Annotated in this window: 53 protein-coding genes and 1 pseudogene (2 of these 54 cut by a window edge); 28 read left to right on the top strand and 26 right to left on the bottom strand. The window is 58.3% G+C overall.

Going from position 1 to position 57,671, the window contains the following annotated elements; genetic code table 11:
• Positions 1-310 carry the 3' end of an MFS transporter gene (locus WG936_RS04805; protein ID WP_339572236.1) on the top strand. 1,010 nt of this gene lie to the left of the window's left edge, so the window shows 310 of its 1,320 coding nt (coding positions 1,011-1,320); the start codon falls outside the window, past its left edge; its stop codon occupies positions 308-310.
• 8 nt (positions 311-318) lie between these two features.
• Here WG936_RS04805 and WG936_RS04800 read toward each other — a convergent pair.
• Positions 319-1,415 (bottom strand): annotated as a pseudogene (locus WG936_RS04800) (NAD(P)-binding domain-containing protein).
• Between the two features lie 152 nt (positions 1,416-1,567).
• Between WG936_RS04800 and clpB the strand changes: the two are divergent.
• The 9 genes from clpB (at position 1,568) to fbaA (ending at position 10,897) form a co-directional block, all read left to right on the top strand.
• On the top strand, positions 1,568-4,111 hold the full coding sequence (clpB, locus tag WG936_RS04795) for an ATP-dependent chaperone ClpB (protein ID WP_339572234.1): 2,544 nt from the start codon (positions 1,568-1,570) through the stop codon (positions 4,109-4,111).
• 137 nt (positions 4,112-4,248) lie between these two features.
• Complete coding sequence (locus WG936_RS04790) at positions 4,249-4,929, top strand: AzlC family ABC transporter permease (protein ID WP_339572233.1); 681 nt, start codon at positions 4,249-4,251, stop codon at positions 4,927-4,929.
• Positions 4,922-5,242 carry a branched-chain amino acid transporter permease gene (locus WG936_RS04785; protein WP_339564039.1) on the top strand — a complete coding sequence of 107 codons (321 nt, stop codon included), beginning with the start codon at positions 4,922-4,924 and terminating at the stop codon, positions 5,240-5,242. The genes WG936_RS04790 and WG936_RS04785 overlap by 8 nt, the downstream gene beginning before the upstream one ends.
• Positions 5,243-5,280: 38 nt before the next feature.
• The gene (locus WG936_RS04780) at positions 5,281-6,108 is read left to right on the top strand and encodes a sulfurtransferase (protein WP_339572232.1); all 828 of its coding nucleotides are present in this window, start codon (positions 5,281-5,283) and stop codon (positions 6,106-6,108) included.
• A gap of 11 nt (positions 6,109-6,119) precedes the next feature.
• Complete coding sequence (locus WG936_RS04775; RefSeq protein WP_339572231.1) at positions 6,120-7,376, top strand: hypothetical protein; 1,257 nt, start codon at positions 6,120-6,122, stop codon at positions 7,374-7,376.
• A 19-nt stretch (positions 7,377-7,395) separates the two neighbouring features.
• A complete protein-coding gene (gene pyrE / locus WG936_RS04770) occupies positions 7,396-7,935 on the top strand; it encodes an orotate phosphoribosyltransferase (protein WP_339572230.1) in 540 nt (179 codons plus the stop codon).
• Positions 7,925-8,578: a TrmH family RNA methyltransferase gene (locus WG936_RS04765; protein ID WP_445227932.1), complete on the top strand. Its 654-nt coding sequence runs from the start codon at positions 7,925-7,927 to the stop codon at positions 8,576-8,578. The genes pyrE and WG936_RS04765 overlap by 11 nt, the downstream gene beginning before the upstream one ends.
• A gap of 11 nt (positions 8,579-8,589) precedes the next feature.
• The gene (locus WG936_RS04760) at positions 8,590-9,756 is read left to right on the top strand and encodes a glycoside hydrolase family 76 protein (protein WP_339564034.1); all 1,167 of its coding nucleotides are present in this window, start codon (positions 8,590-8,592) and stop codon (positions 9,754-9,756) included.
• A 106-nt stretch (positions 9,757-9,862) separates the two neighbouring features.
• Entirely contained in the window at positions 9,863-10,897 is a 1,035-nt protein-coding gene (fbaA, locus tag WG936_RS04755; RefSeq protein ID WP_339564033.1) for a class II fructose-bisphosphate aldolase, read from the top strand.
• A gap of 93 nt (positions 10,898-10,990) precedes the next feature.
• Here the strand turns inward: fbaA and WG936_RS04750 are convergent, their stop codons facing one another.
• Positions 10,991-11,767, bottom strand: a complete 777-nt coding sequence (locus WG936_RS04750) for a hypothetical protein (RefSeq protein ID WP_339564032.1) — start codon at positions 11,765-11,767, stop codon at positions 10,991-10,993.
• 147 nt (positions 11,768-11,914) lie between these two features.
• On the opposite strand from WG936_RS04750, the gene WG936_RS04745 reads away from it, so the two are divergent.
• The 4 genes from WG936_RS04745 to purT all read left to right on the top strand — a co-directional run bounded on the left by WG936_RS04745 (position 11,915) and on the right by purT (position 16,891).
• Complete coding sequence (locus WG936_RS04745; protein ID WP_339564212.1) at positions 11,915-13,036, top strand: FUSC family protein; 1,122 nt, start codon at positions 11,915-11,917, stop codon at positions 13,034-13,036.
• A gap of 188 nt (positions 13,037-13,224) precedes the next feature.
• Positions 13,225-14,514, top strand: a complete 1,290-nt coding sequence (locus WG936_RS04740; RefSeq protein ID WP_339564031.1) for an adenylosuccinate synthase — start codon at positions 13,225-13,227, stop codon at positions 14,512-14,514.
• A gap of 352 nt (positions 14,515-14,866) precedes the next feature.
• Complete coding sequence (locus tag WG936_RS04735) at positions 14,867-15,622, top strand: hypothetical protein (protein WP_339572229.1); 756 nt, start codon at positions 14,867-14,869, stop codon at positions 15,620-15,622.
• Between the two features lie 60 nt (positions 15,623-15,682).
• Positions 15,683-16,891 carry a formate-dependent phosphoribosylglycinamide formyltransferase gene (gene purT / locus WG936_RS04730; RefSeq protein WP_339564029.1) on the top strand — a complete coding sequence of 403 codons (1,209 nt, stop codon included), beginning with the start codon at positions 15,683-15,685 and terminating at the stop codon, positions 16,889-16,891.
• On the opposite strand, the gene WG936_RS04725 is transcribed toward purT, so the two are convergent.
• The 5 genes from WG936_RS04725 to WG936_RS04705 all read right to left on the bottom strand — a co-directional run bounded on the left by WG936_RS04725 (position 16,888) and on the right by WG936_RS04705 (position 21,733).
• A complete protein-coding gene (locus tag WG936_RS04725) occupies positions 16,888-17,523 on the bottom strand; it encodes an anaerobic ribonucleoside-triphosphate reductase activating protein (RefSeq protein WP_339564028.1) in 636 nt (211 codons plus the stop codon). The two genes, purT and WG936_RS04725, sit on opposite strands and share 4 nt — an antisense overlap.
• Positions 17,501-19,249 (bottom strand): ribonucleoside triphosphate reductase, encoded by a 1,749-nt coding sequence (locus tag WG936_RS04720; protein ID WP_445227931.1) that lies wholly within the window; start codon positions 19,247-19,249, stop codon positions 17,501-17,503. Before WG936_RS04720 ends, WG936_RS04725 begins: the two co-directional genes overlap by 23 nt.
• Before the next feature lie 95 nt (positions 19,250-19,344).
• Positions 19,345-19,785 carry a GNAT family N-acetyltransferase gene (locus tag WG936_RS04715; RefSeq protein WP_339572227.1) on the bottom strand — a complete coding sequence of 147 codons (441 nt, stop codon included), beginning with the start codon at positions 19,783-19,785 and terminating at the stop codon, positions 19,345-19,347.
• A gap of 1 nt (position 19,786) precedes the next feature.
• Positions 19,787-20,254 carry a GNAT family N-acetyltransferase gene (locus tag WG936_RS04710; RefSeq protein WP_339564025.1) on the bottom strand — a complete coding sequence of 156 codons (468 nt, stop codon included), beginning with the start codon at positions 20,252-20,254 and terminating at the stop codon, positions 19,787-19,789.
• Between the two features lie 120 nt (positions 20,255-20,374).
• Positions 20,375-21,733 carry an FAD-dependent oxidoreductase gene (locus WG936_RS04705; RefSeq protein ID WP_339572226.1) on the bottom strand — a complete coding sequence of 453 codons (1,359 nt, stop codon included), beginning with the start codon at positions 21,731-21,733 and terminating at the stop codon, positions 20,375-20,377.
• A 203-nt stretch (positions 21,734-21,936) separates the two neighbouring features.
• On the opposite strand from WG936_RS04705, the gene pta reads away from it, so the two are divergent.
• Together pta and WG936_RS04695 are read left to right on the top strand one after the other, a co-directional pair.
• Entirely contained in the window at positions 21,937-23,286 is a 1,350-nt protein-coding gene (pta, locus tag WG936_RS04700) for a phosphate acetyltransferase (RefSeq protein ID WP_445227930.1), read from the top strand.
• A 1-nt stretch (position 23,287) separates the two neighbouring features.
• Positions 23,288-24,487: an acetate kinase gene (locus tag WG936_RS04695; protein WP_339564022.1), complete on the top strand. Its 1,200-nt coding sequence runs from the start codon at positions 23,288-23,290 to the stop codon at positions 24,485-24,487.
• 112 nt (positions 24,488-24,599) lie between these two features.
• Here the strand turns inward: WG936_RS04695 and WG936_RS04690 are convergent, their stop codons facing one another.
• Genes WG936_RS04690 through WG936_RS04680 form a run of 3 tightly spaced genes read right to left on the bottom strand, consistent with a single transcriptional unit; the run spans position 24,600 to position 29,537 of the window.
• Positions 24,600-27,017 carry a serine/threonine protein kinase gene (locus tag WG936_RS04690; protein ID WP_339572224.1) on the bottom strand — a complete coding sequence of 806 codons (2,418 nt, stop codon included), beginning with the start codon at positions 27,015-27,017 and terminating at the stop codon, positions 24,600-24,602.
• The gene (locus tag WG936_RS04685; protein WP_339572223.1) at positions 27,010-27,999 is read right to left on the bottom strand and encodes a glutamate ABC transporter substrate-binding protein; all 990 of its coding nucleotides are present in this window, start codon (positions 27,997-27,999) and stop codon (positions 27,010-27,012) included. Before WG936_RS04685 ends, WG936_RS04690 begins: the two co-directional genes overlap by 8 nt.
• Positions 27,999-29,537: a hypothetical protein gene (locus WG936_RS04680; RefSeq protein WP_339564019.1), complete on the bottom strand. Its 1,539-nt coding sequence runs from the start codon at positions 29,535-29,537 to the stop codon at positions 27,999-28,001. Before WG936_RS04680 ends, WG936_RS04685 begins: the two co-directional genes overlap by 1 nt.
• Before the next feature lie 134 nt (positions 29,538-29,671).
• Between WG936_RS04680 and WG936_RS04675 the strand changes: the two genes are divergently transcribed.
• From WG936_RS04675 to WG936_RS04665, 3 genes are read left to right on the top strand one after another with little or no spacing between them, the layout of a single operon-like run.
• The gene (locus WG936_RS04675; RefSeq protein WP_339564018.1) at positions 29,672-30,163 is read left to right on the top strand and encodes an NUDIX hydrolase; all 492 of its coding nucleotides are present in this window, start codon (positions 29,672-29,674) and stop codon (positions 30,161-30,163) included.
• 58 nt (positions 30,164-30,221) lie between these two features.
• The gene (locus WG936_RS04670) at positions 30,222-31,148 is read left to right on the top strand and encodes an ABC transporter ATP-binding protein (RefSeq protein ID WP_339572222.1); all 927 of its coding nucleotides are present in this window, start codon (positions 30,222-30,224) and stop codon (positions 31,146-31,148) included.
• Positions 31,149-31,151: 3 nt separating this feature from the next.
• Entirely contained in the window at positions 31,152-31,940 is a 789-nt protein-coding gene (locus WG936_RS04665; RefSeq protein ID WP_339572221.1) for a hypothetical protein, read from the top strand.
• 25 nt (positions 31,941-31,965) lie between these two features.
• On the opposite strand, the gene WG936_RS04660 is transcribed toward WG936_RS04665, so the two are convergent.
• The 3 genes from WG936_RS04660 to WG936_RS04650 form a co-directional block, all read right to left on the bottom strand.
• A complete protein-coding gene (locus WG936_RS04660) occupies positions 31,966-33,213 on the bottom strand; it encodes a Na/Pi symporter (RefSeq protein WP_339572220.1) in 1,248 nt (415 codons plus the stop codon).
• A 75-nt stretch (positions 33,214-33,288) separates the two neighbouring features.
• Complete coding sequence (gene cls, locus WG936_RS04655; protein WP_339564014.1) at positions 33,289-34,791, bottom strand: cardiolipin synthase; 1,503 nt, start codon at positions 34,789-34,791, stop codon at positions 33,289-33,291.
• A complete protein-coding gene (locus WG936_RS04650) occupies positions 34,792-35,604 on the bottom strand; it encodes an exodeoxyribonuclease III (protein ID WP_339564013.1) in 813 nt (270 codons plus the stop codon). It abuts the gene before it with no gap.
• 66 nt (positions 35,605-35,670) lie between these two features.
• Here WG936_RS04650 and WG936_RS04645 point away from each other — a divergent pair, with 66 nt between their 5' ends.
• On the top strand, positions 35,671-36,228 hold the full coding sequence (locus WG936_RS04645; protein ID WP_339564012.1) for an RDD family protein: 558 nt from the start codon (positions 35,671-35,673) through the stop codon (positions 36,226-36,228).
• Here WG936_RS04645 and WG936_RS04640 read toward each other — a convergent pair.
• The gene (locus WG936_RS04640; protein WP_339572219.1) at positions 36,221-37,213 is read right to left on the bottom strand and encodes an N-acetylglutamate synthase, CG3035 family; all 993 of its coding nucleotides are present in this window, start codon (positions 37,211-37,213) and stop codon (positions 36,221-36,223) included. The two genes, WG936_RS04645 and WG936_RS04640, sit on opposite strands and share 8 nt — an antisense overlap.
• Positions 37,185-37,814, bottom strand: coding sequence for a peptide deformylase (locus tag WG936_RS04635; RefSeq protein ID WP_339572218.1), 630 nt, complete (start codon positions 37,812-37,814; stop codon positions 37,185-37,187). Before WG936_RS04635 ends, WG936_RS04640 begins: the two co-directional genes overlap by 29 nt.
• Before the next feature lie 27 nt (positions 37,815-37,841).
• On the opposite strand from WG936_RS04635, the gene WG936_RS04630 reads away from it, so the two are divergent.
• Genes WG936_RS04630 through WG936_RS04620 form a run of 3 tightly spaced genes read left to right on the top strand, consistent with a single transcriptional unit; the run spans position 37,842 to position 39,823 of the window.
• Positions 37,842-38,090 carry a DUF3263 domain-containing protein gene (locus tag WG936_RS04630; RefSeq protein ID WP_339572217.1) on the top strand — a complete coding sequence of 83 codons (249 nt, stop codon included), beginning with the start codon at positions 37,842-37,844 and terminating at the stop codon, positions 38,088-38,090.
• 10 nt (positions 38,091-38,100) lie between these two features.
• A complete protein-coding gene (locus WG936_RS04625) occupies positions 38,101-38,688 on the top strand; it encodes a LytR C-terminal domain-containing protein (protein WP_339572216.1) in 588 nt (195 codons plus the stop codon).
• Positions 38,689-38,698: 10 nt separating this feature from the next.
• Positions 38,699-39,823 carry a glutamate--cysteine ligase gene (locus WG936_RS04620; RefSeq protein WP_339564007.1) on the top strand — a complete coding sequence of 375 codons (1,125 nt, stop codon included), beginning with the start codon at positions 38,699-38,701 and terminating at the stop codon, positions 39,821-39,823.
• On the opposite strand, the gene WG936_RS04615 is transcribed toward WG936_RS04620, so the two are convergent.
• From WG936_RS04615 to WG936_RS04580, 8 genes are all read right to left on the bottom strand, one after another.
• Positions 39,820-40,167, bottom strand: a complete 348-nt coding sequence (locus WG936_RS04615; protein ID WP_339564006.1) for a monovalent cation/H(+) antiporter subunit G — start codon at positions 40,165-40,167, stop codon at positions 39,820-39,822. The genes WG936_RS04620 and WG936_RS04615 overlap by 4 nt on opposite strands.
• A complete protein-coding gene (locus WG936_RS04610; RefSeq protein ID WP_339572299.1) occupies positions 40,164-40,439 on the bottom strand; it encodes a monovalent cation/H+ antiporter complex subunit F in 276 nt (91 codons plus the stop codon). Before WG936_RS04610 ends, WG936_RS04615 begins: the two co-directional genes overlap by 4 nt.
• Positions 40,439-40,951, bottom strand: coding sequence for a Na+/H+ antiporter subunit E (locus WG936_RS04605; protein ID WP_339564005.1), 513 nt, complete (start codon positions 40,949-40,951; stop codon positions 40,439-40,441). The genes WG936_RS04610 and WG936_RS04605 overlap by 1 nt, the downstream gene beginning before the upstream one ends.
• A complete protein-coding gene (locus WG936_RS04600) occupies positions 40,948-42,636 on the bottom strand; it encodes a Na+/H+ antiporter subunit D (protein WP_339572215.1) in 1,689 nt (562 codons plus the stop codon). Before WG936_RS04600 ends, WG936_RS04605 begins: the two co-directional genes overlap by 4 nt.
• Positions 42,629-43,117, bottom strand: coding sequence for a Na(+)/H(+) antiporter subunit C (locus tag WG936_RS04595; protein ID WP_339564003.1), 489 nt, complete (start codon positions 43,115-43,117; stop codon positions 42,629-42,631). The genes WG936_RS04600 and WG936_RS04595 overlap by 8 nt, the downstream gene beginning before the upstream one ends.
• 3 nt (positions 43,118-43,120) lie before the next feature.
• A complete protein-coding gene (locus tag WG936_RS04590; RefSeq protein WP_339572214.1) occupies positions 43,121-46,033 on the bottom strand; it encodes a Na+/H+ antiporter subunit A in 2,913 nt (970 codons plus the stop codon).
• A gap of 204 nt (positions 46,034-46,237) precedes the next feature.
• Positions 46,238-46,756, bottom strand: a complete 519-nt coding sequence (locus tag WG936_RS04585; RefSeq protein ID WP_339572213.1) for an acetyl-CoA acetyltransferase — start codon at positions 46,754-46,756, stop codon at positions 46,238-46,240.
• A 353-nt stretch (positions 46,757-47,109) separates the two neighbouring features.
• Positions 47,110-48,471: a dipeptidase gene (locus WG936_RS04580; protein WP_339572212.1), complete on the bottom strand. Its 1,362-nt coding sequence runs from the start codon at positions 48,469-48,471 to the stop codon at positions 47,110-47,112.
• 534 nt (positions 48,472-49,005) lie between these two features.
• Between WG936_RS04580 and WG936_RS04575 the strand changes: the two genes are divergently transcribed.
• The 5 genes from WG936_RS04575 (at position 49,006) to ppk2 (ending at position 53,019) form a co-directional block, all read left to right on the top strand.
• The gene (locus WG936_RS04575) at positions 49,006-49,161 is read left to right on the top strand and encodes a hypothetical protein (protein ID WP_339563999.1); all 156 of its coding nucleotides are present in this window, start codon (positions 49,006-49,008) and stop codon (positions 49,159-49,161) included.
• A 183-nt stretch (positions 49,162-49,344) separates the two neighbouring features.
• Positions 49,345-50,988 (top strand): chaperonin GroEL, encoded by a 1,644-nt coding sequence (gene groL, locus WG936_RS04570; RefSeq protein ID WP_339563998.1) that lies wholly within the window; start codon positions 49,345-49,347, stop codon positions 50,986-50,988.
• A 501-nt stretch (positions 50,989-51,489) separates the two neighbouring features.
• Positions 51,490-51,699 carry a hypothetical protein gene (locus WG936_RS04565; protein WP_339563997.1) on the top strand — a complete coding sequence of 70 codons (210 nt, stop codon included), beginning with the start codon at positions 51,490-51,492 and terminating at the stop codon, positions 51,697-51,699.
• A 43-nt stretch (positions 51,700-51,742) separates the two neighbouring features.
• Positions 51,743-51,877: a hypothetical protein gene (locus tag WG936_RS04560; protein WP_339563996.1), complete on the top strand. Its 135-nt coding sequence runs from the start codon at positions 51,743-51,745 to the stop codon at positions 51,875-51,877.
• Positions 51,878-52,119: 242 nt separating this feature from the next.
• Complete coding sequence (gene ppk2 / locus WG936_RS04555; protein ID WP_339563995.1) at positions 52,120-53,019, top strand: polyphosphate kinase 2; 900 nt, start codon at positions 52,120-52,122, stop codon at positions 53,017-53,019.
• Between the two features lie 81 nt (positions 53,020-53,100).
• Here ppk2 and WG936_RS04550 read toward each other — a convergent pair whose 3' ends face one another.
• From WG936_RS04550 to WG936_RS04540, 3 genes are all read right to left on the bottom strand, one after another.
• Complete coding sequence (locus WG936_RS04550) at positions 53,101-57,000, bottom strand: Pls/PosA family non-ribosomal peptide synthetase (RefSeq protein WP_339572211.1); 3,900 nt, start codon at positions 56,998-57,000, stop codon at positions 53,101-53,103.
• Between the two features lie 2 nt (positions 57,001-57,002).
• Positions 57,003-57,455, bottom strand: a complete 453-nt coding sequence (locus WG936_RS04545) for a MarR family winged helix-turn-helix transcriptional regulator (RefSeq protein ID WP_339563993.1) — start codon at positions 57,453-57,455, stop codon at positions 57,003-57,005.
• Between the two features lie 133 nt (positions 57,456-57,588).
• Positions 57,589-57,671, bottom strand: partial view of a rhodanese-like domain-containing protein gene (locus WG936_RS04540; protein WP_339563992.1) — the final stretch only. The gene runs 205 nt beyond the window's last position; 83 of the gene's 288 nt are visible here — the last part of the coding sequence; its start codon lies off the right edge, out of view; it ends in the stop codon at positions 57,589-57,591.

The raw sequence follows: 57,671 nt of genomic DNA, 5'->3' as shown, positions 1-57,671 counted from the left end.
CATGTATGGCTTTGCGACGGCCGAATGGCAGATCATCCTTGCTGGATGCCTGCTGTCCTTCTTCAACCTGGGGGCCTGGGGTGCGCTGTACGCCATTGGCCCTGAGCTGTATCCAACCAATATTCGTGGTCAGGGGACTGGCGCGGCAGCAGGCTTCGGCCGGATCGCTTCCATCATTGCGCCGTTGTTTGTCCCGCCAGTGTTGGCCACATTGGGGACGATGGGCTTGTTTGCCTTCTTTGCTCTCGCTTTCGCGATTGCGGCGATGGCGGCGTTCGCACTTCCGGAGCTCAAAGGCCACGCCATCTAGCCGCCGCGCTATCTAAGCAGTTTTGACGCAGCGGAGGCGGCCCTGTGACCAGCGCGGGTCGCTCCAATGGTGGAAGAGTCGAGCCGTAGCCAGCGAGCAGTACTCGCGGGTTTCTGGCGGTAGTGACCTCATCCGTCATGTGGATTCCCCCTCGTGGTGAGCGCAGATGCAGCGGGGCCAGGTGCTGTAGTGAAGGGCGGAAGCCAGTATTCCAAAAGATGATGTCCGCATCCACGAACGTGCCCGCTGGTAGTGGGTCCCAACCATAGGCTGGGCCGGGTGGTGTGCCTGCGAAGACCACTCCTTCGGGTGTTATCTGGTCAAACATGCCACGGGAAACTAGCAGACCACTGTTAACGCCGGCGTGATAGTCAGTGCGCGCCGGGATGCCGGTGTTGGATACCACTGAGCCGGGGCCCTCCCCGCGCAGGGTGCGTGCGCGCACCCGCTTCTCGACGTCTAATCCCCATGACGCTGATGTGGCGTTGCCCAGGAATTCTGGTGGCCGTCGTGTGGCCCAGACCGTCGGGGTCTCGGCGCCCAGTTCGAGTAGGAATTGGATCGCGGAGAGTCCGCCGCCGACGACCACGGTGCGACGATCCGCAAAATCAGCTGCGTGGACAAAGTCTTTAGTATGGAGTTGCTTTCCCTGGAAAGTTTCGATGCCGGGGATATGGGGGATGAACGGGGAATCCCAGGTGCCGGTGGCGGAGATGATGATGTGGGCGCAGATGCTCTCCCCGGAGGAGAGCTCAAGTTGAAATGGCACGTGTGGGCTGTCCTGGGAGACGCGTAGCACTCGGATAGGGCGTCGAACCGCCAGGTTAAACACCTCTTCGTAGGATCCGTAGTATTCGGAGACTAAACGTGACGCGGGAACGGTGTCGTCGCCACGTGGTGCCGCTAGGCCGGGCAGGTCGGCGATGCCGTGGGTCTTGCCGAGAGTTAAGGAGTCCCAGCGGTGCCTCCAAGCGCCGCCGGGGCCGTCGTTGGCGTCGAGGATGAGGAAGTCGCTGCCGGGGCGAAGACCGCGGTTGGTGAGTTGCTGCGCGGAAGCGAGTCCTGCCTGGCCTGCCCCGATTACCACTACTTTAAATGGGGTCACGTCAACAGGGTAAGCATGTGTGAGACTCGGAGCAAGCTCTTGAGTCAGGCGTTGTCAACTTTAAATGAGTTGCATATCACAAGGTTTCCGTGAGTTGAGTGGAACACGCTCAATCTGTTGAGCGTTAGAACTAGTAGAAAGAGAGGAAAAATATGAATTCATTTAACCCAACCACTAAGACTTCGGAAGCGCTGCAGTCAGCATTGCAACTCGCTTCCGCTAACGGAAACCCAGATATCCGACCCGCACATCTGCTTGTCGCAATTTTGGAGCAGGCTGATGGCATTGCCGCTCCTGTCCTACAGGCCGCAGGCACGGACCCTAAAACGGTGTTGGGCGAGGCGAAATCGAAGGTTGATAGCTACCCCAAAGCCTCGGGGACGAACCTGGCCAACCCGAATTTCAATCGCGACGCCCTCAATGTGCTCACTGCAGCTCAGGAGCTGGCCGGCGAGCTAGGAGATGAATTTGTCTCCACTGAGGTGCTCTTGGCGGCAATTGCCCGCGGCGATTCCGATGCTGCTGACATCCTGAAGTCTCGTGGCGCCACCTATGACGTTATTAAAAGCGCTTTCACTGCGGTGCGTGGCTCTCAGAAGGTCACCTCCCAAGACCCGGAGGGACAGTTCCAAGCGCTGGAGAAGTACTCCACCGATCTGACCAAGCTGGCCCGTGAAGGCAAGATTGATCCGGTTATCGGACGTGATGAAGAGATTCGTCGCGTAGTCCAGGTGCTGAGCCGTCGCACCAAGAATAACCCAGTGCTGATTGGCGAGCCTGGCGTTGGAAAGACGGCGATCGTCGAGGGGCTAGCGCGTCGAATCGTGGCGGGTGACGTACCTGAATCTCTACAAGGGAAAGCCTTAATTAGCCTAGATCTCGGCTCGATGGTTGCCGGGGCGAAGTATCGCGGTGAGTTCGAAGAGCGACTTAAGGCTGTGCTTGACGAGATTAAGGCCGCCGAAGGGCAGGTCATTACCTTCATTGACGAGCTGCACACGATTGTGGGTGCCGGTGCCTCCGGTGAGTCTGCAATGGATGCCGGGAACATGATCAAGCCGCTTCTTGCCCGCGGTGAACTGCGACTCGTCGGCGCCACCACTTTGGAGGAGTATCGCAAATACATCGAGAAGGATGCCGCGCTGGAGCGTCGCTTCCAGCAGGTCTATGTCGGTGAGCCCTCAGTCGAGGATGCCATCGGCATCCTGCGTGGCCTGAAGGAGCGCTACGAGGTGCACCACGGCGTACGCATTCAAGACTCGGCGCTAGTTGCTGCTGCGACGCTGTCCGATCGCTACATCACCTCGCGCTTCCTGCCAGATAAGGCAATCGACCTTGTTGATGAAGCGGCCTCGCGCTTGCGCATGGAGATCGATTCTTCCCCGCAGGAAGTCGATGCACTTGAACGCGTGGTTCGTCGCCTCGAAGTGGAAGAGATGGCGCTGGAGAAGGAAACTGATGCGGCATCCAAGATCCGCCTCGACAAGCTGCGCCAGGAGCTTGCCGATGAAAAGGAGAAGCTCGGCGAACTAAAAACCCGCTGGGCTAATGAGAAGTCCTCCATCGATCGGGTGCGCACCGCGAAAGAGGAATTGGAGCGTCTGCGCGGCGAGTCTGAGCGGGCGGAACGTGAGGGCGACTTAGGTAAGGTTGCCGAGCTGCGTTACGGCCGGATTCCCGAGCTGGAAAAGGAAGTTGCGGAAGCTGAGTCCAAGATCCAGGCATCCATGGTCACGGAGGAAGTCACGCCGGATACCATCGCCGATGTGGTCTCCGCCTGGACTGGGATCCCAGCCGGAAAAATGATGCAAGGGGAAACGGAAAAGCTGCTGAACATGGAGGCTGAACTGGGTAAACGTGTGGTCGGACAGGACGCCGCAGTGGTAGCGGTCTCTGATGCCGTGCGCCGTTCCCGCGCCGGCGTTGCCGACCCAAATCGCCCAACCGGTTCCTTCCTCTTCCTGGGCCCTACCGGTGTGGGTAAAACGGAGCTGGCGAAGGCTCTCGCGGAATTCCTCTTTGATGATGAACGCGCCATGGTTCGCACCGACATGTCCGAGTACGGTGAGAAGCACTCTGTTGCCCGCCTCGTCGGAGCCCCTCCGGGATACGTTGGATACGACCAAGGTGGCCAGTTAACCGAGGCTGTGCGCCGCCGCCCCTACACCGTCGTGCTTTTCGACGAAGTGGAGAAGGCTCACCCAGACGTCTTCGATATTTTGCTGCAGGTCCTCGACGAAGGTCGCTTGACCGACGGCCAAGGCCGTACCGTGGACTTCCGCAACACACTGCTGATCCTCACCTCTAACCTGGGGGCTGGTGGCACCAAGGAACAGATGATGGATGCCGTAAAGCATGCCTTCAAGCCAGAGTTTGTCAACCGCCTCGACGACGTGGTCATCTTCGACGTTCTTTCTCAGGAGCAGCTGACCAGCATCGTAGATATTCAGGTGGGGCAGTTGGCAGCTCGCTTGGCTGCCCGCCAGCTGCAGCTGCAGGTGTCCGATGCGGCCCGCCTGTGGCTCGGGGAGCGCGGCTACGACCCAGCGTATGGCGCGCGTCCACTGCGTCGCCTCATCCAACAGGCTATTGGCGACCAGTTGGCCAAGAAGCTGCTAGCCGGCGACGTCGTGGACGGAGACACCGTACACGTGGATGTTGCTGATGGCGGTGAGTCGCTGGAGCTCTCGGCCTAGATCCAGCCTGATTCTGCCCCGTGGAAATGAGTTGCCCGCCCGACAAGGCTGAGGTGGAACAGCTTTCCATGGGGCAGTTTTCCCTCCGTACCCCCAGTGCGAATGGGGACGCCCACACAAAACTACAATGACCGGTTATGACCCAGCGTGCGCCAATCCACACCGCCATCTCCAAAGCCGGCGTGGTGTGGTTTGGCATTATGGTGCTGGGTATCGGTTTCGGAGTATTGGCCGTGGACAACGGCTTTCCGTGGTGGGCAGCGCCCCTGATCTCCCTCACGGTTCTCGCCGGTTCCATGGAGTTCATTCTCATCGGTTTGATCGCTGCGGGCGCACCATTGCTGAGTATCGCTGTGGCCACCTTGCTCATCAATTTTCGCCACCTCTTTTATGGGCTTACCTACCCCCTTGAAGCTTTCAAGAAGCCATGGCAACGGCTCTACATAGTTTTCTGCATGGTTGATGAGGCTTTTGCAGTAGTGATGGGGCTGCCACGAGAAGAACGCGACCCAAAAGTAATGTGGTGGATCCACGTCGGGCTGCACTTGTCCTGGGCGGGTGGCTCGCTGATAGGCGCAGTGTTTGGTGCGCGCCTGCTTGGTGGTTTGGCGGGATTGGACTTTGTCCTCATCGCCCTGTTTGTGGTGCTGGCCATGGATTCCTGGCACGTTAACAAAGATGCGGTTGGTCTGTTGCTGGCTCTTGGCGCTGCTGGGGTGGGCGCGATGTTCGGACACCAACAAATGATGCTCATCGCAATGACCTTGTTTGCGGTAGCACTAGTGATTCGTCACAAGGTGGTGGGACGCCATGAGTAGCTACTTCTTCTTCGCCGTCGCCACCTGCGTCGCCGTGACCTTCGCTTTGCGCACAGTGCCCTTCCTGGTCAAAACCCGGTTGTACGGTTCGGCGCTGCTAGAGAACTTCGGCCGGTGGATGCCTATGGGGGCAATGTTTATTCTTGCCCTCTACTGTTTGACGGGAGTGAACTGGGGCAGCACCAACATCAATGTGGGATACGGGCTCGGGTTGGCTGCGACCGTAGTAGTGCACGCTTGGCGTCGTAACGCGGTGCTGTCGATCGTGGCCGGTACCGCTGTGTGCGTCTGCTTCTCGACGTTCCTAGCCTGATGCTGCACCTACCCGCAGTCCCGCCTAGACTTGGCGCCATGATCACCATCACCCCGGCTGACCTTGTACAACGCGTACGGGATTCCCGCAAAACCACGATCGTCGCATCCGTGTGGGAGCCCGGTATGGGCGCGAGTCTGACCCGCTTTCTCACCGAACACATCCCAAACGCGCAGTTTTGCGACACCTCGCTAGCGCTAGCAGGAATTCCTTCGAGTCAAGAAGGGCGCAACCCGTTGCCGGACCCGCTGCAGCTGCAGCGGTGGTTCGTCAAAATGGGGGTCAACGCCGAAAGCCCGGTTGTGGTCTATGACTACGGCAAAGGCTTTCTTGCCGCCCGTGCCTGGTGGATCCTGAAGTGGGCGGGTGTTCCGGACGTCCGGATCCTTGATGGTGGCATTGACGGCTGGAGGCGCGCCGGGCTGCCCGTCGTTGGTGGTCCCGGTAACTTCCCGGCAACCAGCACACTACGGCCGCACATTGGCCAACTACCGACCGCAACATTAGAGGACGTGAAGGCACATCAGGGGATTCTCGTCGACTGCCGTGAGCGTTCCCGCTATTCCGGACAGAAGGAATCCCTCGATCTCAAAGCAGGTCACATCCCGGGTGCCGTGAACTTGCCCAGCTTGGATCTTTTGCATGAGGACTACACCTTCAAGTCCCCGGAGGAGATTCGGGCAAAGTTTGCGGAAATTGGGGTGACCTCTGGTGAAAACGTCATCGTTTACTCCGGTTCCGGGCTGCATTCGGCACAAATGATCGCGACGATGCACCACGCTGGGCTGCCTGGTGCCGCGCTGTTTGTGGGTGGTTGGTCGCAGTGGTCCGCCGATCGTAGTAATCCGGTGCAGCGGGTCGACTAAGCTTTATCCCCGTGTGGTTTATTCTTGCAGCTCTCCTACTCATTGCCATCGCAGTATTTCTGCTGTGGTTTTCGCGTCGTCAACAGCAGCAGTCGGCTCAGGACGCGTCAGAAGTTGATTCAACCCCGGCTGAACTAGGCGGTGGGGGCACTCAGGGGACTGAGGTGTTGGCAAACGCTGGCCCAGCAATTGGTTGGGATGAGTTGTCCGAACCACTGACACCAGGTGTTGCCCGCAAGATCGAGGTAGTGGAAGACCTTGAACCTGATCTAGGGGAAGAACCAGAACCGGAGCCGATTGCGGAACCGGAGCCAGAACCAGACTCGATCGCTGAGGTAATTGCGGACATCGAGGTGGCGGAACCGGCGGCTCCATCAGAACCCGTGGCAAAACATGCCGAAGACGCAGTGACCGAGTCAGATCCTCGGGAACACCGCGAGCACCGCCTTGGACTCAAACTGCCGGGTGGTGCGCGTCGCGAGCGCAAACACTGGGCGAGCGACCGTGGCTTCGACTACGCCAAGGCTGATGATTATCTAACTGACGAGTGGTCGCGTGGCGCCGCAGCCACTGGTGCAGCGCCACGCGAAGTGGTCTCCGGAGTGGTGGAGAGCTTCGGCTTGGAATATGAAATGTACCTGGTCGATCTGGAAAACGTGCCAGTGATGGCGATTCGGCGCACCGCCGCCAGCGATGTCGTGCTCGATGCCCGCCGCGTTGGCGAGCTGCTTGACGACGACTCCGACGATCTCCTCCCCGTGACCCAAGTTTCAGGTTTCGCGATCCTATCCAACGATTTCGGTGCCGCCGAGCGTGCCATCGACGAGCGCATTATCGCAGCGCTAGCAGCCATGCCTGCAGCTGTGACAGCGGTGTGGGCAGAGTCGGATTGGGTCCTAGCCCAAACCCAGAAGAGTTCTACTTCCGAGGATTGGGATCGGATGATAGAGCCGCTTGCGCTGATTGCCGATGCTTCGCGGATACTGCCACCACGTGCCGTTCGGAACCTAGAGGTTCCGGTGAAAACTCGCCCGGTGGGCGATCCAGTGCTCGTCGAAAAGCAGCAAGAACCGGAACTACTCAGGGTGCCGCGTTCGGAGGACCCTGTCGAAATGCCGAGCAGGGCGCAGCGCGCTGCCCACGGTGTTGTGGAAGCACGTCCGGTGGGAGTAGATGAAGTCGGCGCGATTGCCGAGGGGCCTGCTGAGCTGCCAGAAAGTGACGGCACAAGAGTGGTGCGTCGCGATACCAAACCCACAATCTTCTAAAACCGCCTAAGGAGCACACATGGTAAACCAAACGAAGAAGCAGCAGCTGGCCGAGCTGGTGAAAGAATTGGCCATCGTACATGGCAAGGTGACGCTATCCTCCGGGAAGGAAGCGGATTACTACGTTGACCTGCGCCGTGCCACGCTGCACGCTCAGGCCTCACGGCTTATCGGTGAACTGCTGCGTGAGCTCACCTCCGATTGGGATTACGTCGCGGTCGGTGGTCTTACCTTGGGCGCGGACCCAGTAGCAACCTCAGTCATGCACGCCGCGGGCCGTGAGATCCATGCCTTTGTGGTGCGTAAGGAAGCTAAGAAGCACGGCATGCAGCGGCGCATTGAGGGCTTTGATGTGGTTGGTCAGAAAGTACTCGTGGTGGAAGACACCACCACTACCGGCAACTCCCCGTTGACCGCGGTAGCTGCCTTGCGAGAGGCCGGTGCGGAGGTCGTGGGCGTGGCCACCGTCGTGGATCGCAACACCGGCGCGGGCGACGTTATCGCAGCCGAGGGCCTGGAATACCGCTACCTTTTGGGTTTGGCTGACCTTGGACTCTGAACAAGTTAAAGGGCCCACCGAGTGGTTTGAATCTCGCGTTGGTGTTGGGCCCTGGGAGGGTGAATGGCCAAGCGATTCCAAGTTTGATCCTGAGCTGCTTGCGCAGGGCGATAAGCGGAATGTTGTGGACCAGTATCGCTATTGGACGCGCGAGGCAATCGTCGCTGACATCGATACACGGCGACACCCGCTCCACATCGCCATTGAGAATTTCGAGCACGATGCCAATATCGGCACTGTGGTGCGCACGGCAAATGCCTTTGCGGTGGATACCGTGCACATCGTGGGAAAGAAGCGGTGGAATCGGCGTGGAGCGATGGTCACGGACCGCTATCAGCACCTAATGCACCACGCAACAGTGGACGAGCTCATTAGTTGGGCGCGCGCGCAGGAGCTGACCATCGTGGCGATCGATAACACCCCGGGGTCAATCCCGCTAGAAACAGCGAGCCTGCCGCACAAATGCCTGTTACTGTTTGGTCAGGAAGGGCCGGGGGTCACGCAAGCGGCGCGCGAAGGAGCGCTCATGACGTGCTCCATCGCGCAATTCGGTTCCACCCGATCTATTAACGCAGGTGTTGCTGCCGGGATCGCCATGCACGCATGGATCCGGCAACATGCATCTCTTGAGAACGCTTGGTGAGGAGTCAGCCAATGGAAGAAAAATGGTCCCATAGGGCGGATCTCGCCGAGTCGGCGATCACCGACCGGCACGCGCGGAAACTGTGGGGGATCCCGAAAACAAATCTCGCTGTCATTAGCTGGCCAGCAACTACCAAAGACGAGTTGTTCCTGCGCTGGCACTACTGGTGGCAGGCTCACTACCTGGACTGCCAGATTGATGCCGCCCTGCGGCGCCCGACGAAGAAGCGTAAGAAGCGCATCCGGGAAACGATGCGGGGAATCCGCTTGCGCAATATTCGCAACCTGACTGTCAATCGCTACTATGACGACAAGTCGTGGCTCGCCCTTGCCGCGGGCCGTTGGCAGCGGGCGTCGAAAAGCAAGAACCTGCGTTCCCTCGAGAACAATATCGCGGCAGGCATTGACACCTTGACCGGAGTGCTGCCGTGGCGGACTAATGAGACTTTCTACAACGTGCCCACTAATGGCCCCGCGGCCATTATGTTCGCGCGGATCGGGAAAATTGCCAAGGCGCGCGTACTTACCGACTGGGTTTTTGACAACCTCATCGACGAAAAAGGCTTGGTCATGGACGGTATCCGTATGCGGATGCACGGTCCAGAGGTAGTCCGCTATATCCACCCGTACTGCCAGGGTGTCATGATGGGTGCCTGCCTGGAGATCGCCGAGGGGATCCTCGCACACGAGGGAATCAAGGATCTTGCGACGCTTGATGACGCCGAACGTGCCCACGACGCCTACGCCTACATTGCCCGTGTCCGCGAACTTGTTTCCGCGGTAGAAACCCATCTGGCCACCCCAGAAGGCGTGATCAATTGCGAAACTTTCGGCGGCGACGGTGGACTGTTCAAGGGAATCTTGGCGCGCTACCTTGCCGACGTAGCAGTACGCCTCCCCGGGGACTCCCAGGCCACCCGGGAGACAAAGCGGAAAGCCGCACGACTGGTGAGCGCCTCTGCGCTTTCGGTATGGAACCACCGGCTGGAAATCGATGGCCTTCCGGTATTTCCATCAGACTGGACGCGGGATGCCCAGGTTCCGAAGAGCAGCGCCTACTCAGGTTCCGTCAGCGGCGCTGTGCTGGGTTCTGCGGTGCCGGAACGAGACCTTTCTGTACAGCTTTCGGGATGGATGCTGCTAGAAGCAGCCGCTAAGGTGACCGCTGTAGAAAAATAGGTGTGGGAGCGATACCTCCAAATGCGTGGACCACAGCACGGCGCCGGTTTTACGGGCATAATCGGAAAGTAGGTAATTTTTCCAACCAACCTGGAGGTCCCAGACTATGCCTATTGCAACTCCCGAGGTCTACAACGAGATGCTCGATCGCGCTAAAAAGGGTGGCTTTGCCTACCCAGCGATCAACTGCACGTCTTCTGAAACCATCAATGCAGCCCTGAAGGGTTTTGCGGAGGCAGAGTCTGACGGCATCATCCAGTTCTCTACCGGTGGCGCAGAGTTCGGCTCCGGTCTTGCCGTAAAGAACAAAGTCGCCGGTGCAGTTGCACTCGCAGCTTTCGCACACGAGGCTGCGAAGAACTACGGCATCAACGTTGCGCTGCACACCGACCACTGCCAGAAGGAAGTCCTCGACGAGTACGTCCGCCCACTGATGGCGATCTCCCAGGAGCGCGTCGACCGTGGCGAGCTGCCACTGTTCCAGTCCCACATGTGGGACGGTTCTGCCGTGCCAATCGACGAGAACCTAGAGATCGCCCAGGAGCTGCTGGCAAAGGCTAAGGCCGCCAACATCATCCTTGAGGTTGAGATCGGCGTTGTCGGTGGCGAAGAAGACGGCGTTGAAGCTAAGGCTGGCGCTAACCTGTACACCTCCGCTGAAGACTTTGAGAAGACCATCGATGCCATCGGCACCGGCGAAAAGGGACGCTACCTGCTGGCCGCTACCTTTGGCAACGTCCACGGCGTGTACAAGCCAGGCAACGTCAAGCTCCGCCCAGAGGTGCTGCTGGAAGGCCAGCAGGTCGCCCGCAAGAAGCTGGGCCTCGGCGACGACGCGCTGCCTTTCGACTTCGTATTCCACGGTGGCTCCGGCTCCGAGAAGGAAAAGATCGAAGAGGCACTGCGCTATGGTGTCATCAAGATGAACGTCGATACTGATACCCAGTACGCTTTCACCCGCCCAATCGCTGCGCACATGTTCTCCAACTTTGACGGTGTGCTCAAGATCGACGGCGAAGTTGGCAACAAGAAGGCCTACGACCCACGCTCCTACCTGAAGAAGGCTGAGCAGAGCATGGCTGAGCGCATTATCGAGGCTTGCCAGGACCTGCACTCCGTAGGAACCTCGGTTTCCAAGTAAGCTAAGCTGCAACAAAAGTGTGCCCCGGGATTTTTCCCGGGGCACACTTCTTTAGGCAGTGCCGGTCCAGCGACTGCACGCTGGTGTGGCCAGTTAAGGGCGCACCACCTGTAGGTCGCGGAGATGGCGGTAAAACGTCGCACGCTCGACAGGGCGTTTGCGGGATTCGCCGTCGATAAGCACGCGCAGGTTGCGTCCGCCCGCCTGCAGCGCACGACCTGTTGCCAGGCTGCGGAGGTCGTATTCGCTGCGAATCCGAGCACGCTGCCGCACCTTCTTCACAGCCGCTATGCCGGGTGCATCGGTGGTGGGGACGAGCCGGACCCCGAAGTTGTCGCTCTGCTGTTGCGTGTGCAGCAGAACATGGTCATCAACGATGACCTCCCCGGTAACCTCGCCGCCATCCCAGTCGACGATGGCCGCGGATCCTGCCACCGCAATGCCGGCATCATCGCGGATGAGCGGAGCGGGCTGGACCTCGCCCTCAAGCGCAAAGTCCAAACCCGGGAGCTTCCAATTCTCGGCGGCAATGGACGGCCCAGTCGGGGCGAAAGCGACCTCAATCCACATGTCGTCTTGGCGCATCAGGCGAGTGAGCACTGCGGACAGTGCGGCGTCGTTGCCGCGCACCACCAAGCGCACGCTTGTCGACGGCCGCTGCGGCGCCAACTGCGGAGCGCCCAAGGGCTTCACATCGGGTTGTTGCTGAATCTCCGCGAGTGAGGGCGTCGGATCGCTCTCCAGTGCGCTCCGAGCGATTGGTTCAAGGAAGCGCAGATCTCGCTGGGAAGGAATGGTGGGCAACTCGATAGTGTCCACGCGTGTCCGGTGCGGCGGTGCCTGGCCACACTGCAGGATGATTCGTCGCATAGCCAACAATTTTACTTTGTGGCTCGCAAAGTACGCAGCTGAGGGCATAAAAGTGCGGTCAACGGGGGAACAACAGCGGGCGGTGGGAGAAGGCGTATAAGCTGGGCAAGCGTGAGAAGCAAGCAGAAAGCCGCAACGGCGTTAACGATCGGCCGCCTTCGTGAAGGTTTTGAGCGAGTGCGCACCTCGTGGCTGTACATAGTGCAGCTGGGGCTCGCGGCTGGCCTTTCCTACTGGATCGGCGTGCACCTCATTGGACACCCACAACCGTTCTTCGCCCCGATGGCTACGATCATCGTGCTGTCCGCTACCGGTGGTGACCGCATGCGACGAGCCTTTGAACTCGTCTTAGGCGTCGGCATTGGCGTCGGGTTGGGGGACTTGTTGATCAACTATTTTGGTGCCGGGGTGTGGCAAATTGCGGTCGGGGTAGTGATCTCAGTGACTGCGGTGATGTTCGTTGATAAAGGCGTGTTGGCCGCGAATCAGGCCGCTTTCGCTTCGGTCCTCATCGCAACCATTCTTCCTCCTGGAACTTCGGGTGGCATGGACCGCATGGTCGATGCGTTTATCGGCGGGGTAGTGGGCATCGTGGTCATGGCCTTGCTTCCCCAATCGCCACTGAAGGGCGGTAGGCGCGAGATCGCCCGCATTTTGGGCTTGACGTCTGCGGTCCTGGCGGACGTCGCCGATGCGATGGATCATGGTGATTCGAAGCAGCTCGCCGCGGCGCTGCAAAAGGCGCGCGGCACCCAAGGCGCGATCAACAACATGATCAACACCGCCAACTCCAGTAGGGAAGTAGTGAATGCCTCACCGCTGATGTGGAAACGTCGCCGCGAGCTGCGTTCCATCCTCCGGGTGCTCAACCCGGTGGATAACGCGATGCGCAATACCCGGGTGTTGGCGCGGCGTGCGGTGGTGCTTCTCGACGACCAAGAACCCCTCTCGCAGGGGCAGATGGAACTGATTCATGAGCTTGCCGAAATTTCCCACGACCTGTCAGAGGTGTTTTGGTACCGGACTGATGCGTCCATGGCTCCGGAGCTGCCACAGTTAGCGAACAGGCTGCGCAAGTTGGCGGCACAGGCCGCACCAGATTTGGCTGATCCGGACGCGTTCTCCACCCTGATGATTCTGGGGCAAACGCGTTCCTTGATCGTGGATTTGCTCCAGGTATGTGGGCTGTCTCGTCGCTCTGCAGTGGCGGCACTCGTGCCTACTTCATCACATCCGGGCTTCCCGCCCGAGGTCATCGAGGACCTGTAACTCAGTGTCCTGAGCTGCTATGAAGTAGCCCCGGAGTTGGAAAACAGTTTTCACCCACTGGTGTCGGCGCAACTCAGGTCATGGCCCGCATGAATTTGGAGATCCTTCACAGCATGTAGAATTAGTTAACGTCTTATGCGCCCCTAGATGTGGGACGCTACTCGAGTTGATCGGAAGTGACGTTAACTATGGCTGCAATCGTGATTGTCGGCGCCCAATGGGGCGATGAAGGCAAGGGCAAAGCCACGGATATCCTTGGCGGCCTCGTCGATTATGTTGTGAAGCCAAACGGTGGTAACAACGCAGGTCACACCGTTGTTGTCGGCGGTGAAAAGTATGAGCTCAAGCTCCTGCCAGCTGGTGTGTTGAGTGAAAATGCTACCCCAGTACTGGGCAATGGCGTCGTGATCAACCTGGAAGCGCTTTTTGAAGAAATGGATGGCCTCATCGCACGTGGCTGCGATGCTGGCCGGTTGCGTATTTCCGCAAACGCACACGTGGTAGCGCCATACCACCAGGTCCTCGACCGAGTCCAAGAACGCTTCCTGGGCAAACGCGCAATCGGCACAACAGGCCGTGGCATCGGTCCAACCTACGCAGACAAAGTGGCTCGCGTGGGCATCCGCATCCAGGACATCTTTGATGAGTCCATTCTGCGGCAAAAGGTGGAATCTGCACTGGACGTTAAGAACCAGATGCTGGTGAAGATGTACAACCGCAAGTCCATCGTCGCAGAGGAAATCGTGCAGTACTTCCTCAGCTACCAAGAGCGCCTACGTCCGATGATCATTGAGGCGGAGCTTGAACTCAACAAGGCCCTCGACGCTGGCAAGAATGTCCTCATGGAGGGCGGCCAAGCCACAATGCTGGACGTTGACCACGGGACTTACCCATTCGTGACGTCTTCCAACCCGACGGCAGGTGGCGCCTGTGTCGGTTCCGGCATCGGGCCAACTCGCATCACGCACTCGCTGGGCATCATCAAGGCCTACACCACCCGCGTTGGTGCCGGTCCGTTCCCGACCGAACTCTTTGACAAGTGGGGCGAATACCTGCAGACCACAGGCGGTGAGATCGGCGTTAACACCGGCCGAAAGCGTCGTTGTGGCTGGTACGACTCCGTCATCGCCCGCTACTCCTCTCGCGTCAACGGGTTCACGGATCTGTTCCTGACCAAACTGGACGTGCTCACCGGTATCGGCGAGATCCCTATCTGCGTCGCTTATGACGTCGACGGCAAGCGATTCGACGAGATGCCGGTGACGCAATCCGACTTCCACCATGCACAACCGATCTTTGAGACGATGCCAGCGTGGGACGAAGACATCACCGACTGCAAGACTTTCGCGGATTTGCCGCAGAAGGCGCAGGATTATGTCCTGCGCTTGGAGGAGCTCTCCGGCTGCCGCATCTCCTACATCGGTGTCGGCCCAGGTCGCGACCAGACAATCGTGCGGCATGACGTGATGGCCGACTAGTTCCCCAGACGATTGCACTACAGCACGTTTAGAAGGCAGCTCCCGCGATATGAATCGTGGGAGCTGTTTTCTTGTTTCAATGCTGCCGCGAATAGCCCATTGCGCAGGCCACTGAGTTAGCACGGCATGGTGACCAGATAGGATTGATTTAGCACTTAGGTGGAGCTGATTTTAGGTGTGCTGGACATCTTCGAGATAAGTCGACAATAGTCCCTGACCAGCAAACACTGAGAGATCACCGTGTTTTCCACGATCAATCGGGCGAATGCTACTGCCGGTTGGTTGCCAGATCGATGCTGGCTGGGCCCAAACGGCCTGCGGGTGTCACGCAGCCAGCAACTTCAAGGGAGCTATGTACAAATTCAAACGGTGGCGCGTGCTTCTTGACGCGATGGTGCTTTTACTAGTGGTATTCAACTGGGTAGTAGTCTTGGCTTTCCCTCCCAAGGAAAACATTCATACTTTTAATGGCGAGCCAATTCAGATCGTGGTGATCTGCACAAACCTCTTCATTCTTGGCGCTGCGCTCTTCGCAAGCACCAAGCAGCTGTCCTGGCGAAACATTGGCCTACTGGCAGCATTCATTCTGCTGGACGTGGGGATGGGTAAAACCTTCTGGCACACCGGCATTCCGCTGTACCTCGACACCATCGGTTGCATCGCGGCAGCTTTGCTCTTGGGTACTCGCTTCGGGGTTGCGTGCTCGGCATCCTACTATTTGATTTTGGCACTATGGGATCCTGGCATGCTGCTCTTCGCCCCGCTCAATATGGTGGTTGCCATTATTGCGGGCAAATCTCACGAGTTGGGCGGCATGGCTAACCTCGTTCCGGTACTTATCAACGGCCTGTTCACGGGACTGCTCACTTCGCTACTCGCAGCACCGCTCAACATCACCCTCTTAGGGCCGATTATTAGGCAGGGGCAGCCGAGCACTGCGCAGTTACTAAATGAGATCCGCTACACCACCATCGGCTTTCAGGACGGCTTCGGTTTCAGCGACCCACTGGATAAGACCCTCACGTTCCTCATTGCCTATATTCTTGTCGTGTGGTTGCCACAGGCGTGGCTTAAGCACCACAGAAACGCTGGTGTGGTCTTAACCTGAAGCTAAAACCCGCGGTGCACAACTGGCCCGTCCGCACCTTCGGGGGCTTATACTTTTCCCATGTACACTCCGGAAAAAATCGGCACCCCACTGTCCCCAAACGCCACCCGAGTCATGCTGCTTGGCTCCGGCGAACTCGGCAAAGAAGTAACCATCGCGCTACAGCGACTAGGCGTTGAAGTTCATGCCGTGGACCGCTACGCCAATGCTCCTGCGCACCAGGTGGCGCATTCTTCATACGTGATCGATATGACCTCTGTTCAAGCCGTGGAGGAGCTGATCGAACAGGTCAAGCCTGACTTTGTGGTTCCGGAGATCGAAGCCATTGCCACCGAGGCCCTCGCCGCTGTGGAAGAAGCTGGCACTGCCACAGTGATCCCCACTGCGCGGGCCACCCAGCTGACCATGAACCGAGAAGGCATTCGCTGCCTGGCAGCCGAGGAACTTGGCTTGCCAACGTCCAAGTACGAATTTGCGTCTACTTTCGAAGAGTTCTCAGCAGCTGTTGAGCGCATCGGCTATCCCTGCGTAATCAAGCCAGTGATGAGTTCTTCCGGAAAAGGACAGTCGGTGGTGCATTCCGCCGAAGATATTCAAGGCTCTTGGGAATATGCGATGTCCGGTGGCCGAGTGGACTCGGGTCGCGTCATCATCGAGTCCTTTGTGAAGTTCGATTATGAGATCACTCTGCTTACCGTTCGGTCAATTGACCCGGCTACTGGCAAGGATGCCACCTGGTTCTGTGAGCCCATCGGCCACCGGCAGGTGGACGGCGACTACGTGGAGTCGTGGCAGCCGATGCCGATGTCTGAGGTAGCCCTAGAGAACGCTCGTTCAGTAGCGGCTCGGATCACCGGTGCCCTGGGCGGCCGCGGCGTGTTCGGGGTGGAGCTCTTCATCGATGGTGATGATGTCTATTTCTCCGAGGTTTCACCTCGACCACACGATACTGGCCTGGTAACGCTGGCCTCGCAGCGCTTCTCCGAGTTTGAACTGCATGCACGCGCTATCCTCGGCTTGCCTGTTGATGTCACTCTCACCTCGCCGGGCGCATCCGCCGTCATTTATGGTTCCTCTGAGGGGCCGGTGCAGTACTCGGGCGTGGCCGAGGCCCTAGCCGTGCCGGAAGCTGACCTGAGGCTCTTCGGTAAGCCACTCGCGGGTAGCAAACGCCGAATGGGTGTGGCAGTTGCTACTGGAGAATCCGTCGAGGCTGCGCGGGATCGCGCCACCACGGCCGCTCAAGCGGTTACCGTGGCAGAGCACTAGCCTCGAAACTGGCCCGTAGCATCGACATTGCGGGCCTGTTGTACCACCAGATCTACGCCGTAGCTCTGGACTCGCTCGCGAAGCTGCGGCACATGGCGCTCGATCGTGGAGCCTCGCCACACGGTGGTGCGTACTTGGAGATCCACCCCGGCAGCTTGCAGCCGTGACAGTGTTTCCCAACACCCCTCCGCCGCACGTGGCGCTATGCCTAGTTCTTCCTGGCAGTCCTCCGGCAACCCCTTGACATCGAGCCCGACCCAATCCGGGGTGGTGGCCGAAGACTCGAGCAACGCTTTCATCGCCGAGGGGCGGTACCCGCAAGTATGTAACCCAACGGGAAAACCAGCGGCGTGGACTGCAGAAATTGCCTCTCCTAGCCCCGCGTGCATGGTGGGCTCCCCGCCGGAAATGACCAGGGCGTCGATAAGCCCGCGTCGCTTTTCCAGCAGCGGCAGAACCGATTCGAAGGGCTGCCCGCCGCCGACGGTTTGAAGCGCAGGGTTGTGGCAATAAGGGCATGCCAGCGGGCAGCCCTGAGTGAATGCCGTGACCGTGAGATGGCCGGGCCAGTCCGTGGCGGAGAAGGGGATAACTCCAGCCAGGGGCAGGCTAATGGAAGTAGACCCGCTCACGGAATTCGCCCTTCTTGCCGGTGTTGAAGCTGGCCACCGGCCGGAAATAACCCATTACGCGCGTCCAGACCTCGGTCTCGCGACCGCAGTGGCATTCCGGCACCTCACCGGCGAGATAGCCGTGGGAAGGACAGATGGAATAAGTCGGAGTGATCGTGATGTACGGCAGACGGAAGCGAGACAAGGCACGCCGAACCAGCAATGCGGCTTCGTCACCGGTTGTGAGCGCTGCGCCCATGTAGAGGTGCAGCACTGTACCGCCGGTGTATTGGGTCTGCAGTTCCTCCTGTAGCTCGAGTGCCTCAAAGGGGTCAGGCGTATGTGCGACAGGCAGCTGCGTTGAGTTGGTGTAATAAGGCTGGTCCGGGGTGCCGGCCTGGATAATGTCAGGATAAAGCTGCTGGTCAACGCGAGCAAAACGGTAAGTAGTGCCCTCCGCAGGCGTGGCCTCTAGGTTATACAGATGTCCGGTGGCCTCCTGCGCCGCGACGAGCAGATCATTAATGTGCTGCAGAAGTCGAAGTGCCAGTTCCGGATTGGACGCGACGGTTTCGCCATTGAAGTTTCGGATCATCTCGTTGACACCATTGACGCCAATGGTGGAGAAGTGATTATCCAAGGTCGGCAGCCAGCGGGCGGTGTAGGGGTATAGGCCCGCATCCAGCAGGTTCGCCACCGTAGCGCGTCGGCGCTCCAGCGTATCGACGCCGATAGCCACCAGACGGGAGACCTCGCTCAGCAACTCTTCTTCGCTTTCGCAGCGGTAGCCCAGTCGCGCGCAATTCAGCGTGACTACTCCGATGGAGCCGGTGTGCTCAGCGCTGCCAAACAGCCCATTGCCGCGCTTGAGGAGCTCACGCAGGTCTAGCTGCAGGCGACAGCACATCGAGCGGATCATGCCAGGATCCAACTCAGAGTTGACGAAGTTCTGGAAGTAAGGCAGGCCGTACTTAGCGGTCATTTCGAAGAGCGCTGCTGCGTTTTCCGAATCCCAGTCGAAGTCCTTAGTGATGTTGTACGTAGGGATCGGGAAGGTGAATGGACGACCATCGGCATCACCTTCGGAGAGAACCTCGATGAAGGCGCGGTTGATCAGGTCCATCTCGGCATGGAGGTCCCCGTAGGTGAAGTCGCACACGGTATCGCCGATCAACGGGTGCTCGGTGCGCAGATCCTCTGGGCAGGTCCAGTCGAGGGTGACATTGGTGAACGGGGTCTGGGTTCCCCAGCGTGAAGGCACATTGAGGTTATAGACAAACTCCTGGAAACACTGCTTGATCTGGTCATAGTTGAGGTTGTCTACCCGTACATAGGGTGCCAGATACGTGTCTACGGAGGAGAATGCCTGGGCACCGGCCCATTCATTTTGGAGCGTGCCCAGGAAGTTCACCATTTGGCCCAGAGCGCTCGATAAGTGCTCTGGTGGGCGGGAGGAAATCGCGCCGGGAACACCGCCGAAGCCCTCGGTAAGTAGTTGTCGGAGAGACCAGCCGGCGCAGTATCCGCCGAGCATGTCCAGGTCATGAATGTGGATGTCGCCCTCGCGATGCGCGATGGCTGCTTCCTCGCTGAAGATGTTATCGAGCCAGTAGTTGGCGATCATCTTGCCGGAAGCGTTGAGGATGAGCCCACCGAGCGAGTAGTCCTGGTTGGCGTTCGCATTGACGCGCCAGTCTTCGCGCGACAGGTATTCATTGATGGTATGGGTGGGGTCGATTAGAGTCACGCTCACTACCATAAGGCCGAATTACAACGGTGTAAGCGTGAGATTTATCCCGGGAACTTTTTGTCTCACCTGAGCGACGGCGGTAGTTTCCGCAGCTAGACGCGCTCGCTACCTTCGCGAAGCCGCATCGGAGTATGAGGAATCCCATCCCAATCGAATTCGGGACCAGAGGGCTGGAACCCGAAAGCCGCATAATAATCCACGAGTGGGGACTGCGCGGTGAGCGAGGCCGGCCCCTCACACAGTTCGAGACACGTCTGCATGATCTGTGTGGCCAATCCTGAGCCCCGGTAGGGCGGTGCTACGCAAAGCCGACCGATGTGCCAGGTGTGTCCTTCCGCGTCAGGAAAAACACGTGCAGCGCCGGCCAGCGATGGGCCGTCGAAAGCTAGGACATGCCGAGTTGAAGCCAGTGCGTCGACCTCATCAATTTCTTCGTAGGCGCATTGTTGCTCTACGACGAAAATGTCAACGCGCAGCTTAAACAGCTGAAAGCACTGATAGGGAGTTAATTCAGCGAGGGGGGACGTCAGCACACTAGTGCAACTTCATCATTGGGGTCAGAGTGATGTCTGCGAAGGGGTATTCCTCGGCGATCTTGCGGAAGCCGAACTTTTCGTACCAGCGCACCAGGGGAGTACGTGCGTCGAGGACCAAGTTCTTTTCTGGGAAGGTTTCGTCGGCGTAGTTAATGGTGTACTCCATCAGATTCTTAGCCAGACCCGTACCGCGTTCTGATTCTGCGACGCAGACACGTCCCAAGCGCATGACATCTTGGCCTTCTACAGCATCTTCATACACCCGAATGTTGCCGAGGAGCTCCTCTTTATTCTGAGATGACCACACCAGGATGTGCTTAGTGGAGGGCAGGACATCAATTTCATCGACCTCTTTGTAAGCCGTGTTTTGCTCGTGTACAAAAATGCCCACGCGCAGCTTATAGATTTCATGAACCTCAAGCGCGCTGAGGTCTTTGAGCTGCGAAACTTGCATGTGGTAATCCATGCGCGCGAGTCTAATTGTGAAAAACCGTGCCTCGCCACGAAAATTACAAAAAGCCGGCGAAAACCACAGGGCCGAAGCTGAAAATGTGGTTATCGCCGGCAAAATAGCAGATCGACGGGGCTATTGATTCCCGCGCGCGTGCTTTAACATTTCGTCCCATTCGACGATCTTTTTGCGCTCGCGTCCTTCGGATTCGCCTAGTGCCTTCTCGGCGGCATCTAGTTGGTACCAACCGTCCCAGGTGGTGTACGCGACTCCGCGCTTATCCAGGAACTCCGTGACTGCGTCCAGAGATGGCGAGGAAGGTGCGGTCAGAGTGCCGGCAGCGTAGTCAGCCAGGAGCATGTCGGTGGTTTCCTTGGCATCGGATTTGGTGTTGCCGATGAGACCAACTGGGCCACGTTTGATCCAGCCGGTGGCGTACAGGCCAGGAACGATCTCCCCGGCGTGGGTAATGACATGGCCACCGTCGTTACGGATGACGTTGCGGCTGGCGTCGAAAGGCACTTCCGGCATCTCGTCGGACTTGTAGCCCACGGCGCGGTAAACGGATTGGACCGGCCACTCGGTGAAGGTACCGGTTCCGGTGACCCCGCCGTTGCCGTCGAGCTGCATGCGCTCAGTCTTGAGTCCGGTGACCTTGCCGTCCGCGCCGATGATCTCCACTGGGGACTCGAAGAAGTGAATGTACAGCTTGTGCGGCGCGCCCTTTGGTTCGCGCATCGCATAACCTTCAAGCGTCTGGCACACCAGGTCTACGGACTTCGAATCGCGACGGGCCTGCTCTGAGGCGGCATCGTAGTCAATGTCTTCTGGGTCGACGATTACCTCGATGTTCGGGGAGTGATCCAGTTCCTTCAGTTCCAGCGGGGTGAACTTGGCCTGCGCTGGGCCGCGGCGTCCGAAGACGTGCACTTCCGTGGCCTGGTTGGACTTCAAGGTCTCATAGACGTTGTCGGGGATCTCCGTGACGTGGAGTTCATCGGCAGTCTTTGCCAGGATGCGTGCGACATCCAAACCAACATTGCCTACGCCAATCACGGCGGTGGATGTAGCCGAGAGGTCCCAGGTGCGTTTGAAGTTGGGGTTGCCGTCATAGAAACCGACGAAGTCAGCAGCGCCGTAGGAGCCCTCGAGGTCGATGCCCGGGATTTCGAGGTCACGGTCGAGCGTAGCGCCAGTGGAGAAGACGATCGCGTCATAGAACTCGCGGAGTTCTTCAACGGTGATGTCTTTGCCGATTTCAATGTTGCCCAGCAGGCGAAGTTCATCACGGTCGAGAACGCGGTGGAGGGAATTCACGATGCCCTTGATGCGAGGATGATCGGGTGCGACACCGTAGCGGATCAAGCCGAATGGTGCCGGCATGCGCTCATACAGATCGATCAATACCTCTTGGCCCGACTTCATCAAGATGTCGGAAGCGTAGATGCCGGCAGGGCCGGCGCCGATTACAGCAACGCGAAGCGGTCGAGACATAGGTGGATAGCGTCCTTAAAAATAGAGTTCAGTTAGTGCATTTAGTCTACGGCAGCAGCTGCGGGGACCCAATCTCCCGCGCGAAAATTCCATCAATAAAAGGCGCGAATGTGTCGAAACGCAACACCTGAAGTAGAATCGCGTTGAGAATCACACCTATTACCTAAATGTGCCATTTAACAAAGTTTGCAGAAAGGACTCACGTGACTAAATCGGTCCTCCTAACGTCCGTCGGTAGGACGCTTGACGGCTTCGATATCGATGCCCTCGCTCACGCCTACAACCTGAAGGTTCGCCCGCTTATCGACGGCGTCGCCGAGCTTTCCGAAGTGCTGGCGTCCCGCCCCTTGACTGAAGGACCCGTCCTTCTTCTCGGTACCGGCTCCATTGACTACGATGCTAAGGCTGCCGCCGCATTGGGAGTCGGAATGATCATCCTCGCCGACGAGCGCACCCCGCGCGCCGACCTCTCCGTGACACACGCCGAGGACCTTGGCGCCACCGTTCTTGGTGTCTTCAGCGAAGGCCAAGAACTACCGGCAATTGACCAAGATGTAGAACCAGTCATGAGCGCCGAGGTATTCGAGGCGTGGCTGCTGGAACGCGCCAAGAACGCCAACTCTCATGTCGTGCTCCCAGAGGGCGACGATGACCGCATCCTCCAAGCAGCTCACGCCCTGCTGGTCGATGACACCGTGCGCCTGACCATCCTCGGCGATCCAGCTGCCATCAACAGCCGCGCCGCCGAACTCGGCTTGGACCTGTCCAAGGCTTCGTTGGTCGATCACCTCACCACGCCACTAGCCGAGGAATTCGCCGCTGACTTCCACGAGCTGCGCAAGCACAAGGGCGTCACGGAAGAACAAGCTCGCGAAACGATGCGGGACATTTCCTACTTCGCCACGATGATGGTGCAAAAGGGCCTTGCTGACGGCATGGTCTCCGGTGCTAACCACACCACTGCACACACGATCAAGCCTTCCTTCCAGATCATCAAGACTGTGCCAGAGGCCTCTGTGGTCTCTTCCATCTTCCTTATGGTCATGCGCGGACGCCTGTGGGCTTTCGGCGACTGTGCCGTGAACCCGAACCCAACTGCGGATCAGCTCGGCGAAATCGCCGTTGTTTCCGCGCGCACCGCGGCGCAGTTCGGCATTGAGCCACGCGTGGCCATGCTGTCCTACTCCACCGGTACCTCCGGCTCTGGCCCTGACGTAGACCGCGCCACTGCGGCCGTCGCAAAGGCTCATGAGTTGGATTCAGAACTCACTGTCGACGGTCCGCTGCAGTTCGACTCCGCTGTCGACCCATCCGTCGCCGCTAAGAAGATGCCGGATTCCGCTGTCGCTGGCAAGGCAAATGTGTTCATCTTCCCAGACCTTGAGGCCGGCAACATTGGCTACAAGACTGCGCAGCGCACCGGGCACGCACTTGCAGTGGGCCCGATTCTGCAGGGACTGAACAAGCCTGTGAACGACCTTTCCCGCGGGGCGACCGTCGCGGACATCATCAATACCGTTGCTATCACCGCCATTCAGGCTGGAGGAAAATAAGTTGACCCTCGCTCTCGTTCTCAACTCAGGTTCCTCTTCCCTGAAGTTCCAGATCCTGGACCCATCTGCAGACGCTACTGCTGAGCCCTTCGCATCTGGCTTGGTGGAACAGGTCGGCGAGCCCGTAGGCCGCATCACCGTCAAGCATGGCGGGGAAAAGTGGGTTGAGGAACTTCCGATTCCTGATCATGGCGTTGGCCTAAACCGAGTTTTTGAGCTCCTTGACCAGCACGGAATCGGTCCAGCTAACGTGGAGATTTCCGCAGTTGGCCACCGTGTTGTACACGGCGGATTGCTGTTCTCGCAGCCTGCAGTCATCACTGATGAGATCCTCGGCATGGTTCGTGATCTCGTTCCGCTCGCGCCGCTACACAACCCCGCCAACATTGTTGGTATCGAGGTTGCTCGCAAACTGCTGCCAAACATTCCGCACATCGCGGTGTTTGACACTGGCTTCTTCCACTCATTGCCACCAGCTGCAGCGCTCTACGCCATCAACGCAGACGTTGCTGGCAAGCAGGGTATTCGTCGCTATGGCTTCCACGGGACCAGTCACGAGTACGTCTCTCAGCAGGTGCCAGCTCTGATCGGTCGCGATCCAGAGCACACCCATCAGATCGTTTGCCACCTCGGTAACGGTGCGTCGATTTCCGCAGTACACAACGGTCGCGCAGTTGATACCTCGATGGGTATGACGCCGCTCGCCGGCATCGTGATGGGTACCCGCTCTGGCGACATCGACCCCGGCATCGTATTCCACCTCCTGCGTAACGGAATGTCCGTGGATGAGGTCGATGAGCTGCTGAATAAGAAGTCCGGTGTTAAGGGCATTTCCGGTGTGAACGATTTCCGTGAACTGCGCCAGATGATCGACGATGAAGATCCTGACGCCTGGCTTGCTTACAACGTCTACATCCACAACCTGCGGAAGTACATCGGCTCCTACATGATCGCCCTCGGGCGTGTCGACGCCATCACCTTCACCGCTGGTGTTGGCGAAAACGACAACTTCGTGCGCGCAGATGCTCTCGCAGACTTGGAGATGTACGGCATCGAAATTGACCCAGAGCTCAACAAGGTCCGTTCCTCCGAACCACGCATCATCTCTAAGCCAGAATCCAAGGTCAAGGTGTGCGTCGTACCGACGAACGAAGAGCTTGCGATTGCTCAGTACGCGGTAGCGCTGGCAGGCGCAAACTAACTCTTAATCTGAGACAGGCCGACGATTACGACGGCCTTCAGGCAAGAACCTAAGGACGGCCCAGGCACAATCGCCTGGGCCGTCCTTAGGTTTATAGCGTGTCGGAAGTGCGCTAGAACCAGGTTGTCGGTCGCACCGCGTTTGCCATATCGACGAGAGTGTAGCGGTGTCGCGCAAAGGGGGCAGAACGCGCCAGCAAACGAAGGGTTTCCTCTAGTCCAGTGCGCAGGCCCGTTTGGGTGAACGGGTAATCAAAGAGGTCGTTGTGGCTCGCGGCCTCCGTCAAGTTATTCGTGCGCAGCCACGATAAACCTGCATTGAGGACCGCGACCCGGATCTGGAGCAGGCGTGGCTCATTGGTCGGGATCTCCTCGAGCCTGCGGGCGGCGCGGCGGATGCGGGACTCGGATAGCTCTATTGAGATGAGCAGCAAAATTGTGGTCAGTCGCGCCATGCGGTGGTGGCGAGAGTTCTGGGGCACTCGGTCCAGGGCCGTGATCGCGAGCTCAGGCTGTTTTTCCGCCATGAGCTGGCGGGCCATGCCGAAAGCAGAAGAGACGGTGGTGGGGTTGGTAGCCCAGACGAGCCGATAGAGCCGCAGCGAATGGAAACGCAGCGACATCGGATCGGAGGTGATGTGGGACCAAGTGTTTTCCAGGTTGCTGAGGAAGGTCAAGTCCAAATCAGCCATAGAAGAGCCAAGTTCTGCGGTGGATCGAGCCACCTCCGGGGTGAGTAGCGCCGTCGACTCGAGGCCAGCCTGCTGGAGCAAAAGCTCATCCACCGCTGCCAAGGCCAGCTTTGGCGCGGCTTCACCTGGGAGGATAGAAAGAACCTGGTTGAAGTGGGTTTGGGCGACAGCAAAGTCGTCGAGAAGCAGGGCAGTCACGCCGGAATGCCACTGGAAGCGCCAGTCGCGACGCATGCTCGGGGCTAGCGTCTGCAGCCAGTTACGTGCTTCAGAGACGAAGCCGAGGTCTAGCAGCGCGCGGACGATGCCGAGGGGAATCTCGGCAGATTCTGCGTACTCGGGTGAAGTCATTGCTTGCCGCAAGGTCTCCAAAGCTTCCAAAGGCTCGGCGTATGAGGAACCCGAGAGCATGGGGGCACCAATATCGGTGCGATCGATGAGCGGGGTGGGGAGCGCCGCGACCACTTCTGGGGAGGTGATGCGGACAGTGCGTTCAATGCCATCGATCAGTTGGTCGGTACGGAACACCAAATGCTTGGTGCCGAAGGTGGTGCGCTGTGGCGAGAACAGCGAGTGCTGGGCGGGAAACTGTTTGCCATCGCGGACGGCGAGGATTTCGCGGAGCACACCATAGAGTTGGGTGCGCAGCTCGTGGATGTCACGAAACCGCATAGTGGGGTCTTCATGCGTGGCGCGGAGCAGCAGGCGATACAGCGAGAGGTGACGGCGGAACAGTGGTTCCTCGAACGGAGTTGGCAGATCCTCGGCAAAGTAGCCGTCCACCACCGGGAGGCGGCACACCAAGGCAGCTAGCGTGCGGCCCACAGTATAAATGTCGGAGGCCACAGACGGCCCCGAAGTGGATACCTCGGGAGCCTGGTAGCCCTTTGTACCGTAGATGTAGCCGAAGGCACCGATTCCAGACACCGCGCCCAGATCGATAAGCTTCACCTGATCCTCAGTGACGATGATGTTGTCAGGTTTGAGGTCGTTGTACACCACGCCGCGGGAGTGAAGGTATTCCAGCGCGGGCAGGACCTCAAGGATGTAGGCGATAGCGATATCGACGGGGAGGACATTACCGGGCAGCTCGCGCCGACGATCGAGCAGCGATGGGCCACCAACGTACTCCATGACGATGAAGCCGCCAGGCACGCGGGGGTCATCGATGAAGTTGTAAATCTTGACGATCTCGGGGTGCGTGATGTCCGCCAGGAACTCTCGTTCCGCCTCCGCTGTGCCGTGGTCACGTGGGTTGCCGCCGGGGATCATGCCCTTGAGGACCACCCAACGACCAGAGACATTGCGGTCATTGGCAATGTAGATCCAGCCCATGCCACCGTGCGCGATTACGCCGAGAACCTCGTACTGGCTAGCCACGATATCGCCGGGCTTGAGCGTCGGAGGTTTGACGCGCGGATCCGGTTCAATGATCGCCTCAGTTGGATTCTTGATCTTCACGAACGGCAACTGCACCATGCCATCGGCTACGACACGACCAGCACGGGTGGTGCCACGGCGCTCGCGGAACGTGGATAGCGCTTGGCGTCGGCTACGGGAATTCACATCTTCTGCCGGTGGCGGCACAGACATCCCCGCGACGGACAATACTGCAGCGGTATTGAGCTCTACGTCCTCGTCTTCATCATCTGCAAAGGGATCGAAAGGGACTGCGGAAGTTTGCGGTGCTGACTGTGCAGAGGTGTGTTGCGTGGCGTCGCGAAGCTGGCCGAGGTCGTCGATAAGCACCTGCATGTCAAGCTCGGCGTCGTCCTCAGCGAAGGGATCGTACGCCACCGCTTCAGTACGAGTCTCGGGGGGCATCTCGTGTTCACTCATGGCTGTCTTTCTCATCGCGGTAGATCAGGGGCGGCGGGCCCTTAATGAATTGATAGACGGCGAGCCAACGGTTGTACATCTCCCACCATGTGCCATCACCCACGATTCGCTCGATAGTCGAGTTGACTTGGCGGATCAGGCCCTCAGTATTCTGCCGGGTGTTCGGTTTGGCCATAGCAACGCCGTAGTTTTCCAGACTCAAGGACGTACCGACAATTCGCAGATAGGGGTCCTGCGCCGCCATGCCGGCCAAGGTGGTGTCGTGGCCCACGATGGCATCAACATTACCTTGTTGCAGGAGAACCAGGCAGTCCGCCCAGGCGCTGGTCGACATGATGTTCGCGGCTGGATTATTCTGCCGAATCAGTTGGATAGCGGTGGAATCCTTCAGCGCACATGCGGTGCGTCCACCCAGGTCCTGTATCGAGCCAATGCCGGAAGACTCCAACACCAGCATGCGGGTGCCGGTCGAGAGATAAGGAACAGAGAAAAACACCTGCTCCTGTGCTGCTCGGGTGATCGAGATCGAGCGCAAAATGAGATCCACCTGGCCGGATTCCAGCGATTTTACGCTCTCACTTTGATCCACATAACGGAAGTCAATGTTGTCAGGGTTGCCAAAGATGTCTTTGGCTATTTCCCGCGCCAGTTCTACTTCGAAGCCACGTAGTTCGCCCGTGACAGGATCCCGGAAGCTCAGCAGGTTTTGCGACTGATCCACGCCTACGATCAGTCGTCCGCGACCCACGATCCCAGGGACGCGCTCTTCCGGCTTCTTATCGTCCGGTTTCAAACTGCCCAGTAGGTTGTCAAACATTGGTTGCTCGGCGGGCACCGCGCCCGCTCCCTCAAACTGTGAACCTGCGGGCAGTACGGGATTGAATGTTGGTTGCGGGGCCGGTCCGGTGGCTTCCGGTGCCGCAGAGCAGGAAGCCAAGGTGAGACTTGCCAACAACGGCAGCAGCATGCGTTTCGACGTCATTAGAGGTACTCCTGCAGTCGCGGGCGAATACCCAACCAGATTGCTGCAACGGATGCAATGGACAACACCAATACCAATGTAGACACCCATCGGGTGGCCATGAGTCCGCTGTCCAGGTAACTGCGCAAACTCAGGCGCGCATCATTCATCAATCGCGCCAAACCCGAGTCGACAGCGTCGAATGATGCGGCAGTGGTGCCATCGGAGTTCGGCCCGTTAGATTCGTGGCTATGAAATGCGATGCCAATGGCATCGTTGTAGGCGCCATTATCTAACGCTCTTCGCAGCTTTTGGTGTGTTGCCTCCCAGTCATTTAGAGCATTGATGATGTCCTCTGCGTCCTTCGAGTTGGCCTCTCGGCTGGCCAAATCGGATTGCTGGTATTCCTGCATCGCGTTGCGGACGCTGCCCATGACCATGCCGAAGTCTTCGATGGATTCGGCAGAGGTCTCGCGTCGGACGAGCGCCATGGTTTCGGCGGTGCGTGCCTGTTGCGCTAGGACACGCGCGTTGGTGAGCGCGCCGAGCGGTGCGGCAGCCTCGTTGTATCCCTTGGCACCGGAATACCAGGTCATGCCGTTGGCGGCGGCTACCCACAACAGTGCCGTCAGCATGAATGCGGTCGCGGTGAGGAACCCTTTGTTCAAGCGGCGGCGGGTGTGGTTAGCCAGCCAACGCTGGGAAATAGTGAGCAGCACAAGAGCGGCTACCAGGCCCGAGATCGGGATCCACTGTGGTTGGGCCAGCTCGCGTTGTTGGTGATTTACCTTGCTATTGGAGATGTCCAGCAGCTCACTGGCTGCCGGAAGTATGGAGGAACGCATCAAAGACGAGGCTTCGGACATGTACGCCACGCCAACCGGATTGCCGAGACGGTTGTTTGTCCGAGCTGTTTCCACCAAAGCCGTGTAGGAGGGCAACTGCGTCTGAATCTGAGTGATCAACTCGAGTTCTCGCGTGGGGCCCTGTTCAAGTCCGGCTGCGGTTTGGGTGGCTGCGGCAGCGGAGCGCTGAATCGCGCGTTGGTAGCGATCGCGGGTGGAAGGCAGCTCCACGCCAGCCTGCACGAATCCAGTAGTTGCGATGGTGTCCGCCAGCGACAATGAAGTGAAGAGGTCTTGAGCCGTCGCGGATCGTGGTTCAGAGTTGTTGACCAGCGTTCCTAGTTCTGATTGGCGGCTTTCCGTCGAACGCGACATTGAAATGCCAGCGGCAAGCAACGCGACAGTTAAAACTAACGTAATCAGAGTCATCATGCCGATGGTGGTGTTGGCAAACGTCCGAATCCGCCGGGACCACAGCGCTGGCAGACTGATGGAGTCTTTGAGACGAGTGGAAATCGTACGGGAGTACTCGGCAGCGCCGTGGACATCCAGCCAACGGTCCTCGGAGCCCGTGGCGGAAAGCCGAGACTGAGGAGCGTGCGACGCTGGTTGAGGCTGCTCTCGCGATGTAGACGTGCTTGCTGACGTCGATCGCTCGGAGGCCTCGCGAAGCACGACGGTCACCGGCTCGCGGCGCTGCTGCACATCAGTCATAGTTGCAGGATAGTTCTTTCTGTTCGTCGCAGGGTTAGAAACAGGTGTCCAAAGTAATATCGCTTGCTGATGCCGTTTCGTTTCAATGCCTTTCTGCGCCTTTCTGCACGGATTAGTGGCTATGCTGGGTGAGTATGAAAGGCGATGGTGATGGCTGGTCTGCGGGGCCCGGAGGTTCGCGCCGCTGGGGGAAATTCGGTGCGGCAGGTCTATTTCTAGTTTCCACGACTACTCGTACGGTGCTGATGCAGCATCGAGCACATTGGACGGCAGATGGCGGTACCTGGGGGATACCGGGTGGTGCCCGTGACTCTCATGAAACTGCTGCCGAGGCCGCGATGCGCGAGGCCGTCGAGGAAACCGGTATCTCCACTGCGTCTATTGCGGTGATCAAGGAGCTCACTACTGACGGCCCTTTTGCAGAAGATCCGCAACGCCCTGAGCTTTCTCATGGCTGGACCTATGCCACAGTGGTGGCCATGACCCCGACCGAGCTGCCGGTGGTGTCCAATGAGGAATCCTTGGAGCTGCGCTGGGTGCCACTGGGCGCACTGCAAGAGTTAAACTTGCTACCTGCATTTCAACTGGCGTTACCGGAGATCTTGGCAGCAGTACCAGCACCCTAAGATCACAATTGATGCACAGCGTGCTGCTCGGGATGCAAATTGTGTAACACTGGTGGACATGATTGAAGTAACCAACTTGAGCAAGCACTACGGAAAGGTGCGAGCTGTTGATGACCTCACATTCGCGGTGAAGCCCGGTGTTGTTACCGGTTTTCTCGGTCCGAATGGTGCGGGAAAATCAACTACCATGCGCATGATCGTGGGCCTGGATCGGCCCACTGAGGGCATCGCACTGATCGACGGTAAGCATTATAAGGATTTGAAGAATCCCCTGCGTGAGGTTGGTACGCTGCTTGACGCCAAGGCGGTGCATCCTAACCGCAGCGCCGCGAAGCATCTCAAGTGGATTGCGCAGTCAAATGGCATTCCATCCTCCCGTGTCGACGAAGTGCTGGGACTGGTTGGTCTTTCTGAAGTGGCGGGTAAGTCAGCTGGTGGTTTTTCGCTCGGTATGGGGCAGCGCTTGGGTCTCGCTACCGCGCTGATCGGCGATCCGGGGGTGCTGATCTTAGACGAGCCGGTCAATGGTCTTGATCCAGAGGGTATTCGCTGGGTGCGCAGCTTCCTTAAATCCCTTGCGGCGGAGGGACGCAGCGTATTGGTGAGTTCTCATATGCTGTCGGAAATGGCTCTCACTGCGGATGACCTGGTGGTGATCGGTCAGGGCAGGTTGATAGCAGAAACCACAACCTATGACTTTGTGAAGAATTCCTCCAAAACACACGTGTTGGTGCGTAGTGAAAATATGCAGGAGTTCGAGGCGGTGTTGGGCGAAGAACAGATCGTCTATGCCAAGGAGACCGATGAGGAAGGTCGCCCAGTGTTGGTTATCGACGATCAAACGACCGACTATATTGGCGCCCTGGCGTATTCCACCGGCATCCTGTTGCAGCAACTCTCGGAGCGTAAGGCTTCGTTGGAGGATGCTTTCATCACCATGACGGGCGATTCCGTCCAGTACCGTACCGATAAGGCGGGGGAGTAGCCCATGTTTTTCAATACCCTACGTGCAGAGTTCACCAAGCTGCTGAGTGTTCGATCCTTCTGGGGCAACACGGTATTTTATGTGCTGATGACGGTGGGCTTCGGCGCATTGTCTGCCTTCCTATTTAGCGCCTTCTCTAACGAGCAGGGTGGTCCGATGCTGATGGATGCCAAAACTGTGGCCCAAAGTATGAACATGGGCGGCGGGCTCGTCTTGGCGATCATGTCCGTCATCATGGTGACGAATGAATACGCCCAAAAGTATATTTCTGTGACGTTTCAGGCGGTCCCTAATCGGCTGATTGTGGCGCTGGCTAAGTACGTCGCGATGTCGATCGTCGCAATCGTGTTTTCTGTACTCGCTTTCGCTATTGGTGTGCCAATCGTCCGACTGATCGTGGGGGCGGAGCTGGGGCCTGAGCTCACTCTCACTCATGAGAAAATGCTGCCTTACCTGTGGAAAACGCCGATCTATGCGATGATGTTCATCCTGTTGGCGCAGGGGATGGCGTGGCTGCTGCGCTCGGCAACTGCAGTGATTGTCATCATCCTGGGCTGGTTCATGGCATTGGAGCCTATGGTCTTACCACTGCTGCCAAAGTGGGGCCAAAAAGTCGCCCCTTATGGACCGTTCAAGAACCTCAGTGCGTTCTACTACGGTGAGAGCATTCCAGAGGTGCCGTGGGATCGTCTTGGTTCTATGGCCTGCTACGGTTCCCTGGCCTACTTCGCAGCCTGGGCGCTGGTCATTTATATCGCTGGCATTGTGCTGTTGCTGCGGCGCGATGCTTAGCGACGCCTGCGGGCGCCGAACTCGGTTAGCGCAGGGCGTCTGCTGCAATGAATAAGGCCGGCACGAGCGTGTAGCTGGCAATGATAGCCAAGAGTGCGAGGGCGGGGGCTTTCGCACTCTGTGCGGCGCTGAATTCCGAGAGGGATATGATCGCGCTACCCACGGGGCGAACCAAAAAGACGGTGGCTACCCCAGTGGCGTTGAAAAGTACGTGGATCAGGGCGGCCTGCATTGCCACGGCGCTGAAATCTCCGCTCAAGGCGAATACGGATAGCACTGCGGTGAGCGTGGTGCCCAGGTTTGCGCCCAAGATGATGGAAAAGGCGGAGCGTAACGAGATACTGCGGGTACCTGCGATGGGCACCACCGAACACACTGTCGCAGAAGAAGAGTGCGTCATTAAGGTGAGGCCGAGGCCAACCAAAAAGTTCTTGATACTGATCACGTTGTTTTCTCGGCGCGCGGAGTTTTCCAACATGATTCTTGAGCTGGCAGCCATGATGTCTGAAAACAAGATGGTGGTCAGTTGGACCGCCAGAGTAATAGCCAAGATGCCGAGCAGAATGCACGCAGTCGCCGCCAACGCCGGAGTTGCTAGGCGGCCGATGAGGCCTTCCACACCAATGGCGCGAACGATGGGGCGTACTACTTGAGCCACTAAGCCGGTGGTGGGTATCGGGGCGTCAGGGGATCCTAACAGGGCATCAGTCAACCAGGCCGACACGCGTGTTAGTGGATGGAAAAGCAACTCGATGAAGAAGAAGGCGAATATTGAGAAGAAGTTAAACCACCAGTGGGTCATTGCTGCCGCAATAGCCGGGGTGAAGTTTTGTTTCCTGCGGAACAATCCGAAGGAGACGAGTTGCGCGGTGAAGCAGGTGCCCAGGTTCGCGCCCATGATGAGCATGACCGCTAGATCCAAGGGCACTAAACCGGAGCCGACGGCCGCGACTGTCACCGTGGTGACGATGGTGGAGGATTGCACGATGAAGGTGGACAGCACCCCGATGAGTACCGCTAGTAGCGGATTGGTAGCACGGGCAACTAGGTCGGACATCACCGATATGCCGAGTGCCTGTACACCATCAGTCACCAAATTGATGGCAATGATCAGAGCGAAGATGCAACAGGCCACCCCGAACCAGCGCACCATGCGTCCGAATCCGGAAATGAGAAGCTCGTCTTCTTCATGGGGGATGAGCCGTGGATTGATGTAGTGCACCGTGCCCGGCAGGTGGAGTTTTTGAACGACTGCAGGAAGCTGTGTCGCCACCGCAACCTCCATTTACGTTCGTCACCTTTTGTTCATTCTCAGGTTACCTGATGCTCATTCGCAGACAAAAGGTAATTACTGCAGGGCGGAAGTCAGTCGCATCACATTGTCTACATAGCGTTTCAGGATCGGGCGTTTGCTCCATTCTTCGCGGGTGAGAATGGTGGAAGCTGCTCGGTAGGTTTCCGTGAGCTGTTCGAGGTCATCGAGGATGTTTCCGTGTGCGACCAGCAGTGATACCTCGTAGTTCAAGCCAAAGCTACGCATGTCCATGTTGGAAGAGCCAAGGACTCCCACGGCGTCTTCGGATCCGGGGTCGGCGATCAGGTACTTGGAGTGGAGGATCGCCGGGGCTGGGTAACGGTAGATGGTCACCCCGGCCTCGAGCAGGGCAGCATAATAGCTGGACTGTGCATGGCTAACGATGAATTGGTCACCACGTTCATTGACGTAGAGTTCTACCTTCACGCCGCGGTAGCATGCGGTTGTGACAGCCTCCAGCAGTGTCTCATCGGGAATGAAGTAGGGGCTACAGAGGATCAGTCGTTCTTTGGCGTGGTGTACCACCGAGTTGAATAGACGTAGGTTGGGCTCCGTGGTGTAGCCGGGGCCGGAGGGGACGAGTTGTAAGACGTTGATGTCTGTTTTGGAGCTTTCTGGCAGTTGCGGTCCGGAACCGGTTTCGGGCAGGGCCAGGGCCTCGTTGCTCTCGGAGTACCAATCGACGGCGAAAACCATTTCCATGGAGGAAACAACCGGGCCGGTGAGCTCAACCATAGTGTCCATCCAATGCAGTCCGCGGCGCCGGTTACCATGCAGCAGATAGCTGGGGTCGATCATATTCTGGCTGCCGATGAAGCCCCGGTAGCCGTCGATAAGCAGCATCTTGCGGTGATTGCGCAGATCAGGGCGGCGGAAACGCCACTTCCATGGCTGCAGCGGCAAGGTGAGATGCCACTCGATGCCGATGGAGTTGAGGCGACGGCCCAGCTTCCAATAGCCCGGGTACTTCCAGGATCCAACGTGGTCGAAGAGCAAGCGCACCTGGACGCCACGGGCAGCGGCGCGTTCCAACGCACGGAAGAACGGGTCGGTGGTGTCATCCCATGCGATGATGTAAATCTGCACGTGAACAGTCTTTTTAGCGTTGTCCACTGCGCGGATCATGGCAGCGAGGCATTCGTGGTAGTCCGAGTACAGCCCATGATTGATACCGGTGACTGCGGGGAGACGCGTGAGCCGGCGGTTGAGTCGAATGATGGACTCGAGCTCCGGGCTGAGCAGAGTCTGCGGCGGTACATCGGGGATATGTGCCTGAACATCTCGAATCATGGCGTCGGATTCGCGCTGGATCCGGTGGCGCCGCCGGTTAATATATGGGCTGCCCATGAGCAGGAACAGTGGTAGCCCGACGATCGGAATAAGCAAGATGGCCAGCAGCCAGGCACTGGAAGCCGCTGGTTTACGGCCTTCCGGGACAATACCGATGGCAAGGAGCTTGATGCCGTAGTCCAGGATCATCAACGTGGTTTGCCACCAGGTGGCAGTGCCGAAGTCAAACAGGGTGAAGCTGAACATTTAGCGAACGTCGTCGATTCGAGCGGTGCTGTAGTCAACCACGACGGGCGCGTGATCCGAGGCCCCCTTGGTGGCGCGCTCCTCGCTATCGATAAACCCGGCGGTGGGTTGCATGCTTTTCGACGCCAACTGGAAGTCAATCCGCATGCCCTGTCCCCGCTGGAAGCGCATCTGCACGTAGTCCCAGTAGGTGAATTTTCCTTCGGTGAAGCTGCGCGTAACCTCGCTCAGTCCGGACTCAAGGAGTTGTTCGAAGGCGGCGCGTTCCGGTTCGGTGACGTGGGTTTTGCCGTCGAAATAGCTGATGTCCCAGACATCCTCATCGCGCGGAGCGATGTTGAAGTCGCCGAGGAGCACCAGCTGACGTTCCGGGGTGGTGCGTAGCTCATCCGCTACCGCGTTAGCGAGGGCATCGAGCCAGCGAAGCTTGTAATCGTAGTGGGGGTCGGCAATCTCCCGACCGTTTGGCACGTACAGGCTCCAGATTCGCACGCCATCACAAGTCGCTCCGATAGCCCGGGCCTCGATGTCTTGTGGCTCGTTGGGATCCTTATGGAAGCCAGGCTGGCCGGGGAAATGGGTGGTTACGTCGCTGAGTCCGACACGGGATGCGATGGCCACGCCGTTCCACTGGTTGAGTCCAAAGTGGGCGACCTCGTAGCCGAGCTCGCGGAATGCTGCATAGGGAAAGTTCTTATCTGTTGTTTTAGTTTCCTGCAAGGCAAGAACGTCGATGTCGTGGCGGGTTAAAAAATCGGTGACGCGGTTGATTCGCGTCCGCACAGAGTTAACGTTCCATGTGGCGATGCGCATAGTTACACCCTAGCTGCCTCTTCTGGATAGGTGGAACTTTTCAGCGCACTTGGGCGTTGGATAAGTATGGCTAAACCTGTTCGAGATCGCATTGCGCAAGAGGTCCGCGCAGCAATGCAGCCACCGGTGTCGTATGGGCAGCTAGAGGTGTACAACGCCTTTTTGCCGGGAAGAAACGTGGGGCCGCGTTCGGTAGATAACGCGCGGGTAGTTTCCCGGGTGAGTGCAATTGCCATTGATCTTGCGCTGTTTAGCGCTATGTTCCTTACTGTCCTAGCTGGTTTTGCGATTGCTTTCTCTCAGCCATGGACGCTGGCGGGTGCCTTTCTGCTGCCGGTCTTTTTCTACTTGTGGCAGACCATGTTCGATGCGGCTGGCGGTTCCATCGGCAAGCGGGTCTTGGGGCTGCGGGTGGTTGGTCCCGCCGATACGCCTGTCGACGCCGGGCAAGCCGCGAAGCGAAACCTCTGGTTGCTCTTGCCGATGATTCCAATCGCCGGCCCCTTCGTAGCGTTGGGCGTTGGCATTTGGTACGCAGGCGCGGCCAAGGCTGATGCCTTCGGGGTTGCGCCGCACGACCGGGTGGCGCGCACGCGCGTGGTGAAGAAGCTTCCGCCTAGCTAGGCTGGCTAGCGTAGCGGTGGCGGTGATGCTCCATGAAGCCTAGCTTTTCATAGAGGCCGATTCCCGCCTCGTTTGATGCCAATACCTGGAGGTATGCATCAGTAGCACCGTGGGAGATACCCCAGTTGATCATGTACTTTCCGAGGGCGGTGCCTAGGCCTTGGCGTCGAAAAGCGGGCGCAACTTCGACCGCAGAATAGCCCAGGAATTGGCGACCATCAGGGGCTTCGGTGAGCGTGCCACGGGTAATAGCAATGGTCTGGCCGCTCGGGGAGAAGATGCGGCCAAAACTCATCTGTCCTTCGATGCTGGTGCGCAGCAGCTCCAGCGCACGGGCGGGCAAGGGCTTGCCGCGAAAGTGATAAAGCTCCAGCCACTCGGCATCGGGCTGATCAGTGATTTCCATGTGTAGGGAGTCTGGGAGTTCGAAGGGCTCCGATAAAGTTCGCGTCATTATCACGATGTCCGGCCCAAATCTCCAGCCTTCGGCGCGGGCAAGACGGAGCGCGGACTCGCCGATTCTGTCCGGCACTAGGATGCGCGCTGGCAGATCATGGCGCGCGTAGAAGGCGATGATTTTCTCCAGGGGTACTGGAGAAAGTCCAGCTGAACTGCCCAATGGGGCAGCGGAATTGCTGCGCTCTGTGATGCCATCGCCTGCGCGCAGGAGCCAGCCGTTTTCCCATACATGCTCAATCCCGGGGAAGGCCTTCGCAGTGGCGGCCTCGACAGCGCGAATCTCAGAGTTGCGGACGCGCCGGGGCGGGAGAACTTTGATGGCCTGAATCAGTTCGGCGGGGATGGTCACTGCTGCTGCGTCGGAAACAAATCCTCCGACGGATTGTGGGCGTACCGTGAGTGGCTCGAGGGACAGTACATGCCCGATGACATCGGTGAGGTGTCCTGGGGTATCGGGCAGGAGGCGTCGCACTATGATGCGATCGCCAATTTTTGGGTTAGTCTTCGTACCCAAAAGGGTCCTCATCTACGCCCGGGGTCCAAGTCTGCCCGGCGGTGTTCCAACCGTTGGCCTTGATCGTTTTCTTGGCTAGACGTTTCCATCTGCCGATCAGGGTGTCGGTGTAGACGAAGCCATTCAGGTGGCCGACCTCGTGTTGTAGGCAGCGCGCGAAGAATCCGTATCCCTCTAGGGCGATGGGGTTGCCGTGTTCGTCGGTGCCAGTGACGCGGGCCCAATCAGCGCGGCCAGTGGGGTAGGACTCGCCGGGAACAGAAAGGCAGCCTTCGTCTTCGGAGCCATCGTCATTGGGCATGGACTCGGGGAGTTCGGAGGTTTCCAGTTCTGGGTTGATAACGCAACCGCGTCGGAATTCGCCGCCTTGGGCTTCGATTTCTGACTCCGACTTGAGCTCGCCGTTCGGCCCTTCCACGTCGGGGCAGTTGTAGACGAAGAGGCGTTTGCTGACCCCGATTTGGTTTGCTGCCAGGCCCACGCCGTGTGCGCGATCCATAGTCTCAAACATGTCCGCAATCAGCTCGGCAAGCTCTGCGGGGCTTTCGGTTACGGGTTCGGTGGGCTGGTGCAGGACTGGGTCGCCGTGAATGACGATAGGACGAACTGTCATACCTTTAGAGCATATACCCTAGTGGTTATGGCTAAAGAGCTTGCAGATGGTGACCGAAAAATACTGGAGTTTGAATCCCGCGCGCCTCAGAATATTGGCAAGAAGGAGGAGGCGATTCGTTCGGAATTGGGGATGACGCCGCTGCGCTATTACCACCGTTTGAATGCGCTTATCGACGTCCCGGCGGCGGTGGCTGCGTATCCAGTGCTGCTGCACCGGCTTGATCGGCTCCGTTTTCAGCGTGCCGAACTAAGAAAGACTGTGACAGATGGGTAGGATGTGACATATGTCGACTAAAGAAACGAATTCCGCATCTGGTCTTCCGTTACGTGGCATCGCCATGATTATCCTGGCTGTTGCTGTACTTCTCCTAGCGTGGGGCGTGTATTCGCTCACTAACACTGGCAGCGAAGAAGCTGTGGTCTCACAAAAATCCGACACCCAGCAGACCGCCCCAACGCAGAAGCAGCCGCCAGCAGCGGCGCAGCAGCCGGCCTCAGGCGCAGCAAGCACAACGGCCGCCGCCACCCCCTCACCAACGCCTAGTACCCCGGCAGCAGCGCCAGCTGCCAACGCTGCAGCCGGTCCGGCTCCTAAGGTCCAGGCCCTGAACAATTCCACGGTCCAGGGATTGGCCAATCGCGTAGCGGATGAGCTGAAGAAGCAGGGCTACAGCGACATCGAAAGCGGCAATTTCCCGAATGAAGTACTGCCAAAGTCAGTGGCATTTTTCACTCCCGGCAATGCTGCAGAAGAGCAGGCGGCCCGCAATATTGCGGACAAGCTGGGAGTTACGGCACAGCCTCGTATCGATGCGCTAAAGGATAAGCCTGCGGGTGTCATTCTTGTCATTACCGAGGACCTGAACCGCTAAAATCGTGGACATGTCCATTGAGTTCGCACAGACGCAAAACCACACGATTGGTGTGGAATGGGAAATCGCCCTGATCGATCCCGAAACACGCGACCTTGTGCCGCTTGCTGACCAGATCATCGCAGAGCTCTCCGAATCTGAACTTGAGGTTCGGGTGGAGCGGGAGTTTCTATCCAACACGGTCGAGCTAGTTACAGGCGTCTGTGAATCCGTTGGCGAAGCAGTAGCGCAGCTCTCAGCCGGGATCAGCGCGGTGCAACACGCCGCGGCTGCACACGGCGCGCGGGTGTGGTCGGCAGGCTCGCACCCCTTCGCCACGTCAGAGGACCAGAAAGTCTCGGACAAGGATCACTACAACGAGATCCTCGAGCGCACCCAATACTGGGGACAGCAAATGCTCATTTGGGGCGTACACATTCACGTCGGCATCGCTTCGGCGGATAGGGTGTGGCCCATCATTAATGCGATGATGACCAAATATCCGCACCTACTAGCCCTTTCTGCCAGCTCCCCTGGATGGTGTGGCAAAGACACCGGCTATGCTTCCAACCGCACGATGCTTTATCAGCAGCTCCCCACCGCGGGTATCCCCTACGGCTTCCAAGACTGGGAAGAATGGTCAGCTTTTGTGGCCGACCAAAAGAAGTCTGGCGTGATTGATCACGACGGCTCCATGCACCTGGATATTCGCCCAGCGGAGAAGTGGGGCACCATCGAGGTTCGCTTCTCCGATTCCCCTTCAAACCTGCGTGAACTCGCTGCCATCGCGGCGCTCACCCACTGCCTCATTGTCTATTATGACGAGTTGCTGGAAGCCGGCGAAAGCTTGCCGAGCCTGCAACAATGGCACAACACAGAAAACAAGTGGCGCGCAGCCCGCTACGGCATGGACGCCATCATCATCACCACGAGGGACACCGACGAAGTCCTGATTACAGAGGACCTAGCCCTCATCCTGGAGGTGCTGCGACCGATCGCCGCCAAACTTGGTTGCTCTGAAGAACTGGAATTGATCACGAAGATCCAGCACACCGGTGCTTCCTATCAGCGACAGCGCGCCAAGTTTGAAGAAACTGGCGATTGGAAGCAGGTTGTGGACTTGAACTGCGAAGAACTAGAGCAGCTGCGCCCCTAGGCGGTGTCATCTCGCGCGAGCTGGTTCGGGTCATAGAGGCGCTCGCGCCGCGCGATGCGCCCGACGCGTTGGCCGACAACCGGTGCGGTGAGCAGCGCGAACAAGATCACCAAGATGAGTGCTCCCATATCGCCCTTATTGCCCGGTGTCAGCTCGCCAGAACCAAGTAGACGCAGTAGCGCGCCAAGCACTGTGAGTACCAGTCCCAAAGTTTGCGGTTTGGTCACTGAGTGGAGGCGGGAAAGTGTATCGCGAAAGCGGGCCATGCCGATGGCTGTTGCCAACACGAGGATTGTGCCGCCCGCGATACATACCAGGGATGCGATATCCAGAACCAGGCTCATTTTGCATCCTTCTTTCGGAAACGCGTCACCGCTACTGAGGAGATGAAGCCGAGTAAGGCTACCACCATCATGGCATTGGACACGGTGGTATCAAGCGTCCCGCAAATATACAGTGCAAGGGCACATTGGATCATCGCGACGGTGGCATCCAGACTCAGTAACCTGTCAAGGGAATTTGGCCCTGCAAGCAGCCGGTAGCCGTTGATGAGGAACGCCAACGCAAACCCGACTGCGGCGACTGTGAGAAACGAGTTATACAACCAGGATTCCATCATGCTCCTTTCTCAAAGGTACTAATCAATCGGCGCTCCAACTCGGAAATGCTCTGGATGCTGCGGTCTAGTTCACGGGTAGAACTGGCATCCAGAATATGCATCGTCAGCGTGCGATTCGCGATGTCCAATTCCATTACTGAACCGCCAGGCGTGAGGTTGAGTAGCGACACCGCCAAGGAAAACACGAAATCCTCTTGTACGCGCATGGGCACCCGCACGATTGCCGACGGCGGTTGATCACTAAAACGCAGCGCGAGCCAACTGACTCGAAACGAAGAGACAAGCAGATCGGACCAAAAGAACAACACCAAACCGAGTAGGGAGAGCCACCGAATACGGAGTCCGGTAATGGGTAAAGCGGGAAGCGGGAACGCCATCACCACCACCAAACCAACAATGAGGCCTCCGATGAGATTCGCCCAGGAGAATTCGCCATAGAGCAGACACCACATCAAGGTGAGCCAGCCAACAGTGAGGAAACGGAAGCGGCGCCGAAATCCAGCGATCATCGCAATACCCCCTTTTCCTTCAGCCCGTCAGTAGAGTCGGCCGGTGGTTCCGCTAGGTGTGGACTTCGGCCGGGCGCCGTGTAAGACGAACCCAAGACAGCCTCTCTATAGATGCTGACATCCATAGCGGTCTCCGCGGCGCGATAAGTAACAGCCGACAACGGTCCCGCAAGCACGGTCACAGCCAAGGAACCGGCAACGAGCAAGGCTGTTGGCATAACCATCCCGAGTGGCATCCGTCCGACATCGACCCGGTCATCAAAGTGGACAACGTCTTGGACGTCGGAAAGCGGTGTCGGGCGGGCAGTGGCCAGCTGGCCATCCGGGGCATCCTTACGGTCCCGCCAAAAGGCCTTCGACCACACCAACACCATGGTGTAAAGCGTGAGCAAGGAGGTGATGACGGCGCCCGCCACCAGCAACCAAGCCATGAAGCCACCGCGATCTGCGGCCGCCTCGATGAGGATGATCTTGCCCAGGAAACCCGAGAGCGGCGGGATGCCTCCAAGGTTGAGCGCAGGGATCAAGAACAGCACGGCCAATAGTGGTGAGGTGTACGCGAGCGACCCGAGGCTACGGAGCGAGGAGGATCCTGCCTGGCGTTCGATGAGACCAACCACCAGGAAGAGCGCAGTTTGTACTAGAATGTGGTGCACAGCGTAGAAGATAGCGCCGGAAAGACCCTGCGTGGAGGCAAAGGAAATGCCCATGATCATGTAGCCGATGTGGCTGACCAGTGTGAATGACAGCAGGCGTTTGATGTCATTCTGCGCCATAGCGCCGAGGATTCCTACGATCATCGTGAACAGCCCGGCCCACATGAGGAGGTTGTCCAACCGGCCGTCGACAAACAGTACGGTGCGTGCGCGGATGATGGAGTAGACGCCGACCTTGGTGAGCAGCCCAGCGAACACGGCTGTTACCAGCGCAGGAGCAGTTGGATAGGAGTCCGGTAACCACGAGTACAGCGGAAACACGGCCGCCTTGATGCCGAATGCGATGAGCAGGACCGCGAAGATAGCTGTCCGTGTCCCGGATGGAATCTCCGTCATCCGGATGGAAATCTGCGCCATGTTCATTGTGCCGACTGCCGCGTAGACCATCGCCAGCGCGAACAGAAACACCAGTGAGCTGAGCATGGACACCATCACATAAGACACACCCGCGCGCACCCGGCTGGGCGAGGCGCCTAATGTGAGGAGCACATAGGAGGCGACCAATAGGACTTCAAAGCCCACGTAGAGATTGAAGAGGTCGCCAGCCAGAAAAGCCAAGTTCACGCCCATGGTGAGGAGCAAATAGGCGGGGATGAATACGGCGACTGGCTCATCCTCGGTGCCATCGCGCAGCCCCTGTCCGATGGCGTACCACATCACCGAAAACAGCACGAGTGAGGAGACCGCGAGCATGATGGTGGCCAGGCGATCGGCGACTAAGGTGATGCCGACCGGTGCATCCCAGCCGCCGAGCTGCAACACGTGGACCCCGGAATAATCCACCAGCACCACCAAAACCACACACAGGACGATCAGAGTGAAGAGTGCGGTCATAGCGACAAAGCGCTGCAGATCCTGGTATTTGCTGATTACCAGCACGAGTGCGGCGGCGAAAGCCGGCACAATCACAGGCAGCGCAATGAGATAAGGAAGCGCGGGAAGAATAGCGAGCACCAGCGAATCAAGCATCGTCGTCCTCCTGTACAGGCTGCTCGAAGGAGATCGGCCCGAAAGAGTCGCCCGACTGGGTAGGACGACCAGTCTCTGGGTCATCCGAAAGGTCATGGTCCGGCGCGGCAGAAGCCGTCGCAGGCCGCTTCGCGACGACCGTATCTTCGGTATCGTCCTGCAAAATATCGGCAGTACGGTACTGGTACTGCCGGTAGGCCAGCGCGAGGATGAAAGCAGTCATCGCCATCGTGATCACTATCGCAGTCAGGATCATCGCTTGCGCTAAGGGATCCGAGTTGTCCCCGGCGAGGGTGGAATCTCGACCTTGAATTGGGGGTGCGCCTGCGCCACCGCCCGCAGTGAGCATCAAGAGATTGGCGCCATTGCCCATGAGCAATAGGCCGAGCAGCATCTTTGTGATGGCGCGTTCCAGCAGTAGAAATACGCCGCAAGCTATGAGTGCTGCGGCGGTAACCAACAAGGCGAAATTGGCGACCATGTGTTAACTCTCTTTCGCTGGTTGGGTGTGCCTTTTACGGGCAAGATTCCGGGCGCGGTCTCGGGCTCGTTGCTTGCGGAGGTCTTCATCGCGGTCCAACTGCGCCCCCAAACTCTGCAGGATGTGCATGATGAGACCGATCACGATGAGGTACACCCCGGCATCGAAAACGAGGGGAGAAACCACCGCCATGTCCGCTATCAGGGGCGGATGGAACTTCCAATAATGGCTCGTCAGTGGCGCCTGCCCGAAGAAGAGTGGCACGATTGCCGGTAGTGCAGCCAGAATTAGTCCGATACCGAGCAACTTCGACGGGTCAACTGGGAGTGCTTCTTCAAGCTCGTGACGCCCACCGGCGAGGTAGCGGAGGGTAAAAGCCAGTGCTGCAACGAGCCCGCCGGCAAAGCCACCCCCCGGACCGTTGTGGCCAGCGAAAAAGAAGTAAGCGGAAAGGGCCAGCATCGAAGGGAACAACAAGCGGGTGGCTACGTCGATCATGAGGGAGCGGTTGCGGACGCGGTCATCCACTGAGGTCGCCAGCCAACGGCCGCCCTCGGCCTGGAGGGTTGGGCGACGGGTATTACGGCTGAAACTGCGGGTGCGGTATACCAGCGATGCGACTCCGGTAGCCACAATCACCAGCACGGAAATCTCCCCGAAGGTATCCCAAGCACGAATGTCCACCAAGAGCACGTTGACGGCATTGCGACCGTGCCCGATGTTCTCCGCAAGGTTCGGTATGAAGTAGGAAACGGGGAGCGCTGCGCGCGCATTCATTGCAAAGACCGCAACTACCATCACTGCAACGCCGACGGCGACTGCCAGCCAGGCTCGGACCCGGACAAACTCGGTACCAGTCTTAGTATCTGGATTTGGAGGGAATTTGCGTAGGACCAGCATAAAGACCACCATGGTGACCGTCTCCACGAGCAGCTGCGTCAGTGCTAGATCGGGCGCGCCGTGCAACGCAAAAATGACGGCGATGCCATAGCCAGTCATGCCAACCATAATCAGTGCGGAGATGCGGTTGTGCAGTACTGTCGCGGCGATCGCTGCGATGATCGTCATAACTGCGATCAAACCTTGGACGGGGGAATCCCACAGCTCCATGCGGACAGAAGAGCGCTGTCCAGTGATCAGTGCGCTGATCGGCAACAGCACGAGAGTGAGCAAGATGATTGCTTCGTTGATGGGGAGAGAACCACGCTGGGTGGATGCAGTCAGACGCAAGGAAGCGGTGCGCAGTACTTCTAACACTCGGTCATAAGCAGCATTAGCATTGCCGAGGGCTGGCTGTTCGAAATGCAGTTGCGAGACCAGTTCGCGCTGCCAATGCAACACGGCGCCGACGACGATAATGACGGCCGAGATTCCAAGAGGAATGTTAAAGCCGTGCCACAATGCTAGATGCTTTGGGGACGCAGCATCTGGGAAAACTGCGTCCAGGTGTGCTGCGATCGGGGCGTCGATAAGCTGTGGCGCTAACCCGAGCACCAGGCTGGTTGCCGCGAGCACCGCAGGAGGTAGCCATAGCCAGGTGCCTACCCGGTGCATGCTGCGCACGGCAGGGGAGCAGCCACCACCAGATGGATGTGAAGCTGGCTTAGTTGCGAACGCAGACCAGAGAAAATACAGGCTGTATGCCATGGTCAACATGGAACCAGTCACAATTCCAGTGAGTGCCATTTTGCCGGGCATCCCGACGAGGAGCTGTTCGGTGTGGACTGCGTCGATGGCCGTTTCCTTAGCAACGAAACCAAACAACGGTGGGATGCCCGCCATCGACGCCACGGCGGTGAGAGCGATGAGCATGAGGTGCGGCGACTTGCGCGCTAAACCCGAGAGTTTACGAACATCGCGTGTCCCGGTGGCATGGTCGATGGCGCCGACAACCATGAACAATGCGGCTTTAAACAGTGCGTGCCCTACCGTAAGCGCCAGCCCGGCTAGCAGCGCGGTGCGTGAGCCAATACCGACGACAGAAAGGATGAATCCCAGTTGGGACACCGTGCCGTAGGCCAAGATCAGTTTGAGATCCTTCTGGCGCAATGAAACCCAACCGGCCATGATCATGGTGAACAGGCCGAGCGGGATCACCACCAGGTGCCAAGTGGATACTTGGGCAAGATCGGGGGACAGGCGAGCGACCAGATAAATACCGGCTTTAACCATCGCCGCGGAATGCAGGTAAGCGCTCACAGGCGTGGGAGCGGCCATGGCACCAGGCAGCCAGAAATGCATCGGGGCGATGGCCGACTTAGAAAGTGCGCCGGCCAAAATCAGCACCACAGCCACGTTAAGGTGTGGAGTTTGGGTCAAGGAAGCGGCAGTGAGGTGCGAGAACTGCCAGGTGTGGGCCTCGAAACCAAGCATGATAATGCCTACGAGCATGGCCAAGCCGCCTAAGGTCGTGACCATTAATGCTTGGCCTGCGCTGCGGCGTGAAGAAGCGCGTTCGGAGTAGTATCCGACCAGAAAAAAGCTAAGGATGCTGGTGATCTCCCAGAAGATGAACATCAGCAGGAAGTTGTCCGAGATCACGAGGCCAAACATGGCCATCGCGAAGGCAACCATTTCTGCGCCAAAGGCGGAGAGCCGTTTCGGCGCGGAGTCAAAGTAGCCCCAGCAGTACACCAGTACCAGTGCACCCATCCCGAGAATGATGAGGCTGAAAAGTCCAGCCAAAGCGTCCAGTCTTAGCGCGATATCCATGTGGGCGCTGGGCATCCACTTTTGATGGAATGTCAGCGGGGTGGCATCTGCGGCCAGGCGTCCGGTGATAAACAGCTTGAGAACCCAGATGAATCCCGCTCCTGGAACCAGGGCAAGCAATCCGAAAGCAGGCCTGCCGATCTTCTGAATTAGCACGGGGGCCAACAGGGAGCTAGCGAGGAGTGAGAGGAAAAGGGTTATCACCAGAGGGCAGCTACTTCGTTGTTATCTAGGTATCAGGTGGGTGTCTGCTTTCGGATGCAGTAGCGAGAGCCCTGCGGCACCAGCCAGTGCATCCGGAGACCCAAAAGGCTGCAAGGCTGGCGTTGAAAGCGCAGCAATGCAGCCAATTGTACCTAAGATGTGATCTGGGTGTCTTTAACTAGCCCCGAATTGTTGTCATGTACCTTAAGCGAAGTTGCTGCCGTGGAGGCGGTGGGCTGCGGAGCTTAGAGCTGCGGCCCCGGAATTGTCGCGGTCTGGACCGAAGCCCATTGCCCAGACGGTCCGGCCACGGAAAGTGCCCTTGATAAAGGTGACAGTGGCTTCGAAGATTTCCATCTGATGGAAGTTGAGGATCTCGAGCGGAGCGCCCAGATCGGCGAGAATATTGGAACATGCCGAGATTGCGCCGGTGGCGACAATGTCACGGCCGAGAGTGATGCGGCGTCCGTTGCGCGTGGTAGTGATGTTCGTGAAGTAGCTGTTCCGGAACCCGGGCAGGGGTTCCGCATGAATGTTGTGAATTCGAATAGCACTGGTGGGTGCGTAGGTTTCGGTGAACGTCCGCCAGGACATTCCTCGAGCTTCTTCACGAAGATCGCTAGGCAGATTGTGGCCGAATCGTGCTTGGAAAGGGTCAGCTGCTAGCTCGTTGGTATGACGTTGAAAACCTGTGCGCGGGGAGATAGGCGTTTGAGTGAACATGGTGTTGGGTCCTTAAGTTTCGAACTGTTCTTGGTTGTGGACCGACCCAGGTGCTGGAGTTCTAACGACTACTTCCCCAAACGAAGGGGGTCAGTCTTTATCCTTCGTCGGGGTTCGTAGCCTTGGCCACTCGGAGGTTTAGGTTTGCAATAGTCATGTAGATCACAGTAATCAGAATCACAATTCACCGCAATGGCGGGGTGCATCATGGGGGTAATGAAATGGGCATCCCGAACAGTGGGAAAGTGGGAATGAGTTTTGCTTGGTGATTTCCATACAACGTCAAAAACCCGCAACGCCTTCGCCGGACTGAGATGTCATGCGAAGGCGTTGCGGGCCTCACTAGCTGCCTACTAAGCGGAATAGTTAAGGAGGAAGAGCGTTTCTGCGACCGCGATATCCCGAATCTCTTCAGGAGACACAGATTCATTTGGAGAGTGGATGGTGCACTGCGGTTCTTCGACGCCAAAGAGCGTAATTTCGGCAGCAGGCATGATGCTTTGCAGCTTTTCGCACAGTGGAATCGATCCGCCCGAGCCGACCGTCACGAAGTCCTTGCCATAAGCGGTCGACATGCAGCTGCCGAAGAACTGGATGGCAGTTCCGTTGATATCCGTGGCGAAGGGGTCATTGAGGGCTGTGGTCTCCATGCTGAGGTGGGCTCCCCACGGAACCCGCGCTGCCAAATGCTTCTCGACGGCCTCAGCCACCTCACGTGCGGAAAGTCCGGGCGGAACGCGCAGATTCAGGTTTGCGGAGCAGGTTGCCGGCACTGCGTTCACAGCTTCCGCCACTGGCGTGGAGGTGAAACCTGTGATGGAAATGGCCGGGCGGGCCCACACTTGGTCAGCCACGCTGGCGACTCCCTCGCCCATGATGGACACGCCATCCAGCAATCCGGCATCCTTGCGGAAAGCTTCTGGGCTATATGTGAGCCCCTGCCAGGTTTGATCGCAATCAAGTCCGTCGATTTTTGTCAGGCCGTTGTCGTCGCGAAGCGTATCCAGGAGGCGGACCATCGCGGCTACGGCATCGGGGGCGGCGCCGCCGAAGCTGCCGGAATGCACCGGGGCGGCGAGCGTGGCGAGGGTGACCTTGAGCTGGGCGCCGCCGCGCAGCGTCGTGGTCAAGGTTGGGGTACCCACCGAGACATTGCCAGAATCTGCAATAAAGATGACGTCGGCCTGGAAAAGCTCCGGCTTCTCGTCGATGAGGTTTTCTAAGCCCGCACCGCCCATCTCTTCGGAGCCTTCGATGACAACGCGGATACCTAGCTTGGTGCCACCCAACTCCTTGAGGGTGCGCAAAGTGGCCAGGTGCATGACCAAGTTTCCTTTGCAGTCAGCTGCGCCGCGGGCGTACCAACGCCCCTCGCGCTCCGTCAGGCTAAAAGGATCGGAGATCCACTTAGCCTTGTCGCCTGCGGGGACGACATCGTAATGGGAGTACAGCAGCACTGTTGGCTGCCCCGGCTCAGGATCCTTCGTTGCGATGAAAATGCGGGCACCGTCAATGCCATCCTGGAAAGTCACGTCCAAACCGGCTTCCCGCAGTGCGGTATCCACCCACTGTGCTGCGCCAGCAAGCTCTGAACTGAGCTCGGGGACGGAGTGTACGGAATTAAATGAAGTGAGCTCGGAAAGGTCCTGGAAAATCCGGTCTCGCTGCTCGCCTAGCAGCTGCCGAACCGTTTCAGTTTGGGGGAGTGTAGTCATGGTTTCTAAGTGTAGACAGCTTCAGTAAGTAACTGGCAGTCCTGGGCATTGTCTCGCTCGGAAAGTGGGACGTACTATTGTCTCACCCATGCGTCACATCAGGATGGGTGCGAGTGGAGGAAGCTAATGGCGCAGCAACAGCGAGACGTGAACAAAATCGTGTTAGGTACCGTGATCGGCCTTGCCGCCGTCGCGGTGCTTAGTTTCCTGTTCCTATTTAATACTGTGTCTTCTCAAAGTGGGCAACAGGTGGCGTCGCCAAGCCAACCTCCCATTTCATCGCCCGTGGCCCCGACATCGCCCGCAACGTCGAGTTCGCGGCCCACAATTTCGACTACTCAGGCAGCACCGACCAGATCGAGCGCTCCAAGTCCGACACCGACTTCCACGAGTGAAACGCCGACACCTACGACCACTTCAGTTAAACCGCAACCGCCCGCGGGCGCGCACAATTGTGGTGCCTCGAATAAGTTTGAGTCCTTTGCCCTTAATAACGGCACCTCCTGCCCGTTTGCACTCAATGTGGCCCAGGAAATGGATGCTCATGCTGCCGAAATGGGGCGAGTAGCGGTGGCGGCTACTAGTCCGACGACTCAGAAGTCCTATGACATCACCTGTGTGGCGGCAAGCGACGGCGGTTTCGAATGTCGCGGGGGAAATAACGCCGCAATCAAGCTGATGCCGCGCTAGCCCGCTACATCTTGCACTCGCCGTTAGGGACTGCTAGAAACGAGTATTAGCACTTGCATTGTTAAAGTGCCAGAAAACCTAGCGGGTGAGGTTGGCTACACACTCACCGACCGTGCCGTCGCGGGCGCCCGCTGCACCAGACGTGAGTGTCGTCCTCATATATAACAAGGAGTACATACTTACATGGCTAAGATCATCGCCTTTGATGAAGAAGCGCGCCGTGGCCTGGAAAAGGGTTTGAACACCCTGGCCGACGCGGTCAAGGTCACGCTCGGCCCTAAGGGTCGGAACGTTGTCCTGGAGAAGTCTTGGGGCGCCCCAACCATTACCAACGATGGTGTTTCCATCGCTCGTGAGATTGAGCTCGAAGAGCCTTATGAGAAGATCGGCGCTGAGCTGGTTAAGGAAGTAGCCAAGAAAACCGATGACGTCGCAGGCGACGGCACCACTACCGCTACCGTTCTGGCTCAGGCACTGGTCCGTGAAGGCCTGCGCAACGTTGCCGCTGGTTCCAACCCAATGGGGATCAAGCGTGGCATCGAGCAGGCAGTAGTAAAGGTAACTGAACAGCTGCTCTCCACCGCTAAGGAGATTGAGACCGAGGAAGAGATCGCGGCAACTGCTGGCATCTCTGCCGCAGACCCAGCAATCGGTGCTCAGATCGCAAAGGCAATGTACGCCGTTGGTGGCGGCAAGCTCAATAAGGAATCTGTCATTACCGTCGAAGAGTCCAACACTTTCGGTGTTGAACTCGATGTCACCGAGGGTATGCGCTTTGATAAGGGCTACATCTCCGGCTACTTCGCTACGGACATGGAGCGCCAGGAAGCTGTTCTTGAGGATCCATACATCCTCCTGGTTTCCGCAAAGATCTCTAACATCAAGGACCTGCTGCCGCTGCTGGAGAAGGTCATGCAAACCGGCAAGCCATTGCTGATCATTGCTGAGGATGTTGAGGGTGAGGCGCTGTCTACCCTGGTAGTCAACAAGATCCGTGGCACCTTTAAGTCTGTTGCAGTTAAGGCTCCGGGCTTCGGTGACCGCCGTAAGGCAATGCTGCAGGACATGGCGATCCTCACCGGTGGCCAGGTTATCTCTGAAGAGGTTGGCCTCTCCCTGGAGACCACCGAGATTGAGATGCTCGGTACCGCACGCAAGGTTGTTATCACTAAGGATGAGACCACCATCGTTGAGGGTGCTGGCGACTCTGCAATGATCGAAGGTCGTGTGAACCAGATCCGCGCCGAGATCGAGAATTCTGACTCTGACTATGACCGCGAGAAGCTGCAGGAGCGCCTGGCCAAGCTTGCCGGCGGCGTTGCTGTAATCAAGGTCGGCGCAGCCACCGAGGTTGAGCTGAAGGAACGTAAGCACCGTATTGAGGACGCCGTCCGCAATGCAAAGGCTGCAGTTGAAGAAGGCATTGTTGCTGGCGGTGGCGTAGCGCTGCTGCAGGCTTCGCACGTGCTTGACGACGACCTTGGCCTCACCGGCGACGAAGCAACGGGCGTCAAGATCGTTCGCGCTGCTTTGTCCTCTCCACTCAAGCAGATCGCGGAGAATGCTGGCCTAGAGCCAGGTGTGGTTGCTGACAAGGTTGCTGGCCTGCCAGTTGGCCAGGGCCTGAACGCTGCCACAGGCGAATACATGGATCTGATGGCTGCGGGCATCAATGACCCAGTAAAGGTGACCCGTTCCGCACTGCAGAACGCAGCTTCCATCGCTGCACTGTTCTTGACCACTGAGGCTGTGGTTGCAGATAAGCCACAGCCAGCTGGCGCTGCAATGCCAGATGCTGACGCTATGGGTGGTATGGGCGGCTTCTAAGCGCGCATACGTCCCTTCTGAGACCCGCCACTGCCGGATTTATTGCTCCGGTGGTGGCGGTTTTCTTTACCTAGAAAGGTAAACAAAAAGTGAATTCGAATCGTCTTTTAAATAACTAAGGTAATTCGACTCCCCAGTATGGGGGTATTTGCTAAATTAATCTGCGTCTCACTTCGGCGTTTCGCGCTTAATCGACGGACTTTCATCGAATGTTACGGTCGATGGGGAAAGTTGACCGAAAATACTGTTTTGAAGGTGATATGGGGACCCGATTAATGGTGTCTGATTTGGATAAATGCAGGTAGAGAGCATTTAATTGTTGAACCATCAAGTAATATCAACGGAGCATTTTCTCAGCAAAGCTGCAGGGGAAAAGTTTCAAGTTTCAAGTTGACCCTAGAAGAATGTGTGCTTTAATTTACCTATGACGTCCTGAGGGGCGTCAGTACATGGAAACTTTTCACCAGCGACCAGCTGGTGCCTCTCAAGGAGATATATCTCATGGATATCAACATCATCAAGGATCAGCTTGGCGACTTCGGCACCTTCGTCGAGAACTCTCTCAAGATCTTCGAGAACCTCGGCCCTGCAATGAACAACGCTGCTAACCTGCTCTTCGCTGACACCTGGACCAGCTTCTTCGGTATGTTCGCGGACAACGCTGAGTTCCTCTCCAACGACACCGACACCTCTGCTGCTATCTCCAACTAATAGCAGTAGCCCTCAAACTCACACTTTCTTCAAGGAGTAAAAAATGACCGAGCTTTCTATCGCCGTTTCTTCTGACGTTGCCGTCCTGGTTCAGCCAATCGCAGCTGTCATGAACTTCCTCGAGCCTTTCGCAAAGATCGCTTCCGCTGCTTCCAAGCTCTTCGGCCTGCTGCCTTAAGCTTGATTCGCTGACGCGAACTTCAAGAATGACCCATCCCGGTTTCGGGATGGGTCATTCTGCTTTGGTGGGCCTTCACGTGCCACCGCAATGGTTGTACTAGCTGCCTTTTGATTTGGTTGCTTTGTGACTTAGCTTCCTAACCCTAAATTGGGTTAAGGGCTGGTCAGCCTAGAGCATTGCATGGCAAACATACTTCACGTTGCCGAATGGAGCTGCGGATTTGAGGGTAAGATTTAACTATGGCTGAATCAAACGAACAGGAATTCCACATCGTAGATCTCGCGGCAACAGAGGGCTATATTGTTGACGACTCTGACGAAGACGATCCGGTCCTTTTAACTCCTTCCGGTGAACCCATTGACACCTGGAAAGAAAATTATCCTTATGCAGAACGCGTTTCGCGTGAGGAATACGAGCGCACCAAGCGGGCACTCCAGATCGAGCTGCTGAAGTGGCAGAACTGGACCAAGGAAACCGGCCAGCGGCACATCATTATCTTCGAAGGACGCGATGCCGCAGGCAAGGGCGGCACAATCAAACGCTTCAATGAGCACCTCAACCCTCGCGGCGCACGCACTGTCGCTTTAGAAAAGCCCTCGCCACGTGAATCTACGTCCTGGTACTTCCAGCGGTACATTCAGCACTTCCCATGTGCTGGCGAGATCGTGTTCTTTGACCGTTCCTGGTACAACCGTTCGGGCGTTGAGCGAGTCATGGGATTCTGCACCGAATCGCAGCACGCGGAGTTCCTACGGGAAGTCCCGATGCTGGAAAACATGATCATGGGCTCCGGCATATCGCTTACTAAGCTCTGGTTCTCAGTGACGCAGAAGGAACAGCGCACCCGATTTGCGATCCGTCAGGTCGACCCAGTGCGTCAATGGAAGCTCTCTCCAATGGACCTGGCTTCGCTGGACAAGTGGGATGATTACACCCGGGCGAAGGAAGAACAGTTCCGCTACACGGACACCGATGAATCCCCGTGGATCACCATCAAGTCCAACGATAAGAAGCGCGCCCGTCTCAATGCGATGCGATTCGTGCTGTCCAAGTTTGAATACACCGGCAAGGATCATGAACTGGTGGGCGAGCCGGACCCTCTGATCGTCCTACGTGGTCGCGATCAGATCGGCGACTAGCCTTCGCAGTAATTCAGCCCAGCTAACACTTGAGCCCTACCACCCGTAATTCGCGGTGGTAGGGCTCAAGAGCTTTCTAAACTAGTCCCACGGCTCGATGGGGTTACCTTGCCAGCGTGACTTGGCTGGCACCTTGTCACCACGCATCACCAGGGATGCTGGACCCACCACGGCGTCGATACGCAGCTCGGATGCGGGCAATGCGACGGACTGCGGGCCGAGGGTGGCGCCGTCGGCAAGCGTCACGCTGTCTAGGCTCATCACGCGGTCCTGGAACAAGTGCGTTTGCACCACACAGCCGCGGCCCACAGTGGCACCACGGCCAACGCGACACAGGTCAGCTTCCGGAAACCAATAGGACTCAATCCAGCAGCCCTTGCCAATACTCGCGCCGAGGAGGCGTAGCGCGTTGTTGAGCGATCCTGTGCCCAAGTTATGGTTCAGGTACCACGGGGCGCAGACACCCTCCACAAACACGTCCTGCAGCTCGTTGAGCCACACAAAACGAGACCAAAGCGGGTGATCCCCGGCGCGGATCTGGCCGACACAGGCCCACTTGACCAGAGCCGTCACCAGCAGCGCTACCAGGCCGGCAGCGATGAGGATGAGACCACCGCAGGCCCATGCTGCCCACATACCCAGTGTCGCCCACAGGTATTGCAAAGCAGCCAGCACGCATACGAAGATCAAACCTGAGGTGATAGGACCTAGCAGGCGTAGCGTCTCGATGAAACCACGCGCAGCTTTAACCTTAAACCCTGGGTTGTAGGTCAAGTGCTCGCCGGAATCGGCTTCCACCGTCACCCGACGCAGGCGCTCTGGAGGTGAACCCCACCAGTTCGAACCGGCACGGGCCTTCTTCGGGGTGGAAGACAGCACAGCCACGAGTGAGTTCTTGCCCAGCTTTCGTCCCGGGGAGGCAATGCCGGAGTTGCCGAGGAAGGAACGCTTACCCACCCGGGCGTGATCGGTGAGCATCCAACCGCCACCCAGCTCGTATCCACCGATCATGGTGTCATCGGCAAGGAAGGAACCCTCGCGGATGTCGCTCAGTTTTGGAATCATCACTGCGGTGGAGATCTCCGCGTTCGCGCCGATTTTGGCGCCAAGGCTGCGGAACCACGCTGGGGTGAGCTGCGAAGCGTACAAGACGAAGAGGTGCGTTCTGGCGTCGTCAAGCACGCGTTCGGTGACCCACAGTCGCCATCCCATCGCACTGCGTACCGGGAAGACTCCGGGCTTGATCCCGATGCCGACGAGGCGAACGATGAGCCACACTAGGATCATGTAGCTAAGAAACGCTGCCAGCGCGGCAACCGGGGTCAGCGCGAGTGCCCAACCGAATGCTGCGAGGCCACTGAGCGGATGGGTGATGAGGATTCCGGGGGACACTACGATCAGGCCAGCGACGGCAAGGGCGAGCAGCGGCAGCAGACTGATCACAATGGAGCTCAGACCATACAGTGGCACCCAGTAGCTGCGGCGGGGTGGATGCTCGTCAGGGAAGCGATGCTTAGAACGCCCCACTTTTCCGGCAGGGGAGCCGGACCAGCGGGCACGGGCCTTCACCGGTTTGTGCCCCGTCACGCAAGAGCCTGCTTCAATGTGGGCGTCTTCCCCGATGACGGCACCCGGCATGAGCGTGCTACGAGCACCAATACGGGCGTTAGGGCCGATCTCGATGGCGCCGACGTGTAGCTTGTCGCCTTCCACCCAGTAGCCACTGAGATCAACTTCTGGCTCAACGGAGGCATGGTCGCCGAGGGTGAGAAGCCCGGTGACGGGCGGCAAGGTGTGGAGGTCTACTTGCCTACCGACCTTTGAGCCGAGCAGACGTGCATAAGTGAGGATCCAGGTGGCACCGGAGATGCTGGTGGCCCCAGAGGTCTCTGCGAGTCGTTCCGCAGTCCAAATGCGCAGGTGGGTCGAGCCGCCTCGTGGATATGTTCCCGGGATGATCGAGTGCGTGAGCATGCGGACCAACAGCGCGCCAATGGGCAGGCGGCCGAGCGGAGTGAAAAACACCAGCACGAGGGTGAGTAACAGCCAATGATTGACTGGAAGTGCCCAGGAAACGCCTGCTAAGCCGAGTGCCCAGTTCAGTGCGGCGAGGCCGGTTACCCACTGCGCCGCTTGCAGCGTCATCGCGGGGATTTGAATGAAGAATTGGGCGATGCGGGTACCAGCGCTGACCGGGCGAACCTCGGAAACTGTGTCTTCGGAAATCTCCGACGTGAGGGAAACTCCGGTGTCTGTGGCGATCTGGTCGACCTTCTCCGCCAGCAATTCGAGCCGAGGATGGTCATAGAGATCCCGGACGGACACCGTGGGCACGCGGTCTCGAATCGCACCGACGAGGGTGGCGGCGGCTAGGGACGTGCCACCGAGCTCGAAGAAGTCTTGATCCTTGGACGTCACGGTCACTCCCAAGGTGTCCACCCACAGTTGGGCGAGCCAGGATTCAGTGGCAGTGAGCCCTGTGACCTCCACGGCGGTGCCCGGAAGCGGCCAAGGCAGTGCTTTCTTGTCCACCTTGCCGGAAGTGCGAACGGGTAGGTCATCCATCACGTGGATGCGGGGTACTAGTGCGGCAGGCATGATCTCAGCTAGCGCGCGATGCGCGAGAGATTGATCGAAGACGAGGTTTGGTTCTTCCAAGGACACATAGCCGACTAAGACCTTGTCGCCCGCGCCGGTGGTGTGCACTGCGACGGCAGATTGCCGCACATTGGGAAGGGATGCCACCCCGGCCTCTACCTCGCCGAGCTCGATGCGGCGACCACCGATCTTGACTTGGTCATCTACCCGGCCGACAAAATAAAGACCGTCTTCTTCCAGGCGAACGTGATCACCGGAACGATACGCTCGAGCCCAACCAATGCTCGGCATAGGTGCGTATTTCTCGGCGTCCTTCTCCAGGTCAAGGTAGTGCGCAAGGCCAACGCCTCCGATGACCAACTCGCCGACCTCGCCGACCGCGACCGGCTGCTCCTGCTTATCGACGACCACGAGATCCCAACCTGCCAGCGGCAGTCCAATGCTGACTGGCTTTCCTGGGTCCATTGTGGTCGCGCAAGCGACAACCGTCGCTTCAGTAGGGCCGTAGGTGTTCCATACTTCCCGGTCAGTGGTGGCCAGACGCTCCACGAGTTCCGGTGGGCAGGCTTCACCCCCGAAAATCAGCAAGCGGACATTATCGAGTGCTTCAGCTGGCCACATTCCGGCCAGTGTTGGGACGGTGGACACCACGGTGATGTCGCGGCGGATGAGCCAGGGGCCAAGGTCCATGCCAGAACGCACTAGTGCGCGTGGGGCGGGGACGAGGCATGCCCCATGCCCCCAGGCGAGCCACATTTCTTCACAGGACGCATCGAAGGCGACCGAGAGGCCTGCTAGTACCCGATCATCGGGGCCGAGCGGTCCGCCTGGGGAGTTGACCAGGAACATCTGCGACTCCGCGTCAACGAAGGCTGCGGCACTGCGGTGGGAAACCGCGACGCCCTTCGGTTTGCCGGTGGACCCGGAGGTGAAGATGATCCAGGCGTCGTCGCTAAGATGCGGTCGATCTGTGTCTCCGCCCTGCGTGGTGCGCACAATCTGCAACCCAGCATCGCTGAAGATGGCGTTGACGCCAGCTTCCCCGAAAACCATTTCGGCGCGCTCGTCCGGATCGTCTGCGTCGACTGGCACATAGGCTGCGCCCGCGGCAATGGTGCCGAGGATTGCTAAGTAGAGGTTCTTCGATCCGGAGGACATTCGGATACCAACGCGGTCGCCACGGCGGATCCCGTTGGCGTGCAAGTGCCGTGCTAGGTTATCGATCTCCTCCATCAGGTCCGCGTAGGTCAGAACGGTGCCGTCATCAATGGCAGCGGCTTCAGGGTGCGCCGCTGCGGTGGCTTGGAGCAATTCGTACAGCGTTCGCGGCGCAGGGGCCTCGGGGGAGCGCAGGTACTGCGCCGGAACTAGGTCAATACTCACAGCTACTGCGGGTCCTCCTCAGCGACAAGGACGGAGGTGGCGAGCTTTCGCAGATGCTTGAGCTGCTTCTCCGTGGAATCATCCAGGGCTCGCGATTCTGCCTCGGAAACCAGAGTCGTCAATTCTGCTTGCGCAGTTTTGCCCTTCTTGGTGGCGGCCACGATCTGGCGGCGGCGGTCTTTGGGGTCGCGCTCGCGCTTTGCCCAGTTGCGCCCTTCCAAGGCGTCGATCAGCCGGACCATGTCCGAAGCGTCAATCGCGAGGAGTTCGCCGAGCGAGGCTTGGCTCGACGCCGAGGCCTCGATCAGGCAAGTAAGTACCCAGTATTCGCGGAGGGAGGTGCCCTTTGCGCTCAGTGCGGTTTCTACCTCTTCGCGGGTACGGCGACGGAGGCGCTCTAACTGGAAGGAGGGGGATTCCAGGAGCGTTGCGGGGATTTCAGTTGGAGTAGTCACCCTTTCATGTTAGCTCTCAAGCATAAAAAGGTTAAATCATTGGTGCAAAACCACTATTGTGTGTTGAATCCCTTAACGTGAAAGGCTAATGGCTATGGTCAAATGCCTATTCGAGTAGGAAGATGTGCCAGCGTTAGCCTGTTGGCAAACCGGCAGCAACCCAGCCGTCTGTGCCGCCCGCTACGTTGATAGCGTCGTAGCCCGCAGCTTCCAGGT

Source organism: Corynebacterium sp. H127 (genome assembly GCF_037482665.1).
Taxonomy (GTDB): Bacteria; Actinomycetota; Actinomycetes; order Mycobacteriales; family Mycobacteriaceae; genus Corynebacterium.
Note: the sequence above shows the minus strand (reverse complement) of the source record. Positions and strands in the feature narration are given on the sequence as shown.

Bases quoted from the DNA above. Each gene is read 5' to 3' on its own strand.
- clpB (WP_339572234.1), top strand. From the start codon at position 1,568: ATGAATTCATTTAACCCAACCACTAAGACTTCGGAAGCGCTGCAGTCA.
- WG936_RS04790 (WP_339572233.1), top strand. From the start codon at position 4,249: ATGACCCAGCGTGCGCCAATCCACACCGCCATCTCCAAAGCCGGCGTG.
- WG936_RS04785 (WP_339564039.1), top strand. From the start codon at position 4,922: ATGAGTAGCTACTTCTTCTTCGCCGTCGCCACCTGCGTCGCCGTGACC.
- WG936_RS04780 (WP_339572232.1), top strand. From the start codon at position 5,281: ATGATCACCATCACCCCGGCTGACCTTGTACAACGCGTACGGGATTCC.
- pyrE (WP_339572230.1), top strand. From the start codon at position 7,396: ATGGTAAACCAAACGAAGAAGCAGCAGCTGGCCGAGCTGGTGAAAGAA.
- WG936_RS04760 (WP_339564034.1), top strand. From the start codon at position 8,590: ATGGAAGAAAAATGGTCCCATAGGGCGGATCTCGCCGAGTCGGCGATC.
- fbaA (WP_339564033.1), top strand. From the start codon at position 9,863: ATGCCTATTGCAACTCCCGAGGTCTACAACGAGATGCTCGATCGCGCT.
- WG936_RS04750 (WP_339564032.1), bottom strand. From the start codon at position 11,767: ATGCGACGAATCATCCTGCAGTGTGGCCAGGCACCGCCGCACCGGACA.
- WG936_RS04740 (WP_339564031.1), top strand. From the start codon at position 13,225: ATGGCTGCAATCGTGATTGTCGGCGCCCAATGGGGCGATGAAGGCAAG.
- WG936_RS04735 (WP_339572229.1), top strand. From the start codon at position 14,867: ATGTACAAATTCAAACGGTGGCGCGTGCTTCTTGACGCGATGGTGCTT.
- purT (WP_339564029.1), top strand. From the start codon at position 15,683: ATGTACACTCCGGAAAAAATCGGCACCCCACTGTCCCCAAACGCCACC.
- WG936_RS04710 (WP_339564025.1), bottom strand. From the start codon at position 20,254: ATGGATTACCACATGCAAGTTTCGCAGCTCAAAGACCTCAGCGCGCTT.
- WG936_RS04705 (WP_339572226.1), bottom strand. From the start codon at position 21,733: ATGTCTCGACCGCTTCGCGTTGCTGTAATCGGCGCCGGCCCTGCCGGC.
- WG936_RS04690 (WP_339572224.1), bottom strand. From the start codon at position 27,017: ATGAGTGAACACGAGATGCCCCCCGAGACTCGTACTGAAGCGGTGGCG.
- WG936_RS04685 (WP_339572223.1), bottom strand. From the start codon at position 27,999: ATGACGTCGAAACGCATGCTGCTGCCGTTGTTGGCAAGTCTCACCTTG.
- WG936_RS04680 (WP_339564019.1), bottom strand. From the start codon at position 29,537: ATGACTGATGTGCAGCAGCGCCGCGAGCCGGTGACCGTCGTGCTTCGC.
- WG936_RS04675 (WP_339564018.1), top strand. From the start codon at position 29,672: ATGAAAGGCGATGGTGATGGCTGGTCTGCGGGGCCCGGAGGTTCGCGC.
- WG936_RS04670 (WP_339572222.1), top strand. From the start codon at position 30,222: ATGATTGAAGTAACCAACTTGAGCAAGCACTACGGAAAGGTGCGAGCT.
- WG936_RS04665 (WP_339572221.1), top strand. From the start codon at position 31,152: ATGTTTTTCAATACCCTACGTGCAGAGTTCACCAAGCTGCTGAGTGTT.
- cls (WP_339564014.1), bottom strand. From the start codon at position 34,791: ATGTTCAGCTTCACCCTGTTTGACTTCGGCACTGCCACCTGGTGGCAA.
- WG936_RS04650 (WP_339564013.1), bottom strand. From the start codon at position 35,604: ATGCGCATCGCCACATGGAACGTTAACTCTGTGCGGACGCGAATCAAC.
- WG936_RS04645 (WP_339564012.1), top strand. From the start codon at position 35,671: ATGGCTAAACCTGTTCGAGATCGCATTGCGCAAGAGGTCCGCGCAGCA.
- WG936_RS04640 (WP_339572219.1), bottom strand. From the start codon at position 37,213: ATGAGGACCCTTTTGGGTACGAAGACTAACCCAAAAATTGGCGATCGC.
- WG936_RS04635 (WP_339572218.1), bottom strand. From the start codon at position 37,814: ATGACAGTTCGTCCTATCGTCATTCACGGCGACCCAGTCCTGCACCAG.
- WG936_RS04630 (WP_339572217.1), top strand. From the start codon at position 37,842: ATGGCTAAAGAGCTTGCAGATGGTGACCGAAAAATACTGGAGTTTGAA.
- WG936_RS04625 (WP_339572216.1), top strand. From the start codon at position 38,101: ATGTCGACTAAAGAAACGAATTCCGCATCTGGTCTTCCGTTACGTGGC.
- WG936_RS04620 (WP_339564007.1), top strand. From the start codon at position 38,699: ATGTCCATTGAGTTCGCACAGACGCAAAACCACACGATTGGTGTGGAA.
- WG936_RS04615 (WP_339564006.1), bottom strand. From the start codon at position 40,167: ATGAGCCTGGTTCTGGATATCGCATCCCTGGTATGTATCGCGGGCGGC.
- WG936_RS04610 (WP_339572299.1), bottom strand. From the start codon at position 40,439: ATGGAATCCTGGTTGTATAACTCGTTTCTCACAGTCGCCGCAGTCGGG.
- WG936_RS04605 (WP_339564005.1), bottom strand. From the start codon at position 40,951: ATGATCGCTGGATTTCGGCGCCGCTTCCGTTTCCTCACTGTTGGCTGG.
- WG936_RS04600 (WP_339572215.1), bottom strand. From the start codon at position 42,636: ATGCTTGATTCGCTGGTGCTCGCTATTCTTCCCGCGCTTCCTTATCTC.
- WG936_RS04595 (WP_339564003.1), bottom strand. From the start codon at position 43,117: ATGGTCGCCAATTTCGCCTTGTTGGTTACCGCCGCAGCACTCATAGCT.
- WG936_RS04585 (WP_339572213.1), bottom strand. From the start codon at position 46,756: ATGTTCACTCAAACGCCTATCTCCCCGCGCACAGGTTTTCAACGTCAT.
- WG936_RS04580 (WP_339572212.1), bottom strand. From the start codon at position 48,471: ATGACTACACTCCCCCAAACTGAAACGGTTCGGCAGCTGCTAGGCGAG.
- WG936_RS04575 (WP_339563999.1), top strand. From the start codon at position 49,006: ATGGATGCTCATGCTGCCGAAATGGGGCGAGTAGCGGTGGCGGCTACT.
- groL (WP_339563998.1), top strand. From the start codon at position 49,345: ATGGCTAAGATCATCGCCTTTGATGAAGAAGCGCGCCGTGGCCTGGAA.
- WG936_RS04565 (WP_339563997.1), top strand. From the start codon at position 51,490: ATGGATATCAACATCATCAAGGATCAGCTTGGCGACTTCGGCACCTTC.
- WG936_RS04560 (WP_339563996.1), top strand. From the start codon at position 51,743: ATGACCGAGCTTTCTATCGCCGTTTCTTCTGACGTTGCCGTCCTGGTT.
- ppk2 (WP_339563995.1), top strand. From the start codon at position 52,120: ATGGCTGAATCAAACGAACAGGAATTCCACATCGTAGATCTCGCGGCA.